Source organism: Pelagibacterium sediminicola, assembly GCF_003390885.1.
GTDB classification, from domain to species: Bacteria; Pseudomonadota; Alphaproteobacteria; order Rhizobiales; family Devosiaceae; genus Pelagibacterium; species Pelagibacterium sediminicola.
Genome location: NZ_QMEL01000004.1, coordinates 170,935 through 228,605 on the forward strand (window position 1 = coordinate 170,935; position 57,671 = coordinate 228,605).

General features: G+C 62.9%; 48 protein-coding genes and 1 other RNA gene (2 of these 49 only partly in view). 10 read left to right on the top strand and 39 right to left on the bottom strand.

Features of this window, described 5'->3' with window-relative positions; genetic code table 11:
- From rsmH to DQG18_RS09165, 6 genes are all read right to left on the bottom strand, one after another.
- Positions 1-729: the 5' portion of a 16S rRNA (cytosine(1402)-N(4))-methyltransferase RsmH gene (gene rsmH / locus DQG18_RS09140; RefSeq protein ID WP_116653953.1), read on the bottom strand. Its footprint begins 309 nt before the window's first position; the window shows 729 of its 1,038 coding nt (coding positions 1-729); it begins with the start codon at positions 727-729; its stop codon lies off the left edge, out of view.
- Between the two features lie 124 nt (positions 730-853).
- A complete protein-coding gene (locus tag DQG18_RS09145; protein ID WP_116653954.1) occupies positions 854-1,255 on the bottom strand; it encodes a type II toxin-antitoxin system VapC family toxin in 402 nt (133 codons plus the stop codon).
- Positions 1,252-1,494 (bottom strand): antitoxin, encoded by a 243-nt coding sequence (locus DQG18_RS09150; RefSeq protein ID WP_116653955.1) that lies wholly within the window; start codon positions 1,492-1,494, stop codon positions 1,252-1,254. Before DQG18_RS09150 ends, DQG18_RS09145 begins: the two co-directional genes overlap by 4 nt.
- Before the next feature lie 74 nt (positions 1,495-1,568).
- Positions 1,569-1,943: RNase P RNA component class A (gene rnpB / locus DQG18_RS09155), an RNA gene on the bottom strand.
- A 37-nt stretch (positions 1,944-1,980) separates the two neighbouring features.
- Positions 1,981-2,700 carry a J domain-containing protein gene (locus DQG18_RS09160; RefSeq protein WP_116653956.1) on the bottom strand — a complete coding sequence of 240 codons (720 nt, stop codon included), beginning with the start codon at positions 2,698-2,700 and terminating at the stop codon, positions 1,981-1,983.
- A 126-nt stretch (positions 2,701-2,826) separates the two neighbouring features.
- The gene (locus DQG18_RS09165; protein ID WP_116653957.1) at positions 2,827-3,564 is read right to left on the bottom strand and encodes a hypothetical protein; all 738 of its coding nucleotides are present in this window, start codon (positions 3,562-3,564) and stop codon (positions 2,827-2,829) included.
- A gap of 164 nt (positions 3,565-3,728) precedes the next feature.
- Here DQG18_RS09165 and DQG18_RS09170 point away from each other — a divergent pair, with 164 nt between their 5' ends.
- The gene (locus DQG18_RS09170; RefSeq protein WP_116653958.1) at positions 3,729-5,918 is read left to right on the top strand and encodes an FdhF/YdeP family oxidoreductase; all 2,190 of its coding nucleotides are present in this window, start codon (positions 3,729-3,731) and stop codon (positions 5,916-5,918) included.
- 209 nt (positions 5,919-6,127) lie between these two features.
- Here the strand turns inward: DQG18_RS09170 and DQG18_RS09175 are convergent, their stop codons facing one another.
- The 6 genes from DQG18_RS09175 to DQG18_RS16630 are packed head-to-tail and all read right to left on the bottom strand — an operon-like array spanning position 6,128 to position 16,472.
- On the bottom strand, positions 6,128-6,970 hold the full coding sequence (locus DQG18_RS09175; RefSeq protein WP_116653959.1) for a peptidylprolyl isomerase: 843 nt from the start codon (positions 6,968-6,970) through the stop codon (positions 6,128-6,130).
- Entirely contained in the window at positions 6,967-7,704 is a 738-nt protein-coding gene (gene narI / locus DQG18_RS09180; RefSeq protein WP_116653960.1) for a respiratory nitrate reductase subunit gamma, read from the bottom strand. Before narI ends, DQG18_RS09175 begins: the two co-directional genes overlap by 4 nt.
- Before the next feature lie 13 nt (positions 7,705-7,717).
- Positions 7,718-8,404 (bottom strand): nitrate reductase molybdenum cofactor assembly chaperone, encoded by a 687-nt coding sequence (gene narJ / locus DQG18_RS09185; RefSeq protein WP_116653961.1) that lies wholly within the window; start codon positions 8,402-8,404, stop codon positions 7,718-7,720.
- A complete protein-coding gene (gene narH, locus DQG18_RS09190; RefSeq protein ID WP_116653962.1) occupies positions 8,401-9,921 on the bottom strand; it encodes a nitrate reductase subunit beta in 1,521 nt (506 codons plus the stop codon). Before narH ends, narJ begins: the two co-directional genes overlap by 4 nt.
- Positions 9,918-13,739 (bottom strand): nitrate reductase subunit alpha, encoded by a 3,822-nt coding sequence (locus DQG18_RS09195; RefSeq protein ID WP_116653963.1) that lies wholly within the window; start codon positions 13,737-13,739, stop codon positions 9,918-9,920. The genes narH and DQG18_RS09195 overlap by 4 nt, the downstream gene beginning before the upstream one ends.
- Positions 13,740-13,754: 15 nt before the next feature.
- Positions 13,755-16,472, bottom strand: a complete 2,718-nt coding sequence (locus tag DQG18_RS16630) for a nitrate/nitrite transporter (protein ID WP_116653964.1) — start codon at positions 16,470-16,472, stop codon at positions 13,755-13,757.
- A 254-nt stretch (positions 16,473-16,726) separates the two neighbouring features.
- Between DQG18_RS16630 and DQG18_RS09205 the strand changes: the two genes are divergently transcribed.
- Positions 16,727-17,470 carry a helix-turn-helix domain-containing protein gene (locus tag DQG18_RS09205; RefSeq protein ID WP_116653965.1) on the top strand — a complete coding sequence of 248 codons (744 nt, stop codon included), beginning with the start codon at positions 16,727-16,729 and terminating at the stop codon, positions 17,468-17,470.
- Positions 17,471-17,559: 89 nt separating this feature from the next.
- Here DQG18_RS09205 and DQG18_RS09210 read toward each other — a convergent pair whose 3' ends face one another.
- The 13 genes from DQG18_RS09210 to DQG18_RS09265 form a co-directional block, all read right to left on the bottom strand.
- Entirely contained in the window at positions 17,560-18,282 is a 723-nt protein-coding gene (locus DQG18_RS09210; protein ID WP_116653966.1) for a Crp/Fnr family transcriptional regulator, read from the bottom strand.
- Between the two features lie 110 nt (positions 18,283-18,392).
- Positions 18,393-19,037: a TetR/AcrR family transcriptional regulator gene (locus tag DQG18_RS09215; protein ID WP_245958418.1), complete on the bottom strand. Its 645-nt coding sequence runs from the start codon at positions 19,035-19,037 to the stop codon at positions 18,393-18,395.
- 40 nt (positions 19,038-19,077) lie between these two features.
- Entirely contained in the window at positions 19,078-19,242 is a 165-nt protein-coding gene (locus tag DQG18_RS16060; protein ID WP_157970081.1) for a hypothetical protein, read from the bottom strand.
- 131 nt (positions 19,243-19,373) lie between these two features.
- Entirely contained in the window at positions 19,374-22,508 is a 3,135-nt protein-coding gene (locus tag DQG18_RS09220; protein ID WP_116653968.1) for an efflux RND transporter permease subunit, read from the bottom strand.
- A complete protein-coding gene (locus DQG18_RS09225; RefSeq protein WP_116653969.1) occupies positions 22,505-23,665 on the bottom strand; it encodes an efflux RND transporter periplasmic adaptor subunit in 1,161 nt (386 codons plus the stop codon). The genes DQG18_RS09220 and DQG18_RS09225 overlap by 4 nt, the downstream gene beginning before the upstream one ends.
- Positions 23,666-23,805: 140 nt before the next feature.
- Positions 23,806-24,024, bottom strand: a complete 219-nt coding sequence (locus DQG18_RS09230) for a hypothetical protein (protein WP_116653970.1) — start codon at positions 24,022-24,024, stop codon at positions 23,806-23,808.
- Between the two features lie 276 nt (positions 24,025-24,300).
- Entirely contained in the window at positions 24,301-25,281 is a 981-nt protein-coding gene (locus DQG18_RS09235) for a branched-chain amino acid ABC transporter permease (RefSeq protein ID WP_116653971.1), read from the bottom strand.
- A gap of 1 nt (position 25,282) precedes the next feature.
- A complete protein-coding gene (locus DQG18_RS09240; protein ID WP_116653972.1) occupies positions 25,283-26,170 on the bottom strand; it encodes a branched-chain amino acid ABC transporter permease in 888 nt (295 codons plus the stop codon).
- 70 nt (positions 26,171-26,240) lie between these two features.
- Positions 26,241-27,389 (bottom strand): ABC transporter substrate-binding protein, encoded by a 1,149-nt coding sequence (locus DQG18_RS09245; RefSeq protein ID WP_116654036.1) that lies wholly within the window; start codon positions 27,387-27,389, stop codon positions 26,241-26,243.
- A gap of 78 nt (positions 27,390-27,467) precedes the next feature.
- On the bottom strand, positions 27,468-28,196 hold the full coding sequence (locus DQG18_RS09250; RefSeq protein ID WP_116653973.1) for an ABC transporter ATP-binding protein: 729 nt from the start codon (positions 28,194-28,196) through the stop codon (positions 27,468-27,470).
- On the bottom strand, positions 28,189-28,947 hold the full coding sequence (locus DQG18_RS09255; protein ID WP_116653974.1) for an ABC transporter ATP-binding protein: 759 nt from the start codon (positions 28,945-28,947) through the stop codon (positions 28,189-28,191). The genes DQG18_RS09250 and DQG18_RS09255 overlap by 8 nt, the downstream gene beginning before the upstream one ends.
- Positions 28,944-29,735, bottom strand: coding sequence for a 3-hydroxybutyrate dehydrogenase (locus DQG18_RS09260; RefSeq protein ID WP_116653975.1), 792 nt, complete (start codon positions 29,733-29,735; stop codon positions 28,944-28,946). Before DQG18_RS09260 ends, DQG18_RS09255 begins: the two co-directional genes overlap by 4 nt.
- A gap of 260 nt (positions 29,736-29,995) precedes the next feature.
- Positions 29,996-31,411 carry a sigma-54 interaction domain-containing protein gene (locus DQG18_RS09265; RefSeq protein ID WP_116653976.1) on the bottom strand — a complete coding sequence of 472 codons (1,416 nt, stop codon included), beginning with the start codon at positions 31,409-31,411 and terminating at the stop codon, positions 29,996-29,998.
- A 254-nt stretch (positions 31,412-31,665) separates the two neighbouring features.
- Here DQG18_RS09265 and ettA point away from each other — a divergent pair, with 254 nt between their 5' ends.
- The 3 genes from ettA to rarD all read left to right on the top strand — a co-directional run bounded on the left by ettA (position 31,666) and on the right by rarD (position 35,242).
- Positions 31,666-33,321: an energy-dependent translational throttle protein EttA gene (ettA, locus tag DQG18_RS09270; protein ID WP_116653977.1), complete on the top strand. Its 1,656-nt coding sequence runs from the start codon at positions 31,666-31,668 to the stop codon at positions 33,319-33,321.
- Positions 33,322-33,390: 69 nt separating this feature from the next.
- The gene (locus DQG18_RS09275; RefSeq protein ID WP_157970082.1) at positions 33,391-34,230 is read left to right on the top strand and encodes an alpha/beta fold hydrolase; all 840 of its coding nucleotides are present in this window, start codon (positions 33,391-33,393) and stop codon (positions 34,228-34,230) included.
- A gap of 73 nt (positions 34,231-34,303) precedes the next feature.
- Positions 34,304-35,242 (top strand): EamA family transporter RarD, encoded by a 939-nt coding sequence (rarD, locus tag DQG18_RS09280; protein WP_157970083.1) that lies wholly within the window; start codon positions 34,304-34,306, stop codon positions 35,240-35,242.
- Here rarD and glgX read toward each other — a convergent pair whose 3' ends face one another.
- The 8 genes from glgX to DQG18_RS09320 all read right to left on the bottom strand — a co-directional run bounded on the left by glgX (position 35,243) and on the right by DQG18_RS09320 (position 48,272).
- Positions 35,243-37,261, bottom strand: a complete 2,019-nt coding sequence (glgX, locus tag DQG18_RS09285; RefSeq protein ID WP_116653980.1) for a glycogen debranching protein GlgX — start codon at positions 37,259-37,261, stop codon at positions 35,243-35,245. It abuts the gene before it with no gap.
- Positions 37,262-37,268: 7 nt separating this feature from the next.
- The gene (locus DQG18_RS09290; RefSeq protein WP_116653981.1) at positions 37,269-38,900 is read right to left on the bottom strand and encodes an alpha-D-glucose phosphate-specific phosphoglucomutase; all 1,632 of its coding nucleotides are present in this window, start codon (positions 38,898-38,900) and stop codon (positions 37,269-37,271) included.
- Positions 38,897-40,336, bottom strand: coding sequence for a glycogen synthase GlgA (glgA, locus tag DQG18_RS09295; protein WP_198669719.1), 1,440 nt, complete (start codon positions 40,334-40,336; stop codon positions 38,897-38,899). Before glgA ends, DQG18_RS09290 begins: the two co-directional genes overlap by 4 nt.
- Positions 40,336-41,607 carry a glucose-1-phosphate adenylyltransferase gene (glgC, locus tag DQG18_RS09300; RefSeq protein WP_116653983.1) on the bottom strand — a complete coding sequence of 424 codons (1,272 nt, stop codon included), beginning with the start codon at positions 41,605-41,607 and terminating at the stop codon, positions 40,336-40,338. Before glgC ends, glgA begins: the two co-directional genes overlap by 1 nt.
- Positions 41,608-41,832: 225 nt before the next feature.
- Positions 41,833-44,034, bottom strand: a complete 2,202-nt coding sequence (gene glgB, locus DQG18_RS09305; protein WP_245958419.1) for a 1,4-alpha-glucan branching protein GlgB — start codon at positions 44,032-44,034, stop codon at positions 41,833-41,835.
- Between the two features lie 209 nt (positions 44,035-44,243).
- The gene (locus DQG18_RS09310) at positions 44,244-46,706 is read right to left on the bottom strand and encodes a glycogen/starch/alpha-glucan phosphorylase (protein WP_116653984.1); all 2,463 of its coding nucleotides are present in this window, start codon (positions 46,704-46,706) and stop codon (positions 44,244-44,246) included.
- A gap of 505 nt (positions 46,707-47,211) precedes the next feature.
- Complete coding sequence (locus DQG18_RS09315) at positions 47,212-47,376, bottom strand: DUF1328 domain-containing protein (protein WP_116654038.1); 165 nt, start codon at positions 47,374-47,376, stop codon at positions 47,212-47,214.
- 98 nt (positions 47,377-47,474) lie between these two features.
- Positions 47,475-48,272 (bottom strand): response regulator, encoded by a 798-nt coding sequence (locus DQG18_RS09320; protein WP_116653985.1) that lies wholly within the window; start codon positions 48,270-48,272, stop codon positions 47,475-47,477.
- A 201-nt stretch (positions 48,273-48,473) separates the two neighbouring features.
- Here DQG18_RS09320 and DQG18_RS09325 point away from each other — a divergent pair, with 201 nt between their 5' ends.
- The 4 genes from DQG18_RS09325 (at position 48,474) to DQG18_RS09340 (ending at position 50,094) form a co-directional block, all read left to right on the top strand.
- Entirely contained in the window at positions 48,474-48,638 is a 165-nt protein-coding gene (locus tag DQG18_RS09325; protein ID WP_245958420.1) for a NepR family anti-sigma factor, read from the top strand.
- Between the two features lie 13 nt (positions 48,639-48,651).
- Positions 48,652-49,203, top strand: coding sequence for a sigma-70 family RNA polymerase sigma factor (locus DQG18_RS09330; protein WP_116653987.1), 552 nt, complete (start codon positions 48,652-48,654; stop codon positions 49,201-49,203).
- Positions 49,204-49,317: 114 nt separating this feature from the next.
- Entirely contained in the window at positions 49,318-49,662 is a 345-nt protein-coding gene (locus tag DQG18_RS09335; protein ID WP_116653988.1) for an ElaB/YgaM/YqjD family protein, read from the top strand.
- A 3-nt stretch (positions 49,663-49,665) separates the two neighbouring features.
- Complete coding sequence (locus DQG18_RS09340; RefSeq protein ID WP_116653989.1) at positions 49,666-50,094, top strand: hypothetical protein; 429 nt, start codon at positions 49,666-49,668, stop codon at positions 50,092-50,094.
- Positions 50,095-50,153: 59 nt separating this feature from the next.
- Here DQG18_RS09340 and DQG18_RS09345 read toward each other — a convergent pair whose 3' ends face one another.
- The 6 genes from DQG18_RS09345 to DQG18_RS09375 form a co-directional block, all read right to left on the bottom strand.
- A complete protein-coding gene (locus tag DQG18_RS09345; protein WP_116653990.1) occupies positions 50,154-50,378 on the bottom strand; it encodes a hypothetical protein in 225 nt (74 codons plus the stop codon).
- A gap of 112 nt (positions 50,379-50,490) precedes the next feature.
- Positions 50,491-51,537: a PRC-barrel domain-containing protein gene (locus DQG18_RS09350; RefSeq protein ID WP_116653991.1), complete on the bottom strand. Its 1,047-nt coding sequence runs from the start codon at positions 51,535-51,537 to the stop codon at positions 50,491-50,493.
- 627 nt (positions 51,538-52,164) lie between these two features.
- Positions 52,165-53,343 (bottom strand): BaiN/RdsA family NAD(P)/FAD-dependent oxidoreductase, encoded by a 1,179-nt coding sequence (locus tag DQG18_RS09355; RefSeq protein WP_116654039.1) that lies wholly within the window; start codon positions 53,341-53,343, stop codon positions 52,165-52,167.
- Positions 53,344-53,418: 75 nt separating this feature from the next.
- Positions 53,419-54,084 carry a L,D-transpeptidase gene (locus DQG18_RS09360; protein WP_116653992.1) on the bottom strand — a complete coding sequence of 222 codons (666 nt, stop codon included), beginning with the start codon at positions 54,082-54,084 and terminating at the stop codon, positions 53,419-53,421.
- A 451-nt stretch (positions 54,085-54,535) separates the two neighbouring features.
- Complete coding sequence (locus DQG18_RS09365; RefSeq protein WP_116653993.1) at positions 54,536-56,341, bottom strand: ABC-F family ATP-binding cassette domain-containing protein; 1,806 nt, start codon at positions 56,339-56,341, stop codon at positions 54,536-54,538.
- A gap of 226 nt (positions 56,342-56,567) precedes the next feature.
- The gene (locus DQG18_RS09375) at positions 56,568-57,293 is read right to left on the bottom strand and encodes an endonuclease/exonuclease/phosphatase family protein (protein ID WP_116653995.1); all 726 of its coding nucleotides are present in this window, start codon (positions 57,291-57,293) and stop codon (positions 56,568-56,570) included.
- Positions 57,294-57,636: 343 nt separating this feature from the next.
- Here DQG18_RS09375 and DQG18_RS09380 point away from each other — a divergent pair, with 343 nt between their 5' ends.
- A protein-coding gene (locus tag DQG18_RS09380) for an MFS transporter (RefSeq protein ID WP_157970084.1) crosses the window boundary here: on the top strand, positions 57,637-57,671 show its 5' end (the start). 1,237 nt of this gene lie beyond the right edge of the window; the window shows 35 of its 1,272 coding nt (coding positions 1-35); its start codon is at positions 57,637-57,639; the stop codon falls past the right edge of the window.

Sequence of the window (57,671 nt, forward strand, 5' to 3'; positions counted from 1 at the left end):
TTCGGCGGCGAACAGCCCCTCCACCAGTTCATCGAACTCGCGGTTGACCGCGATGCGCAACGCCTGGAACGTCCGCGTCGCCGGATGTGGCCCGCCCGGCCTGCGTCCGATGGTCTTTTCAATGAGATCCGCCAGCGCTTTCGTATCGGTGATGGGCGCATCGGCCCGCACCGAAACGATGGCCTTTGCAATGCGCCGCGAGGCGCGCTCCTCGCCATAGGCGAAAATGAGATTGGCCAGCGCCGTCTCGTCGAGCGTATTGACCAGATCGGCAGCGCTTTCCCCTTCCATGCTCATGCGCATGTCGAGCGGCCCCGCCCGCATGAAGGAAAACCCGCGCTCGCTCTGGTCGAGCTGCATCGAGCTGACGCCGATATCGAGCACCACGCCATCAACCGGCCCGTCCCCGGCCAGTTCATCGAGCTCGGCAAACCGCCCGGCGACAAACCCGAATCTTTGCGGGTAATCTTCCGAAAGCGCGGCCACGAACGGCGCAACGCTCGGGTCGCGATCGATCCCCACCACCCGCGCACCCGCGTCCAGCAGCGCACGCGAATACCCCCCGGCCCCGAACGTGCCATCGACCACGCACGCGTCCGCCAGAGCGCGGTCAGAAAAAGTTGCAGACTTTTTCGGTTCGACCGCGCGACCAGGCATGGGTCGCGGCGCCAGCGCATCGAGCACCTCGGTCAACAACACCGGATCATGGGGGGAAAACGCTTCGCCCATCAGGTCAAACTCTAGCCCGCGGCCCCTGCAAATCACGCAACAACAAGGCGGCATTGCGCCACTTTGAAACTCATTGCACGGCAGGCTTTAAGATTCTGTTTCCCAAACGGGTTCGGACGCCACGCTAATCCGGCGCGGTTTCCCAATCTTCGACGGCAAGACCGTTGATGCGGGAAAATTCACGCATGTTGCGGGAAATGAGCCTCAGTGACCGCGCCATCGCTTGCCCTGCGATCAGCACGTCATAGGGTCCTACCGGCATGCCGGCCGACGCAAGTTGAGCCCGGATTTGCCCGGCAACACGCGCATCTTCAGCATCAAAATCGACAGTCTCGAACCGCAAGGCTTCGACACGTTCGAGATTGGCGTCGAGGCGCCGGCTTTTATAAGCTCCATAATAGAGTTCATGCATGACAATGGAGGACACACCGAACGCATCCGGACGATGCGCCTTGATCCGGGCGACAAGGACAGAATTGCCTTTGAGAAGTGCAATGATCGCGTTGGTATCGAGCAGATATTTCACTCGAAAACATCCAGGTCCGGGCGATCCTGTTCGGCGGGAATTTCAGTCGCCGCCTGCTCAAAATCATCATCCACAGACCCGGTCACACCATCGAGCCATAGCCAATCACTCGCGATCGGCTCCAGTACGATCGACTTGCCACGGCGGCGAATACGCACCTCATCGCCATCGAAACGAAATGCTTTGGGCAAGCGGACCGCCTGCGACCGGCCTGACCAGAAAATTTTTGCTGTTTCCACGACAGGTCACCTTGTGAGATATGCCAAATATATATAGCATATTGTGCCTAATAAACAACGTAGAAAAGCGCAAGATCACCAGTCGGCCTGTAAGCCGGGTTCTGTATGGCGGGGTTTCCCCCACGTGGCGGCCATTCATCTGGGAGTCCCATTGCTGGAACCCTCGTGCAACCAACCCGGACGACAAGCCGCGAAAACATGGCCGGAGCAAGCTCCCATCGTCCCTATTCGGTTTTGCTCCCGGTGGGGTTTACCGTGCGGCCTCCGTTGCCGGACGCCCGGTGCGCTCTTACCGCACCCTTTCACCCTTACCCCGGAAAACCGGGGCGGTTTGCTTTCTGTGGCACTTTCCCTGGGGTCGCCCCCGCCGGACGTTATCCGGCACCGTGTTTCCGTGGAGCCCGGACTTTCCTCCCTCCGCAAAGGAGAGCGGCCGCCCGGCCGACTGGTGATGGATGGTGATGTAGGGTCGCCACACCCCGCGCGTCAAGCGTCGACCGCGGGCGCGCTCAGCGCGGGCCGCAGCCCGCGTGCTCTTGTGATGTCCCCATAGGCCGTGTTGATCGCCGCCAGCTTCGCCGTTGCCAGCCCCATGAGATCGGCGGGCACGCCCTTGGCGACCATGCGGTCTGGATGGTGCTCGGCCACCAGCCGCCGGTAAGCCCGGCGCAATTCCTCGTCCGGCGCATCGGGCGCCAGCCCCAGCACCGCATAGGGGTCCCGGTGTCCGTTGGGCAAAAGCACGTGCTGGGACGCGATCTGCTCGAACCGCACCGCGTCGAACCCGAAGATATCGTTGATCGCGCGCAGATAGTCCATCTCGTCCGGGTGCACGAACCCGTCCGCCGTCGCGATCTCGAACAGCGCATCGAGCACGTGTTCGAGCGTTGCCGGACTGTCGATAAAGAGCTTGCGCACTTTTCTCGCGTAGCTGTCGAACCCGGCGGTGTCCTGCCGCGCCAGCGCAAAGAACCGGTCCACATGCGGGTCCGCCCCCTCGGGAATGTCGACCAGCTTGTGGAAGGTCGAAATCTCGCGGATGCTCACCACTCCATCGGCCACCGCCATCTTGGCCGAAAGCGCGATGATCGACATGGTAAAGGCCGTGTCCCGCCCTCCCGGCAGCCAGTTGTCCGGGTCGAGCATCTGCACGACCCCATCAGAAAACGACCCCAGAAAGGCCGATAACCGCTCCCAAATCGACATATGCCTTTTCCGCAAAACCAGCGACCGGGCGTAATGGACGACGCGGGCAACCGCACCCTCCAGCCATCCGGCAAATGGCGGGCAGTCCCGACCGGCGCATGTAGAGGTGCCGCAAGTCACGATTCGCTACCAGCCATAATAATCTTCATAAACGAACCCGTACGGGTTCGACTGTACCCGACGGGTACTGAACCTAGCACCACTGTTCCCCGGGACGCCAGCGCGCATCTGCTCCTCATAGATCCAGATGGGCTCGCCATCCGGCCCCACCACCGCTACCAGCCCCTGGCGGCGCGGATCGTCCGGCGCCAGATACCCGTTGCGAGGTTGCGGCGCGACCAGCGCCTGCCGCTCTTGGAGCGACATGAATTTTCCCGTCTCGGGCACCGCGCCATCCTCGCCATGGGCAATCGCGGCAATGGCATCATAATCGATCGGCTGCTGCCGGGGACCGGCCAACCCTTCGGGGCGCGGTATGGGCCGGGGCGGCTCGGCAACGGCCACCGTCTCGCTGGCCTCGGGCACATTCGTCTCTTCGGCCTCCACCGGCAATGGCCTCTCCGCCACCGCCTCGGGCGCCGGCTGCACCGTGCCGCCGTTGAGCGGACGGCCATTAACGGTCACGATGGGCCGCGTCTCTGCCACCTCTTCATCCGCCGCGTCCTCGGGCACCACGGGAAAGCCCGCGCTGTCCACCACCCGGCTCGGCGCACTGGCCGCGCGCTCGGGCGCGGTTTCGGCCTCGGGCGTTATGGCCACGACGCCCGCCTGCTCGTCCGCTCCGTCCTGCTGCAACAGCGCCCCGCCGCCAAGCAAGATGATGGCGGTGAGCATGATCCCCGATGCGATGGGTTTTGAAAGCATCGTCAAATCCTTGAAATGGCCCTCCGGCCTGCATCCCCCGCAGGATGCTTCTCGCCTCCGATCATGGCAGCAGTTTGGTGAACTGACCCTGAACGCCCCCGCCCAAAGCATGGTTGCAACCCTTTGCGCCCGCGCGCATACTGATCCCACAGGAGAATGTATACATGTCGCAAGCACACCAGATCGTCGGCGGCGGACCCAAAAAGGTCCTCTATACCCTTCAGACCGTCGCCCGGATGGGGGTCGGCAAGGCCGCCAAGGCGTTGACCGCCAAGAACACCTGCAAGGCGTGCGCCTACGGCATGGGCGGCCAGCAGGGCGGCATGACCAACGAGTTGGGCGAGTTCCCCTCGGTGTGCAACAAGAGCGTGCAGGCCCAGTCCACCGACATCCAGCCCGCCATCCCCCACGCCATCTTCCAGCACCCGCTCGCGGACCTCAAGGAGTTGACCGGCCGCGAGATGGAGCATCTCGGCCGGCTGGGCGATCCTGTATACAAAGCCAGGGGCGCGGACGGGTATTCCGTCGTCTCGTGGGACTGGGCGCTCGATTACGCCGCGCAAAAGCTCCTCGCCACCACCCCGGCCCGCACCTTCTTTTATTCCTCGGGGCGCTCGTCCAACGAAGCCGGGTTCATCTTCCAGCTTCTCGCCCGCGCCTTCGGCACCAACAACGTCAACAACTGTTCGTATTATTGCCACCAGGCAACATCCGAGGGCCTTGCCAGCACCATCGGCAAGGGCACCGCGACGGTGGAACTGGCTGATTTGAAGGGCACCGACATGATCTTCGTGATCGGCGCCAACCCCTCGTCCAACCACCCGCGCTTCATCCACATGCTGAAAAACTGCCGCGATCGCGGCGGTGAGGTCATCGTCATCAACCCCGCCCGCGAGCCGGGGCTGGTGAAGTTCGCGGTGCCCAAATCCCCGACCTCCATGCTCAAGGGCGGCGACGAGATCGCCTCCGATTATCTCCAGCCGCGCATCGGCGCCGACATCGCGCTGATGAAGGGCATCGCCAAGGCGCTCATGGAAAAGGGTCTGGAGAACGCGGAGTTCATCGCCAGCCACACCTCGGGATTTTCCGCATTCCGCGCCGATATCGAGGCCCTTTCATGGGATGAGATCACCACCGCCACCGGCATCGCGCGCGAGGAGATCGAACGCGTCGCCACCCGCTACGGCAAGGCCGAACACGCCGTTTTCGCCTGGGGCATGGGCATGACCCATCACGTCCATGGCGTCGAGAACGTCGAGATGATCGCCAACCTTGCGCTGTTGCGCGGCATGGTGGGCAAGAAGCACGCAGGGCTGCTGCCACTCCGTGGCCATTCCAACGTGCAGGGCATCGGCACCATCGGCGTCAAGCCGGTGCTGGCCGAAGACGTCTTCCAGCGCATGGAACAGGCCTTTGGCGTCACCCTCTCCCGCGAGGAGGGCATGGACACCATGGCGTGCCTCCACACCGCCCATCGCGGCGATATCGACGCTGCCGTGATCATGGGCGGCAACCTTTATGGTGCCTCCCCCGACACCAGATGGGCCGGCGAAGCCCTCGACCGTATCGGCTTCAAACTGTTTTTGACGACCACCCTCAACCTCGGCCACGTCTTCGGCCACGACGACAGCGAAGCGCTGATCCTGCCCGTCACCGCCCGCGACGAGGAATGGCAGCCCACCACCCAGGAATCGATGTTCAACTTCGTGCGCCTGTCCGATGGCGGCATCGACCGCCTCGCCAATGTCCGCCCCGAAAGCGACATCCTCACCGACATCGCCACCCGTATCCTGCCCGATATGGGCATAGACTTCTCACCCTTCAAGAAACACACCAGGGTCCGCGAAGCGATCGCCGAAATCGTCCCCGGCATGGAAGCGATTAAGGACATCGACATCGCCAAGCGCGAGTTCCACATCGCCAACCGCCTGCTGCACACCCCCAGCTTCAGCACGCCGGACAAGCGCGCCAATTTCGTCGTCTGCCCGCTGCCAAAGGAAAAGCAGGCCCCCAACGGCCACAAGCTCCTGACGCTGGCGACCATCCGGTCCGAGGGCCAGTTCAACACCATCGTCTATGAGGACAAGGACAGCTACCGCAAACAGGCCCCCCGCTGGTCGGTGCTGCTCAACGTCGAGGACATGGCTGAACTCGGCGTCACCGAAGGCGACCCCATCGACATAGCCTCGGAACGCGGAACCATGAAGGCTCTCAAGGCCATCGCCTTCGACGTCCCCCGCGGCTCTGCGCTGGCCTATTACCCCGAAGCCAACGTACTGGTGGGAACGGAAATCGATCCCAGATCAAAGACCCCGGCCTTCAAATCGGTGCCGGTCTGGGTAGCGAACGTCTAGATTGTTTCAGGTCTTGATTGAACCGGCACAGAGCGGCGTGTTTTGAAAGATCGCACTGGATTGCCGGTAATGAATACCGGAATGACACTGGTGCTTTTGGCAAGCTGCTGCCCAAAACTCCACCGTCACCCCGGGATTTATTCCCGGGGTCCAGAGCATCGTTTCCGCACGCGGACAGCCTCGGTGATTCCGTCAAGACCTGAACTGCCCTAGCAGCTGTTGCTGCACGGCGCCTCCACCGTCGGTGTTTCACTCATGTCGATACCCATCACGACAGCTCTGGCAAGAAGCTCATCGATGTAGGAACGGCTTGCGCGCACCCAATCCGCCTTTTCCTGTGCCTCGTGCAGATGCGGCAGCACTGCCGTAAAGGGCAGGATTTCGCCGCGGATTTTCGCGTCGAGCCTTATCAGGTGAACACCATAGCGGCTTTCCACCGGCGCATCGCAGATACTGCCTTCCGCCATGCTGCCAAGCGCGGCCTCAAATTCGGGGACCGTATCACCGGAAGCAAGCTGGCCGAGCACACCGCCATTGGCACGCGAAGGACAGGCGCTGTATTCGGCGGCAAGGGCGGCAAAGCGGCGAGGGTCGCGTTTTAGCTCGGCAAGCACGGCATCGGCCTGCCGGCGCGCCAATGCCCGGCCATCGGCGTCGCCGGGGGGCACGGGGAAAAGGATATGAGCCGCCTCGAACAGCGACGGGCCGCGAAACCGGTCCGGCGCCATATCATAGATCGCGCGCAACCGCGCTTCATCGATCGCAGCCGGAACGATGGCAGTTTCGAGAAGCTGGCGGATCAGGGCTTCCTCGTCCGTTTCCCACTTCCCCTCCTCGATTTCAACCGGTTCAGGCGCGATGCCGCGCGCACAGGCCTCCTGCAACAGCAGCTCGCGCAACACCAATGCGCGCGTCGCCGCCAGCCATGCCCGGCCCGGCTGGCCCTTGGGTGCGGGATGGTTCTGCGCCTCCGAAGCGATTGCCTCGGCGGCGATGGTGACGCCATTGACGGTAACGGGAACCGGGCGATTGGTCCGATCGATAACCCTCATTCGCCCGGCTCCATATGTGTGCGTGGCAAGGGCTTCAGCCCGCTCGGCGCTGGTTTTGCCCCCCGTCGTGAGCGTACGATCTGATAACCCGGCCGCCACAGGTAGCACAGCGGCGCGGAGAACATGTGAACGAGCCGGGTGAAGGGAAACAGGAGGAAGATGGTCAGACCGAGCGCGATATGCGCCTTGAACAGCCAATGCACCTCCGTGACATAGTCAGCAGCGCCGGCGCGCAGATAGATTATGCCCTGCGCCCAGTTCATCAGCTTGATCATTTCTTCGCCATCGAGATGATTCAGCGAGACGAGGATTGACGCCAGCCCAAGCAGCAACTGCGCCATTAGCAACACCATGATACCGGTGTCGGCCAAGGTGGAGTTGGCGCGGATACGCGGATCGAACAGACGCCGGTGCAGCAACATCATTCCCCCGATGAGCGCCATGATGCCAGCTACGCCACCGGCTGAGATGGCAAGGATCTGCTTGGCCTCGTGGCTCACTCCCAATGCGTCGAACACCTGGACCGGCGTAAGCAACCCGACCAGATGGCCTGCAAAGATCGCCAGTATGCCGACATGGAACAGGACCGAACCCGCGATGAACTGGCGCTTGCGCAGCAACTGGCTCGACTTGGACTTCCAGGTGAAGGGGTCGCGTTCATAGCGGGCGATGCTGGCTATCACCATCACGCTGATGGCGATGTAAGGATAGATGCCGAAGACGAAGTCATGCATGGTACTCTCCCGTTTACCGTGAAGGCCGCGCCTGCGCGGGCTCCATTCGGGCCAGAATGTCCCGGCTGACCGGACACCCTGCATCCGGGTCCGGGCCGAACGTCACCTGAGCCTCTTCCCAGATCGCATCGAGGGCGGCGAGATCTTCGGGATTGTCGTCCTGCTGCGCGAGAAGAGCCTGCGCCTCCTCGGTAGCGGGATCGGCGCAAGACAGCGTCACCAGCCCTTCGAGCACGGCGGCATATACACTCTCGCGCCGCGCCAGCCGCTCGGCGAGTGCAACGAGGATGTGCCCTGCATCGGCCAGGATGCCGCGCGCCTCGGTCAGCGGCCGCTGCGAGAGAAATTCGAGGAGCACCGGCAGATAGTCCGGCAGTTCCGCTCCTGCCAGATCGAAACCGCCCGCACGATAGGTCTCGAGCAGGTCGACCATCGCCCCGCCCCGATCCCGGCTTTCACCATGGATGTGCTCGAAGAGGTTGAGCGAGAGGGTGCGCGAGCGGTCGAACAGGAGCACATAGCGCTCCTGAAGGTCGTAGATATCCCCGGTCTCGAGCGAGACCAGCAAGGGCTCGAGCGCCGCAATGGCGCGAGGTGGCAGTAAGCCCTCGCCGAACGCCGCGCGGATTGCTGGGATGGCCTCCTGAAGATCGCGTTCCGGATAGGTCAGGAGGGCCGACAGGGCCTTGAAGGTCTTCATGCGATGAACTCCTGCGGGCTACGGAATTTTTTACCGCCGAACAGCGATTGACCCGAATGTCCCGACGAACAGCCATTGCCGTCGGTAAAGCCGCACCCGCCCTTGAGATCATAGGCGTCCTCGACCAGTTCCCGATGGGTGGTGGGGATGACGAAGCGGTCTTCGTAGTTGGCGATTGCAAGAAGCTGGTACATCTGGTCGATCTGTGACGGCGACAGGCCGACCCGCTTGGCGACACCCATATTGACGACACCGTCGACCGTCTTGGAACGCATGTAGGAGCGCATGGCCAGCATCCGCTCCAGCGCCGACACGATCGGCGCTTCATCCCCGGCGGTGAGCATGTTGGCGAGATAGCGCACCGGAATGCGCAAGGAGCGCACATCGGGCATGTCGTCCTGCGCGGCAATCCGCCCCGCCTCGGCCGCGTTCTGGATCGGCGACAGCGGCGGCACGTACCAGACCATCGGCAGGGTGCGGTATTCCGGGTGCAGCGGGAAGGCGATCTTCCATTCCATCGCCATCTTCCATATGGGCGAATTCTGCGCCCCCTTGATCCAGTCCTCGGGAATGCCCGCGGCGAGCGCCGCGGCGATCACCTCGGGGTCGTTGGGATCGAGAAAAACGCCGAGCTGGGCATCATAAAGGTCCTTCTCGTTCTCGACGCCCGCCGCCTCGGCGATCCTGTCGGCATCGTAGAGCATCACGCCCAGATAGCGGATACGCCCCACGCAAGTCTCCGAACAGACCGTCGGCTGCCCGCTTTCGAGGCGCGGATAGCAGAGCGTGCACTTCTCGGATTTGCCGGTCGACCAGTTGTAATAGATTTTCTTGTAGGGACAGCCAGATACGCACATGCGCCAACCCCGGCATTTTTCCTGGTCGATCAGCACCACGCCATCGTCCTCGCGCTTGTAGATCGCGCCCGAAGGACAGGAGGCGACGCAAGACGGGTTGAGACAGTGCTCGCAGAGCCTTGGCAGGTACATCATGAAGGTGTTTTCGTACTGACCGTAGATTTCCTTCTCAACGCCCTCGAAATTGTAATCCTTCGACCGCTTCTCGAACTCGCCGCCGAGGATTTCCTCCCAGTTGGGTCCCCATTCGATCTTTTCCATGCGCTCGCCCGAAATCTTCGAGCGCGGACGCGCGGTTGGGAACGCCTCCATCTCGGGGGCGGATTTCAAATGGTCGTAGTCGTAGTCGAATGGCTCGTAGAAATCGTCGATCTCGGGCAGGTCCGGATTGGCGAAGATGTTTGCCAATATGCGCCATTTGCCGCCTTGCCTGGGTTGAAGCGCGCCATTTTTTGTTCGCCTCCAGCCACCATTCCAGCGTTTCTGGTTCTCCCAGTCCTTGGGATAGCCAATGCCGGGCTTCGTCTCGACGTTGTTGAACCAGGCGTATTCAACGCCTTCGCGGCTGGTCCACACGTTCTTGCAGGTGACCGAACAAGTGTGGCACCCGATGCACTTGTCGAGGTTGAGCACCATTCCGATCTGAGCACGAATCTTCATTGCGCTGCCTCCGCAGTCCGGGTTTCAGGCCGGTCGAGCCAGTCGACCTTTTGCAGTTTGCGCACGATCACGAACTCGTCGCGGTTGGACCCCACGGTGCCGTAATAGTTGAAGCCATAGGCAAGCTGGGCGTAGCCGCCGATCATGTGGGTCGGCTTCAGCACGGTGCGGGTGACGGAATTGTGGATGCCCCCACGCTTGCCGGTCACCTGGCTGCCGGGCGTGTTTATGATCTTTTCCTGTGCGTGATACATGAACATGGAGCCGTCTTTCATGCGCTGGCTGACGACCGCGCGCGCGGTGATGGCGCCATTGATGTTGAAGACTTCGACCCAGTCGTTATCGACCAGCCCCGCCGTCCTGGCGTCGGCTTCGGAAATCCACACCACCGGCCCGCCCCGGTTGAGGGTCAGCATCAAAAGGTTGTCCGTATAGGTAGAATGGATGCCCCATTTCTGGTGCGGGGTCAGAAAATTCAGCACCACATGCGGCTCGTCGGGTTCCAGCGTCTGCCGGACGGCCTTCCCCACCGTCTTGAGATCCACCGGCGGACGCCAGGTGACGAAGCCCTCTCCAAACGCCCGCATCCACTCGTGGTCCTGATAGAGCTGCTGACGGCCGGTGACTGTGCGCCATGGGATCAATTCGTGCACATTGGTCCATCCTGCATTATAGCAGACCTCCTCGCTTTCGATACCTGACCAGGTGGGGGAGGAGATGATCTTGCGCGGCTGGGCGGCGATGTCGCGGAAGCGGATTTTCTCGTCCTGCTTGACCGCGGCCAGATGCCTGTGGTCCTTCCCGGTCGCCTTGCCCAGTGCATCCCATGCCTTGACCGCCACCTCGCCATTGGTTTCGGGCGCCAGCATCAGGATCATCTCGGCGGCGTCGATTGCCGTGTCCAGGCGAGCCATCCCCTTGGTCGCGCCCTCCTCGGTAACGGTGCCGTTCAGGGCCCTGAGATGGTGGACTTCCTCTTTTGTGTCCCAGGCGATGCCCTTCCCGCCATTGCCGATCTTTTCCATCAATGGCCCGATGGCGGTGAAGCGCTTGTAAAGGTTGGGATAGTCGCGCTCCACCGCGATATAGGCAGGCGCGGTCCGGCCGGGGATCAGTTCGCACTCGCCCCGCTTCCAGTCGCGTACCGCGTCCTGCGCCAGTTCACCGGGACTATCGTGCTGCAAGGGCAGTTGCACCACATCGCTCTCGACGCCGAGGGTTTCCGGAGCCACTTCGGAGAATTTCTTTGCGATCGCCTTGAAGATTTCCCAGTCGCTCTTTGATTCATAGGCCGGGTCCACGGCCGCCTGCAGCGGGTGGATGAAAGGGTGCATGTCGGACGTGTTCATGTCGTCCTTTTCGTACCAGCTCGCGGTGGGCAGTACGATGTCGGCGTAAACGGCGGTGGTCGACATGCGGAAGTCGATGGTGACCAGAAGGTCGAGCTTTCCTTCCGGCGCCTTGTCGTGCCACACCGCCTCAACCGGCTTCATGCGGCCTTCCGCACCCAGATCCTTGCCTTGCACGCCATGATCGGTGCCGAGCAGGTATTTGAGGAAATATTCATGTCCCTTGCCGGACGAACCGAGCAGGTTGGACCGCCAGACGAAAAGATTCCGGGGCCAGTTTTCCGGTGCATCCGGGTCCTCGCAGGACATTTGCAATTCGCCCGATTTCAGCCGTTCGGCCACATAGGCCTGAACCTCGACGCCCGCCGCCTTTGCCGCGCGGGCCACCTCCAGCGGATTGGTCTTGAGTTGCGGGGCGGAAGGCAGCCAGCCCATCCGCTCGGCACGTATGTTGTAGTCGATCAGGCTGAGCTGGCGCCAATCGCCTGCGGGCGCTGTCGGCGAAAGGATTTCGGCGGCGCTCACCGTCTCGTAGCGCCATTGGCCGGTGTGAGCGTAAAAAGCGCTCGTCGAATTCATGTGGCGCGGCGGGCGCGCCCAGTCGAGGGCGAAGGCCAGCGGGGTCCAGCCCGTTTGCGGACGCAGTTTTTCCTGCCCCACATAGTGTGCCCAACCACCGCCCGATTGCCCCACGCAACCGCACATCACCAGCATGTTGATGACCGCGCGGTAATTCATGTCCATATTAAACCAGTGGTTCATTCCCGCACCGATGATGACCATCGAGCGGCCATTGGTCTTTTCGGCGTTGGCGGCGAATTCACGGGCGACCTGGATGATCTTGTCGCGGCGCACGCCGGTTATGCGCTCCGCCCAGGCCGGTGTGAACGGTACGTCCGCATCGTAATCCGAGGCGACGTGGTCGCCACCCAGGCCACGGTCGAGGCTGTAATTGGCGCACAAAAGATCGAACACGGTGGTGACCAGCACTTCCTCGCCGTCCGCCAGCCTGAGTCGCCGCACCGGCACCTTTCGGGTCAGTACATCGCCACGGTCGTCGATCTCGAAGCCATTCGCGGCGGAGCCGCCGAAGTAGGGGAAATCGACGCGCGCCACCTCGTCGTGGTCGTCTTCAAGGATCAGGCTCAGCTTGAGACGCACGTCACGGCCGGCCGCCTTCTCTTCGAGGTTCCAGCGACCGGTCTCCATGTCCTTGTCCCCCGAGGTGCCGGTCTCGGCCACCCCCGCCTCCTTGACCGGAGCAACGCCTCCTCCCGCCGTCCAGCGATAGCCGATCGAGCCGTTCGGCGCGACGAGGTCGCCGCTGATTTCGTCGATGGCCACGGTCTTCCATTCGGGATTGCCGTGCTCACCGAGTGCGCCGGGCAGGTCCGCGGCCCGCAACTGCCGCCCCGGCACCAGCCGCTCGCCCTGCCGATCGAGCCGCACCAGCATCGGCATATCGGAATATTTGCGGCAGTAGTCCTCGAAATAGGGAACCTGCCGGTCGAGGTGGAACTCGCGCAGGATGACGTGACCGAAAGCCATGCCCAGGGCCGCGTCGGTGCCCTGCTTGGCATTGAGCCAGATATCGGCGAATTTGGCGGCTTCCGAATAATCCGGGCAGATGACGGCACTCTTGGTGCCCTTGTAGCGCACTTCGGTATAAAAATGCGCATCGGGCGTGCGCGTCTGCGGTACGTTCGACCCCCACAGGAGCAGGTAGCCGGCATTGTACCAATCAGCGGATTCGGGGACGTCGGTCTGTTCGCCCCAGGTCTGGGGACTGGCCGGGGGCAGATCGCAATACCAGTCGTAAAAGGACATGCAGGTGCCGCCGAGCAGGGACAGATAGCGCGTACCCGCCGCATAGGAGACCATCGACATAGCCGGGATCGGCGAAAAGCCGAACACCCGGTCGGGGCCGTATTTCCGCGTCGTATAGGCGTTGGCGGCTGCCACGATCTCCGTCGCCTCATCCCAGCTTGCCCGCACGAAGCCGCCCCTGCCGCGAATGCGCGTATAGCTTTCGCGCGCCGCCGGATCGTCCTGGATCGCCGTCCAGGCCTCGATCGGGCTCATCGTCTTGCGCTTTTCGCGCCATAGCCGCATCAGACGGCCCCGAATGAGCGGCGTCTTCACCCGGTTGGCGCTATAAAGATACCAGCTATACGAAGCGCCGCGTGCGCAGCCGCGCGGTTCATGATTGGGTAGATCGGGCCGCGTGCGCGGATAGTCGGTCTGCTGGGTCTCCCAGGTGACGATCCCCGATTTGACGTAGATTTTCCACGAACACGAGCCGGTGCAGTTCACCCCATGGGTGGAACGCACGATCTTGTCGTGCTGCCACCGCCGGCGGTAGACGTCTTCCCAGTCACGGTTCTCGATGGTCGTCTGGCCATGCCCTTCAGCGAACGTGTCCTTGCGCAAGGAGGTCAGGAAGTTCAGTCGGTCCAGCAAGTGGCTCATGGCCGTCTCCTCGATTTATTGCGCAGGAATGGGGGCTGTGCCTGCCCGCCCCCGCTCGATGTCATGCAGCAGGCCGCCGCGGCGCGTATAGACGGCCCAGGTGACGGCCAGGCACAGGCCGTAAAAGACAAGGAACGCCCAGAGGGCCGCCAGCGGTGCTCCCGTCAACTCGATCGACGAGCCATAGGCTTTCGGGATGAAGAACCCGCCATAGCCGCCGATGGCGCTGGTAAAAGCGACGATCGCCGCCGCCTCGCGGTCGGACCGGCGGCGGCGATCGGCCATGTCCTCGTGGGGATAAAGGCGGGCGATCTCCTTGCGCATGATGACGGGGATCATCTGGAAGGTCGAGGAATTGCCGATCCCGCTGAAAAAGAACAGCGCCATGAAGCCCGCAAAAAAGACGGCAAAGGATGCGCTCTCCAACCCCCAGATCACGACCAGCACCGCAGCGATCATTCCGGCAAACACCCAGAAAGTGACCCGCCCGCCGCCCACCCTGTCGGCCAGCCGGCCGCTTCCGGCGCGGCTGAGCGCACCGATCAAGGGACCCAGAAACACAAATTGCAGCGCATCTATCTCCGGGAAGGCCAGGCCCGAAAGCAGCGGAAAGCCCGCCGAATAACCGATGAAGGAGCCGAAGGTGCCAACATAGAGCAGGCACATCACCCAGTTCTGGGTGCGCGTGAAGATCACCGCCTGTTCGCGAAAACTGGCGCGCGCATCGGTGAGGTCGTTCATCCCCAGCCATGCCGCCGCCGTCGATGCCAGGATGAAGGGCACCCAGATGAAACCGGCGTTCTGCATCCAGATGTGGCTGCCGTCCGGCAATTCCTGCGGGACCCCGCCAAGCGCACCAAACACCCCGGCCGTGATGGCCAGCGGCACCAGAAACTGCATGAGCGAGACGCCCAGATTGCCCAGCCCCGCATTCAGCCCCATGGCGTGCCCCTTTTCGGCCTGCGGGAAAAAGAAGCTGATATTGGCCATGGACGAGGCGAAATTGCCGCCACCAAGACCGCACAGCAGCGCCAGCACCACAAAGATCAGATAGGGCGTGGACGGGTCCTGCACCGCATAGCCGATGCCCATGGCCGGGATCAGCAAAGAAGCCGTGGACAGCGTGGTCCACAGGCGGCCGCCGAAGATCGGCACCATGAAGCTATAGAAGATGCGCAAGGTCGCGCCCGAGAGGGCCGGCAATGCCGCCAGCCAGAAAAGCTGGTCCTGGCTGAAGTCGAAGCCGATGGAAGGCAATTGCGCCACAACCACCGACCACACCATCCATACCGCAAAGGCGAATACCAGCGCCGGGATTGAGACCCACAGATTGCGCCGTGCGATGCGACGGCCCGTATCGTTCCAGAATTGCGGGTCCTCGGGCCGCCAGTCGTCGATCACATGGGGCATGACCGTACGTTCGGGATCATGGACTTCCGCAAGTTCTGGAAAGTTGGGCAGCCGGTCGAGAGCCGCGCCCTGCGCCTGGCGCTCCATGACTCGGATGGAAAGATGCATCCAGCCCAGCGATACGGCCACGATCGCGAGCAGCAGCACGAAGGCCGAGGTCCATATCCCGGTCACATCGAGCAGCGCACCGAAGACGATAGGCAGGATAAAGCCGCCCAGCCCGCCGATCATCCCGACCAGCCCGCCCACCGAACCTACATGTTTCGGATAGTAGATCGGGATATGCCGGAAGACGGCCGCTTTGCCCAGGCTCATGAAAAAGCCGAGCCCGAAAAGGGTCGCAACAAACGGCCACAGGCCCATCTCGGTCGAAAAGGCGATCGGCCCGTCCTTGCCGCGGATCACGTAATGCGTGGGCGGATAGGACAGCATGAAGAGGAACAGGAGCGAAAAGCCCAGCGTCCAGTACATGACGGCGCGAGCGCCGAACCTGTCCGACAGCACTCCGCCATAGGCGCGAAAGACGCTGGCGGCAAGGCTGAAGATGGCGGCGGCGATACCAGCCGTGCGGACGTCCACGCCATAAACCTGCACGAGATAGTAAGGCAGCCACAGGGCCAGCGCGACGAACCCGCCGAAAACGAAGAAATAATAAAGTGAGAAGCGCCAGACCTGAAGGTTCTTGAGCGGCGCGAACTGCTCGGCAAGGCTGGGTGTTGCAATGCCTTGGGCGCGCCGGGCCGTGAACTCGGGATCGTCCTTGGCCAGAAGGTAGAATATGATGCCCATGGCGGCGATGACCGCTGCCCATAGCTCCGCAACGCCATGCCAGCCCCAGGCGACCAGGGCGAAGGGGGCCAGAAACGTCGTCAGCGCCGCACCCGCATTGCCCATGCCGAAAACCCCGAGCGCCGTCCCCTGCCGCGCCTGCGGATACCATTTGGTGACATAGGCGACCCCGATGATGAAGGACCCCCCCGCCAGGCCGACGCCAAGCGCGGCCAGCAGAAAGGTCGGATAGCTATGGGCCCAGGTCAGGGCATAGGTCGCGGCGCCGGTCAGGAGCATCTGGGCGGCGAACACCAGCCGCCCGCCATAGCGCTCGGTCCAGACCCCGAGGATCAGCCTGGTCAGCGAGCCGGTCAGCACTGGCGTCGCGATCAGAACGCCATATTCGAGCTCGGTAAGCCCCAGTTCGTCCTTGATGGACAGGCCGATGATGGAAAAAAGCGTCCAGACGGCAAAGCACAACGTAAAGGCGATGGTGCTCAGCCAAAGGGCCCTTTGCTGATCGCTGCGGCTCGGTGTCGTATGGCCTGCCATGGTTTGGCTCCCGATCGGATTCCACCTGCTGGATAAGCGAACTCATGAACAGGGAAACACGCGCGGCGGCGACAGGTCGTTGACTTGGGTCAATTGTATTGAAGTCCGGCCGGCCGTCCGACCATTTCAGTGAAACACCAGGGTTTTAGGGTATATCCGAACATTCACATGGTTGATGCACCCGCTACAATTGACATTGTTGCATCACCGGATTGATAAATATCAATTCTTGTGGCACCCGGAGAGCCGTTTCCATGAATGCCAGCGAAAAGCCGAGTCTGCGGCGCCTGCCGCTGTTTCGCGAAATGACGACGCCGACTTTCGACAGCCTGATGAAACTCGCCTACTCCCAGTCCTTTCCCCCACGGCTGGAGTTGATCCGGCAGGGCGAATATGCCGACTTCCTGCACGTCCTGATCAAGGGATCGGTCGAACTGCGCGCGGCGTGGAACGGGCGCAGCACGGTGATGGGCGTTGTCCAGCCGGTTTCGACCTTCATTCTGGCGGCCTGCGTCCGTAATGCGCCCTATCTGATGTCCGCCCGCACGCTGGAACGTGCGACGATCGTCATGGTCCCGGCCGCCGATGTGCGCGTCGCCCTGAGAAGCGACCCGGACTTCGCCATGGCCGCCATGGATGAACTGGCCCAGGGCTATCGCGGTTTCGTACGACAGACCAAGAACATGAAGCTGCGAAATTCGCTGGAGCGGCTTGCAGCATACATCCTCTATCGGTCCCGGCACGACGGCGATGCCGAGCGCATTGTGCTGCCGGTGGAAAAGCGCCATCTGGCATCCTATCTCGGCATGACCCCGGAAAATCTCTCACGCTCGATGAAAGTCTTGCAGGCCGATTGCCTGACGGTCGAAGGCATGGACATCACCATCACCGATCGATCCCGCCTGACGGCAATCGCATCGCCCGACCCCTTGATGGACGAGCCGGTCGCAGGCGCTGTAAAGGCCGCATTTTCCCGGCAGGCCGAATCCAAGAACTGATGCAGCGGGCGCGCTATGCCGAGCGAAGACGCTTGCGGGCATGACGTCAAATTCCGGGCAACATCGCATTTTCCCCGGGACAGATTATATCAATTGCCCGCACGCGCCTTGAGCCGGCGGAGGTCCGGCACGACGATCTGGCGATTGTTCTCGATGCTGATGACCTTGTCGTCGCGCAGCCGCGTCAATTGCCGGCTGACGGTCTCGACCGTCAGGCCGAGAAAATCGGCGATATCGGCTCTGCTCAGCGGCAAATCGAAACGCGACGCATTCTGGCCCTTGGTCATTGACGGGTCGGTGTGGTGGGCAATCATCAGCAACAGGCTCGCGATCTTCTCGCTCGCCGTCTTGCGGCCGAGTGTCACCATCCAGTCGCGAGCTTCGTCCAGTTCGTCCAACGCCTGGTTATAGAGCCGCCGCTCCAGCTCCGGCGATTCGCGCAACATCCTTTCAACGGCCGCCTTTGGAAACGAGCACAGCGTGACATCGGTGGCCGCCTGAGCGTTGATCGCGCTGTCGGAGCGGAACGGCCTACCGAGGAAATCAGGAGAAAACTGGAGACCAACGATTTGCTGTCGCCCGTCCGAGAGCGTCTTGGAGAGCTTGACTACACCCGAAAGGATATTGGCGTAATTGTCGACCCGCTCGGCCTCCCATAGCAGCGCAGCCCCGCTCCCCGCCGCCGATCTGCATGAAGCGCCGGCCAGTTCGGCAAGCTGATCGTGATCGAGGGCACCACAAACACCCCTGTTGCGTCCCTTGCAAGAAGCGCACAGCACGGGAATAGCGTAACTGGTTGGTTCCTTCTCCACGACATTGCCACCCTGGAAGGACTGATAGCGCCATTGACTACCATATGTGCCGGGCCAATTTGGAGCAGTCTAGAGGCCTTACGGTTCTCGAACAAGATCGGGTAGTCGATTTATGGAAGCGTCACTCCCTGCTCCTCGACATCACGTGCCTTTGAAATTCCGTCCAGATAAATGGCGAAGACACGCGGCGCATCGGCACGCATTTTTTCCATGCCGCCGGCGATCAGGGATTGCATCACGAGGCCCTGAATAGTGCCGATGAACAGTGTGGCCGCCGCCGCCGCATCCAGATCGTCATGCAATTCGCCGCATTCCTTGCCACTCGAAATAATATCGCACAGCCGCTCGATGTATTGTTTCATCATGGTTTGCGCGAGGCGCTTGGCCGGCGTCTGTCGAGCGCCCTGAAGCTCTCCGAACAGCATGCGCGGTGCGCCAGGGTGATCGGCGACAAACGCGATATGGGCGAAAAACATCGCCTCGATCTTTTCCTTGGGCGAAGTCATGTCCCTGGCCGCGCGATCGATCCGGGCCATCAGGTTGCTGGCCACCCAGTTCATGACTGCTTTCCAGATCGCGTCCTTGTTCGGAAAATGACGAAAGATAGCGCCCTGCGTCAGCTTCATGTGCTTGGCAATGGCCGTAGTCGTGATGCTGTCAGGGTTGGAAGAGCCGGCCAGTTCGATGACCGCCTCCACCGTGATATTACGGCGTTCTTCCGCCGGAATCTTCTTGGGGAGCCTCGCGCCGGTCAATGAAATGTCTCCGTGTACCATATATATACAGCGGTCCCTGTCATCGCCGGTATCCAGCGTTCCGGCCGCAATATTGATGAACGGTCACCGCACAGGTGGCGATCTGCTGCGCCTTGCCCGGCGCGAAATCGCGCAGGGGGATCGGTACGCGTCCATATAGCATGAAGAATGCCGGAAACGTGACATTCGTCTCGCTCATCAGCATGCGTTTCTTCCTCGGCCACACACGGCAATTGCCAGCCTTGCCGTGTGTGCATGCCCCAAAGCCCGGCCAGATCCGTGGCCGTATCGACTCTCGTGGACAGACATGCGGGCGCTGGACCGGCGGTGTCTCCATCATGACGGCGTCGCCTTCTTCTCGTCTGACGCAATCGGGGTTTTGTCACCCTTCGCCCGCGCAAGGCCGAGGTCGCCGAGAATGGCGTAAAAGGCCGGCATGACGATCAGGATAAGGACGGTGGCGGAAAACAGGCCAAAGACCACCGAGATCACCAGCGGCTTCAACGTCTGGGCCTGAGTACTGGTCTCGAGCAGCAGCGGCACAAGCCCCATTATCGTGGTCGAGACCGACATCAGGATCGGACGAAACCGAGCGCGGCTGGCCTGGCCGGCGGCGCGCGCCAGATCCATGCCCTCGGCGGCGCGCGCCTTGATGACCTGCACCAGCAGGATGGCATTGTTGACCACGATGCCGGCCAGCGACGCGGCGCCGATCAACGATGGCATCGAGATGTTGTAGCCCATGATCAGGTGCCCCAGTACCACGCCGATGAAAGCCAGCGGGATCGACAGCATCACGATCACGGGCTCCACATAGCTGCGGAACTGGAAGGAAAGTACGACATAGATGCCGATCAGCCCTATGAGAAAACCGCGCAGGATCGAGGCGACGGTTTCTGCCGAATTGGCGCTCTGCCCGGCAACTTTGAAACCAAGGCCGGGGAAATCGGTTGCAAGTTGCGGCAGGAAGCCGTTCGTCAGTTCGGATACGATCGCATCGGCATTGCCGATGCGCGTGTCGACATCGGCCTGCACCGTCACGGTACGCTGCCCGTCTACATGGGTGATGGAGGACCAGCCCCGTGCCTCTTCAACCAGCACGACAGTCGATAGCGGTACGGCGTGGCCGTCCGGCAGGACGATGGTGAAGTCGCGCAGATCGTCATAGGAGTCCCGATCTTCCACGGCCTGCTCAAGCACGATCTCGTGGGCGACATCGCCTTGCTGCACTCTCGTTATTACACGGCCCAGATAGGCGGCACCGATCTGATCGGCCACATCTTGCGCCGTCAGTCCCAGACCAGCCGCGCCTTCGGCGAGGCGCAGCCGAAGTTCCGGCTTGCCGGGGCGCAGGTCGTGGGTGGCGTTGAACGTCCCGGAATAGGTCTGGACCTCGGCCAGAAGGCGATTGCCGGCCATCGCCAATTCTTCAAGATCCGGTGCCGACAGCCGGATCTCGATGGCGATCCCCTGTGGACCGATGCCCGGTTCCATAAGCAGGATCGCAAGGGCACCGGGCACATCCCCGATCTCCTCGCGCCAAAGCGTCACGATCTCATCGAGCGTCACGGTGCGTGTCTCGGCGCCCAGCAGATCGGCGCTGATCGTGCCGACATGCGGGCCGGATTCGCCGGCGGTGGGATTGTAGTTGAAGCGCGTCTGGACGGACTTCACCAACGCTGCACCACCCGGCTGATCGGGCGCAAAGGCGGCATCGACCCGGCCCAATGCGGCGCTCACCCTATCGGCCACCTCTGCGGTGCGCGCAAAGGGCGTGCCCTGCGGCATGAGTATGCGTGCCTCCAGCACGTCGCCATCGATCGCCGGGATCGCCTCGCGCTTGAGATGCCCGCCCCCCAGAAGCCCCACAGTCACGATCAGCGCCGCGATTGTGGCCCCCGTTACAAGATATCGCCAACGGATCGCCATGTCGGCCAGCCCGCCAATGCCCCGCTCGCGAAACAGCTCGAAGCGCGCATCGAAACCGGCACGGAACCGCGACGGCGGCTTGTCCGCACCCTTGAGACCGTGGCTGAGGTGATGCGGCAGCACCCAGAACGCCTCAGCGAGACTCGCCGCCAGCGCCGCGATCAGCACCATGGGGATCACCTCGAGGATGGTGCCCAGTTCGCCCACCAGAAAGGCCAGCGGGCCGAAGACCGCGATGGTGGTGGCGAAGGATGAGAGCACCCCCGGCATCACCGCCATTGTGCCTTTCACTGCTGCCTCGGTGCGCGAGGCTCCGTTCGCCGCGGCTTCGGCGATGGCATCGGAAATGACGATCGAATCGTCCATCACGATCCCGATGGCCATCAACAACGCCACCAGCGTCATCATGTTGAGCGACAGGCCCTGCAGTGCCATCGCAACGAATGCGCCCATGAAAGCCACCGGGAGGCCCATCGCCGCCCAGATCGCAAAGCCGGGGCGAAAAAAGAGGCTCATCACCGCAATGACCAGGATCAGACCCAGCACACCGTTTTCCACCAGCATCGTCAGCCGCTCGCGCACTATGCTGGTCATATCCTTGACGATCTCCAGCCGTAGCGTGTCGGGCAGGGCGATACGTTCGGACGCGACCAGTTTCTCGATGCCGTCGAACACGTCCAGAGCGTCGGCTCCAAGCGCCTTGTCGACTTGCAGGTAGACCGCGCGTTGCCCGTCCAGAAAGGCGCGTTCCTCCTCCGGCGAATAGTGCTCGGTGATCGACGCGATCTGTCCCAGGGTAAGCTCGGCGCCGTTCGGCCGGGACAGGACGACAAGGCTGGCAAGGCCGGCTGCGCTGCGTCGTTCATCGGCGAAACGCAGACTGAGTTCGCGCTCGGGAGTCTCAAGCGTCCCAAACGGGCGGTCCAGGCTTTGTGCGCCGATTGTTCCGGCAAGTTGCGTGACGGTCAAGCCGTGTTGTTCCAGCACCGCTCGAGGCACCGTTATCCGGAACTGGCGCGTTCCGAAGCCGGACATCGTAACCTTTGCCACCCCCGGAAGAGTCGACAATCTGTCCTGAAGATCCGCTGCGTAGCGCTCCAGATGCGCGGGCGGCAGATCGCCCGCCACGGCGACCGAGGTAACGTTGTCGGTGCGGTGAAGCTCGCGTACGATCGCTGGGTCGGCCTGGTCGGGAAGGTCGTCGATGGCGGTAACCTCGGTGCGCAAATCGTTCACGAACCTGGTGCTGTCGCCCGATGGGGCCATCGTGGCGATGGCGCGCGCGACGCCACCCTGCGCGGTGCAGGTCAACTCGTCGAGATTCTCGACGCTTTCGACCCCATCCCATATCCGTCGACAGATGGCGTCCTCGACCTCTTCGGCCGTGGCACCGCGATAGACCACGCTGATTTCCGCCTCGACAGGCCGGAAATCGGGAAAGGTCTCACGCTTCAGCGTCGGCGCGGCCACGAAACCGGCGACAAAGATAAGCACGAGAGCCAGATTGGCCGCCGTGGGATGCCCGGCGAACCAGCGGATCATTCCAGACCCTCCGCCGGTTCGACGATCATGCCCGGGATCGCTGGCATCAGATCGTCGGCGATAACCTCTTCGCCCTCCGCGATGCCACCATCCAGTACCGCCATTCCCGACTGCCGCCAGTCGACCGACACGTCCCGCAATTCAAGACGGCCGTCTCCGTTCCGAAGGTAAACGATATTGCCCTCATGGATTGCGCCAGCGGGCAAAGCGATGCGTGCCGGGCCTTCGGGCCCGGTGAGGACGACCTCCACATACATGTTCGGCACCAGCGGCAAGCGCAGAGGCGGGGCCGCCCCGGCATAGGGATCGTCAACGGCGATGACGGCAGGAACCGAGCGGGCCTGCGGATCGAGTGCACTTTCCACCCGCACCAGCCGGCCTCTCCAGGTCTGCGATGGATCCGAGACCAGCCGTACATTCGCCGAAACCTCCGCGAACCGGCCGGAAAGGCCCGAAGGCGTCATTGCGTCGCTTCCCGTCGTGCTGCCCAGCAGTCGGCGGAACGAATCTACCGGGATCTGCGCAGTGATCTCGACCCGATCCATGCCGTCGGCGGTTACCAAAGGTTGACCGGCACCCACATACTGATGGCGTTCGACATGCACTTGACCAACCCGGAGATCGAACGGCGCCACGATATCGGTCTTGTCGAGGTCACGTTTTGCTCGGGCCAGAACGATTCTCGTCCGCGCCACCTGCGCCTCGAGCCGTGCGCGGCGCGACGGGACCAGTGCGTTGGCATTGCGCAGTTCCTCCACACCCCGGCGCACTTGCAGGGTGGTGCGTTCCTGGGCGTCGAGCGCCGACGGGGCTGCCACCCCACGCTCGGCCAGGTCCCGGACCCGCGCCAGTTCAGCCTCGGCCAGCGCCAGTCGGCCTTCTTCCAGGGTCAGAAGACGGCTGGTGTTTGCCTCGTCTACGGCCAGTTGCGCGGCGTCGGCTTCCAATGCGGCCAGATCGGCCTCGGCCTGGGCAACAGTCAGTTCATAACCCGTTGGGTCGATCCGGAGAACCTTTGTCCCCTCGGCAATGATATTACCGGTCTCCAGATCGGGATGACGCCACACGACCGTTCCGGCAATTTCGGCCACCGCTTCCCAGTTTCGTGCCGCCTGCACATTGCCATGGCCCCGCACGGTGGTCCGTACACGCGCCATCTCAGCTATCACAATGCGCGCGACGACGCTGCGCTCGGATTGGTCTATCCGCGCCGGAGGCTCCGCCGTCGAGATAAGCCATGCAGCAACGCCGGCGCCGAGGACGATAGGTGGTGCGAATTTCAACAAACGCGGGATTTTCACAACCTGTTTCTCCCGGCTTCCAGTCCGGACAGGGGGTGCTCAATTCTGGCTCGGCCCTCGATCCAGAGGCCGTCCTTGCTGGCAAAACACCCGAAGAGGCCAGCTTGAGCAATGGCAATATAACCGGCATCCGTCCGGGCGGACAAACCATCTTCACCCAATTTGGACAGCAAACGAAGGGGCATGTCCACGATTTCCTGCCGACGCTCAGCCATTGGTTTTCCTGGCGATCGTCGCCCGGCTACCCCAAAAGATAGTAATCTATTACTATCTATCGAATCTCGATGCAATGGAGCGTTTCAGGTTTTGATGAACCGACCTGCCCTGCCACCATTGGAGTGCGGATCGCGACGGTTTCCGGGAACAGGTCCCGGAATGACATTGGCGGCTCTGGCCGATGCCCGCCGATCACCCCCAAATTTATTCCCGGGGTCCGGACCAAGCCCGCCGCAATCGCGGAAGCATCGGCCAGGCCGTCATAAGCAGCCCGCTCACATCGGTTTTTTCAGCCACCGCCCGATAACGCCTAGCACCCCCTCGCGGAACAGGAGCACCGCGATGACGAAAATCGTGCCTTGCAACACCGTCACCCACGCGCCGAACCCGGCGAAATAGTTCTGCATGGTGACGATTACCGCCGCGCCCACGATGGGTCCGAACACCGTGTGCATTCCCCCGATCAGCGCCATCAGAACCACCTCTCCCGACATGGTCCAGTGCACGTCGGTGAGCGAAGCGAGCTGGAACACCAGCGCCTTTGTCGCGCCCGCCGTTCCCGCGAGCGCCGCCGACATGACGAACACTGCGAGCTTGTAGCGGTTGACTTGATAGCCCAGCGATATCGAGCGCGGTTCGTTCTCGCGGATGGCTTTCAGCACCTGCCCGAAGGGTGAATGGATGATGCGGTAAAGGATCAGCAGCCCGCCAAAGACGATGGCGAGGACGAAGAAGTAGAACACGCGGTCCTGGGCGATATCGAAGATACCGAACAGCATGTTGCGCGGCACCGCCTGAATGCCGTCCTCGCCGCCGGTAAACGGGGCCTGCAAGGCAAAAAAGAACACCATCTGCGCAAAGGCCAGCGTCACCATGGCGAAATAGATACCCTGCCGCCGGATGGCGAGAAGGCCGATCACCAGCCCGAGCAGCGCCGCCGATCCGGTGCCGAGCAGGACCGAGAGTTCGGGTGTGACCCCCCACGCCTTGGCCGCGTGTGCCGAGACATAGGCCGCGCCGCCGAAATAGGCCGCGTGTCCGAAGCTCAGCAGCCCTCCATAGCCGAGCAGCAGGTTGAAGGCGCACGCAAACAGCGCAAAGCAAAGCACCTTCATAAGGAACACCGGATAAAGAAAGAACGGTGCGACGAGGAAGAACATCAACAGGCCGGCGAAAATGACGAGGTGATGGCGCGGCATCCCCATCGATCTTTCACCTGTGGCCGTCCCCGTGCGTTCGAGTGTCTGGTCGGTCATTTTACGCAGTCCTCCCGAACAGCCCGGCGGGTTTGACCATCAGGACGATGGCCATGATGACAAAGATCACGACAGCGGACCCCTCGGGATAGAACACCTTGGTCAGCCCCTCGATCAGCCCCAGCCCGAAGCCGGTGAGGATGGCGCCGAGGATCGAACCCATGCCGCCGATGACGACGACCGCGAAGACCACGATGATGAGATCGGCGCCCATATTGGGATTGACCGAATAGATGGGCGCGGCAAGCACACCCGCGAACGCCGCCAGCGCCACGCCGAACCCATAGGTGAGCGTAATGAGACGCGGCACATTGATCCCGAAGGCGCCCACCATGGTGGGGTTCTCGGTCGCGGCGCGCAAATAGGCCCCCAGCCGCGTCTTTTCGATCATGAACCACGTCCCGAAACAGACGATCACCGAGGCGACCACCACCCAGGCGCGATAATTGGGAAGGAACATGAAGCCCAGATTCTGTCCGCCCTGAAATTCTGTGGGGATCGTATAGGGCAGCCCGGAAATACCGTAGCTGTTGCGGAACAGGCCCTGAATGATGAGCGCCAGCCCGAAGGTGAGCAGAAGGCCGTAAAGATGGTCGAGATGGTAGAGCCGCGCGATCATCAGCCGCTCGATCACAATACCCGCCGCCCCCACAAGAAGGGGCGAAAGAACGAGCGCCCCCCAATAGGGAATGCCCAGATAGGTGAGCAGCATCCACGCAACGAACGCGCCGGCCATATACTGGGCGCCATGTGCGAAATTGATGATGTTGAGCAGCCCGAAGATAACGGCGAGCCCCAAGCTGAGCATGGCATAGAACGAGCCATTGATCAGCCCGAGCAGCAATTGGCCAAATAGCGCCTGCGGCGCGATGCCGAGAAGTTCAAACATGAGACTGCCCCGTCATGGTTAAGGCCGGGGACGCGCGATGGCACGTCCCCGATTCTTTCAGCGTTTCGGTCTACTGGACCAGTTCGCAGCCGCCATCGGCAAGCGGGCGGAAAGCGCTGTCGGCCGGGATGGTCGCCACCAGCTCGTAGTAGTCCCACTCACCGGTCGATTCCTCGGGCGACTTGACGCGGAACAGGTACATGTCGTGCACCTTGCGCCCGTCGGCACGCACCTCGCCCTCGCCGAACAGCGGGTCGGAGGTAGGCGTTGCCTTCATTTCGGCCATGACGGTGTCCGCATCCGTGCTCTGGGTCGCTTCGATCGCCTTGAGGTAGTGCAGCACCCCAGCATAAACGCCCGCCTGCACCATGGTGGGTTTTGCGTTGCGCCGCTCCTGGAAGCGCGCCGACCATTCGCGGGTCTCGTCATTGAGGTCCCAGTAGAAGCTCTCGGTCAGCACCAATCCCTGCGCAGTCTGGAGGCCCAGCGCATCAACGTCGGTAATGAAGATGAGCAGACCGGCGAGCGCCTGCCCGCCCTGGGTGATGCCGAATTCGGCCGCCTGCTTGATGGCGTTGACGGTATCACCGCCGGCATTGGCCAGCCCGATCACCTTGGCGCCCGAAGCCTGGGCCTGCAACAGGAAGGACGAGAAGTCCTGTCCGGGGAAGGGATGGCGCACCGTGCCCAGCACTTCACCACCCATCGCCTCGACAACGGCCATCGTGTCACGCTCCAGCGCGTGGCCGAAGGCGTAGTCGGCGGTCAGGAAATACCAGGTATCGGCACCGGTCTGCACCATCGCCGAGCCCGTGCCGTTGGCCAGCGCCCAGGTATCGTAGGTCCAGTGGACGGTATTGGGCGAGCACTGCGTTCCCGTTATCTCCGAGGCAGCCGCACCCGAGTTGATGAAGATCTTGTCCTTTTCACGGGTGATCTCATGAACGGCGAGCGCCGCCGAGGAGGTGGGCACGTCGAAGATCGCGTCGACCCCGTCCTGATCGTACCACTGGCGGGCGATGGTCGAGGCCACGTCCGGCTTGTTCTGGTGGTCGGCGGAGACGATCTCGACATTGATGCCCTTTTCGGCAGCCCCGAAATCCTCGATCGCCATCTGCGCGGCGATCACCGACCCTTCGCCCGAAAGGTCTGCGTAAACGCCGGAACGGTCATTGAGCACGCCGATCTTGACATCGATGGCCATCACGGGCCCCGCCATGATCAGCCCCAGGGCCGTTGCGGTGATTAAAGTCTTCAGTTTCACTTTGGTATCCTCCCTTTAAGTGAAGCCCTTGCATCACACGCCCAGATAGGCGTGCAGCTTTTCGGTATTGGCGTCGAGCTCGGCATTGGGGATGGTGTCGATCACCCTGCCCTGCTGGACGATGTAGTGCCGGTCGGCCACCGAAGCCGCGAACCGCAGGTTCTGCTCGACGAGAACGATGGTGAAGCCTTCCTGCTTGAGCCGTGCGATGGTGCGTCCGATCTGCTGGACGATCACCGGCGCAAGCCCTTCGGTCGGCTCGTCGAGAAGCAGAAGCTTGGCGCCGGTGCGCAGGATACGCCCGATGGCCAGCATCTGCTGCTCGCCGCCCGAAAGCCTGGTGCCCTGGCTCGAAAGCCGCTCCTTGAGATTGGGGAACAGCTCGAACACCTGTTCGACCGTCAGCCCGCCGGGTTTGACGCGTGGCGGCAGCATCAGATTCTCCTCGACCGAGAGCGAGGAAAAGATGGCGCGCTCCTCTGGGCAAAGCGCTATTCCCGCCTTGGCGATGGCACGCGAGGGTTGCCCGATCAGTTCGCGCCCGGCAAGGCTCACCGAGCCCCGGCGCCGCGCCAGAATGCCCATGATGGCCTTGAGCGTCGTGGTCTTGCCCGCACCGTTCCGGCCAAGCAGCGTTATGACTTCGCCTTCGCCAACGTCGAAATTCATGCCGTGCAGCACATGGCTTTCGCCATACCACCCGTTGAGGTCGCGCACGGTGAGAAGCGGCTGGACGCTGGCAATGGGCGCGGGATCAGTCATGACCGGCTCCGATATAGGCATCGATGACACGCTGGTCCTTTGAGACGGTTTCGTAATCGCCCTCGGCGAGCACCTGCCCGCGCGCCAGCACCGTGATGGTGTCCGAAAGATTGGCGACGACCGAGAGGTTATGCTCGACCATAAGGATCGTGCGGTTGGCGGAAATCCGCCGGATCAGTGCCGAGATGCGCTCGACGTCTTCCTGCGCCATCCCGGCCATGGGCTCATCAAGCAGCAGCATTTCGGGTTCGAGCGCCAGCGTCGTCGCGATTTCGAGCGCCCGCTTGCGGCCATAGGAGAGCTCCCCCGCCGTCTCGTCCACAAAATCGCTCAATCCCACCTCCTCGATGCGGCGCAGCGCCTCGTCGTCGAACTGGTTGAGCACCGTCTGGCTGCGCCAGAAGTCGAAATTGTCGCCACGCCGTCTTTGCAGCGCGACACGCACGTTCTCGAGCACCGTGAGGCGCGGAAAGACCGCCGAAATCTGGAACGAGCGCACCATGCCCAGCCGCGCGATGTCGGAGGCGGCCATACTGGTGATATCCCGGCCATTGAGCGTTATGGTGCCAGCACTGGGCTGCAGGAACTTGGTGAGCAGGTTAAAGCACGTCGTCTTGCCCGCCCCGTTCGGCCCGATCATGGCGTGGATCGATCCGCGCCGCACATCGAGATCGACATCCTTGACCGCGATGAGCCCGGCGAACCGCTTGCTCAGGCCGCGGGCTGAAAGAATTATGTCGGCTTGCGTCATTTGGCGGTCCATCCTCCGTCTATCGAAAGCGCCGCCCCGGTGATTGAGCGCGCCAACTCGCCGGTGAGGTAAAAGGTCATCTCAGCCACTTCCTCGGGCTGCACGAACCGCCGCGTCGGCTGGGGCGCCAACATCACCTTGCGCACCACCTCCTCCTCGCTCATGCCGTGCACCCGCGCCTGATCGGCCACCTGCGCGGCGACCAGCGGCGTCCACACATAACCCGGACAGATGGCATTGCAGGTGATCCCCGCTTCGGCAGTCTCGAGCGCCACCGTGCGCGTCAGCCCCACCACCGCGTGCTTGGTCGCGACATAGGCCGATTTGAAGGGCGAGGCCCGCATCCCGTGCGCCGACGCAATGTTGACGATGCGCCCCCAGCCGCGCGCCTTCATGCCCGGCAGCGCCGCGCGGATGATATGGAAGGTGCTGTCAAGGCTCACCGCAACGATCCGCGACCAGTCGGCGGGGGGAAGTTCATCGACCGGCGCGACCTTCTGGATACCGGCGTTGTTGACGACGATGTCGAGCCGCCCCAGCCGCGCAATCACCTCCTGCGCCAGGCCGTGGCTCGCCTCGCCGTCGGCCAGGTCCGCATGAAGATAAACCGGCGGCACACCAGCCTCCGCCCCCACTTCGGTCAGCGCCGCCCCGGCATCGGCCTCGCTTTCCAGCCCGTTGACGACAACCTTATAACCGCCCCTTGCCAGCCGGCGCGCAATGGCCAGCCCGATCCCCGAAGTCGATCCCGTTACGAGCGCAACTTTATTCTCGACGTCCTCCGACACCGCGTCTCCATCCCTTTATACGTCAGCACCTTGCGCGCCGATTATTGTTGGAGACACCGTATCAAGATGCGTGCCAATGTACGGCGGAAGCGGGAATATGGAGATTTTTCAATGGGATGATAAAAAAGGGCTAATAAGCACGCTCAAACTGCGTCAACCCAAGTCCGGAAATCTGGACATATACGTCCGCAATTCCGGACGAAAGCCTCGGCCCAGTCGCTCCCTTCCCTCAGCAGGATCGAAAGGTCGAACGTCCCTTCCTACCCGCCCAGATCGTACCGCCTGAGCTTTTCATAGAACTGGCTGCGCGATACGCCCAAAAGGCGCGCTGCCTCGGTCTTTTGCCCTTCGGTTTTCCGCAGCGCATCGAGAATGGCTTCGCGTTCGGCACGCGCCAGCGTTTCGGCGAGGTGGCCGGTTTCGGGGATGGATCGGGGCGCGGCGTTGACGAGTTTGGGCATGGCCCGCGCGATAACGCCCACATCCAGCACCTCGTCGGGCGCCATGGCGGCAGCGCGTTCGAGCACGTTGCGCAGTTCGCGTACATTGCCCGGCCAGTCGTACCGCTGCAAAAGCCGCACCGCGTCCGGCTCGATGATCCAGCCGCGCATGTCTCCGGCGCGCGGAATATCCTCGAGCAGCCTTTCGCAGATCACCTCGATATCCTCGGCCCGCTCTCGCAAGGGCGGCACGGCGATGGTCAGCACGGCGATGCGATAGTAAAGATCGGCCCGGAACGTCCGCGCCGCCATCAACGCTTCGAGGTCCTGCGAAGTGGCCGCAATGATCCGCACGTCGACCTTCTTGAGCGCGTTGGACCCCAGCGCCTCGATCTCGCCTTCCTGCAACACGCGCAGGAATTTGGCCTGGATCGAAAGCGGCATATCCCCTATTTCGTCGAGAAACAGCGTGCCTCCATGGGCCAGCTCGAACTTGCCCTTACGCGGCTTTTTCTCCGCGCCCGTATAGGCGCCCGGCGCGACACCGAAAAATTCGGATTCCAGCAGCGCCTCGGGAATCGCCGCCATATTAACGGCCACGAACGGCCCGTCGGCGCGGTCGGACGCCTGATGGATGGCATGGGCCAGGAGTTCCTTGCCCGTTCCCGTCTCGCCCAGCAACAGCGCCGGCCCGTCGCGCAGCGCAAAACGGCGAATCTGGCTCTTGAGTTCGGCGACCTTGTCGCTCACGCCCACGAAATTGGAGAGCGAATATTTGGTCCGGCGCTGCCTGTCGAGCGCCGCCTGCGCGCGCGAGAGCTGCTTTTGCAGCGTCTCGACCTTTTTCATGATCGGTTCGAGATAATCGACATTGTCGTAAAAGACGAACCCGATGGCCCCCTGCACCACCCCCTGATCGTCCTTGAGCGGAATGCGGCAGACGACGAGCTGACGTTCGGCGATACGCATGATGTCAAGCAGGATCGGGCGTCCCGTCTCCACCACCTTGCGCAGCATGGAATTGGGCAGCGTATCCTCGACCGGGCGGCCGAGCGGCTCGAAATCATCGGGCATTCCGAGCAACTTGCGATAGCGCGCATCGATCCAGGTGATGCGCGCCTGCGCATCCACCATGATCGCGCCCTCGAAATATTCGCGCAACAACTCGAACACCCCCATCGCCGCGTTGACCAGCGCGGGCGGCGTCGTGCCGATGGGTTGTATCTTTTCGGCCAAGAGCGGTCCCCTTGCCCAGCATATCCGGGCCGGCAAAGTCTAGTCTCCCGCCCGCCGTCCCGCAACCGCGTCATCCTGCGCGCTGGCCCCGCCCGTTGGGCCCGGAAATGGCCTCGATGCCCCTGCGGCTCCCATCTCGCCTGTGGTCCTTCCGGCTCCCGCACGCACACCCTATTCCAAAACCCACCGTCATGGCCTACATACGGGGCCAATCCCGCAAGCGGCAACCAGATCACAACGAGGCTTTCAGCTTTATGGCTCGCCAGTTCATCTATCACATGCACGGAATGTCCAAGGCCTATGCCGGTGGCAAGAAGGTGCTCGACAACATCAACCTGAGCTTTTACCCCGACGCCAAGATTGGCGTGCTCGGCCCCAACGGAGCGGGGAAATCCACGCTCCTCAAGATCATGGCCGGGGTCGACACCGAATTTACCGGCGAGGCGTGGGTCGCCGAGGGCGCCAAGGTCGGCTATCTGGCCCAGGAGCCCCAGCTCGACCCTGCCCTGGACGTGCGCGGCAACGTGATGATCGGGGTCAGGGAAAAGCAGGCCATCCTCGATCGCTACAACGAACTGATGATGAATTATTCCGACGAGACGGCCGACGAAGCGGCAAAGCTTCAGGACCAGATCGATGCGGAAGATCTGTGGGACCTTGATTCCAAGGTCGAGATGGCGATGGACGCCCTGCGCTGCCCGCCGGGCGAGGCCAGTGTCGAGAATCTTTCGGGCGGCGAGAAGCGCCGCGTGGCGCTCTGCCAGCTCCTGCTCTCGGCCCCTGACCTGTTGCTGCTCGACGAGCCCACCAACCACCTCGACGCCGAAACCACCGCATGGCTCGAAAAGCACCTGCGCGAATTTCCCGGTGCCGTGCTCATCATCACCCACGACCGCTACTTCCTCGATAACGTCACCGGCTGGATTCTCGAACTCGACCGTGGCCGCGGCATCCCCTATGAGGGCAATTACACCGCCTATCTCGACGCCAAGGCCAAGCGTTTGAAGCAGGAGAAATCCGAAGACGCCGCGCGTTCAAAAGTGCTCGAGCGTGAAAAGGAGTGGCTCGGCCAGTCCCCGCAGGCCCGCCAGACCAAGTCCAAGGCGCGTATCCGGGCCTATGACGAACTGGTCAAGATCAACGAGGCCCGCACCCAGTCCTCGACCGCCCAGATCATCATCCCACCCGGCGAGCGGCTGGGCCAGAACGTCATCGACGTCGAAAGTCTGCGCAAGGGCTATGGCAACCGCCTGCTCATCGACGATCTCACCTTCAAGCTGCCTCCCGGCGGCATCGTGGGCGTCATCGGGCCGAACGGCGCGGGCAAGTCGACGCTCTTCAAGATGCTCACCGGACAGGAACATCCCGACAGCGGCACCATCACCATCGGCGATACCGTGCACCTCGGTTACGTCGACCAGAGCCGCGACGCGCTCGATCCGAAAAAGTCCGTCTGGGAGGAAATCTCGGGCGGCAACGACATCATCAAGCTGGGCAAGCGCGAGGTGAACTCCCGCGCCTACACCTCGTCGTTCAACTTCAAGGGCGGCGACCAGCAACAGCCCGTCGGCACGCTTTCGGGCGGCCAGCGCAACCGCGTGCACCTCGCCAAGATGCTCAAATCCGGCGCCAACGTCCTCCTGCTCGACGAACCGACCAACGATCTCGACACCGAAACCCTCGCCGCGCTGGAAGAGGCGCTGGAGGAATTCGCGGGCTGCGCTGTCATCATCAGCCACGACCGCATGTTCCTCGACCGCCTCGCCACCCACATGCTGGCGTTTGAGGGCGACAGCCACGTCGAATGGTTCGAGGGCAACTTCCAGGACTACGAGGCCGACAAGGTAAGGCGGCTCGGGCCTGATGCGGTCAACCCGAGAAGGGTGACGTACAAGCCGTTGACGCGCTGATCAAAGCTTGCTGCTATAGCCGAGGGGACCGGACTTATGCCCGGTCCCTTTTTCAGTTCAGAGTTAGTCATGTCAGAGCCGTTCACCCTCGAAATCGACAACGCCTCTTTCGCCGGGGTTGAAGCGGGCGAAGGCATTCCGGTTATCTTTCTCCACGCCGGGGTCTGCGACAGCCGCATGTGGGCCACCCAGATGAAGGCAGTGGCAGAAGCCGGATTCTGGGCCGTCGCCTATGACCGGCGCGGGCACGGAGAGACCAACTCGCCCGACGAGACCTTCTCCCATCTCGAAGATCTCGAAGCCGTGCTCGATGCGCTCGATATCCATGCGGCGGTGTTCGTGGGGTCCTCGCGCGGCGGGGCGCTGGCCATCGATTTCGCGCTGGCCCACCCCGAGCGAGCGGCCGGTCTCGTGCTCGTCGGCACCTCGATCACCGGCTCCAGAAAGCCCCTGTTCTCGCCCGATGTCATGCGCGTCGTTCACGCCATGGAGGCCGTGGCCGAAAGCGGCGATGTCGAGGCGATCAACGCCGTCGAGACCCACGCCTGGCTCGATGGCCCGCTCTCGGAAAGCGGGCGCGTCACCGGTCCGGTGCGCGAGCTGTTCCAGGCCATGAACCGGTCCATTCTCGAAAAGCCGCGCCTCACCCGCGAGGAGCCCGCCGACGCGGCCATCGATCTGGTTTCCGGCATCGATACGCCCGTCCTGCTGGTTGCCGGCGATCTTGATTTCCCCCACATCGTCAACCGCCACGACGACCTCTCCGAAGACATGGACAACGCCTTCGCCGTCGTCATCGAAGGCACCGCGCACCTGCCCAGCCTCGAACGCCCCGACCTGTTCAACCCGTTCCTGCTCGAATTTCTCGTCGCCCTCACCGGCGCGCCGGATAGCGCGGAAAAGCTCTAAACTGGCGCTGGATCGTCCCCGGTTTCGGGCGTAGGGTGCGGGGATCGTCGACTCCTTGCGTGAAGGCATTTTCATGACATCGCTGGAAGGCGCACCCCTTGTTGCCGGGGCCAATGCGCCACGTCCGTCCCGCCCGCAAGGCAATGTGCGCATGGGCGTCGTCGCCGCCTTTTCGGTCTATTCGATCTGGGGTTTCCTGCCGCTGTTCTTCAAGCTCCTCGAAGACATCGATCCGGTTCTGGTCGTTGCCTCGCGGATCGTCTTTTCGCTGTTCCTGGTCGCCATCGTGCTCGCCGCCCGCCGCAAGATGGACGAGGTCGCCGCCGCGTTTCGCGATCGCAGGGTGCTGATAACGCTCACCGTCTCCGCCGTGCTCGTCGCAGCCAACTGGCTGGTGTTCATTTGGGCCGTGGCCAATGAAAAAGTCCTCGATGTGAGCTTTGGCTATTTCATCAATCCCATGGTCAGCGTCCTCATCGGGCTGATCCTTCTGGGCGAGGATCTGTCACCCACCCAATGGGTAGCCGTGTCGCTGGCGGCGATTGCCGTTGCCATTCAGGTGGTCGGGCTCGGCAGTCTGCCATGGATCGCGATTTTGCTCGCGCTCACTTTCGCCTTTTACGGCTATGTCCGCAAAACCGTAAACGTCGGCTCGGCTGCGGGACTGATGATCGAAACGATCATCCTCACGCCGCCCGCCCTGCTCTATATCGGCTGGACGATGCTCGCCCCCGCCCCCCATCCCATGTCCGATCCCTCCATGCTGCTGCTTCTCGCGCTATCGGGGCCCGCCACCGCCGTGCCCCTGATGCTGTTCGCCTTCGCCGCCCGCCAGCTCCGGCTTTCAACCATCGGCATGTTCCAATACATCGCCCCCTCGATGGGCTTCCTGCTGGCGGTCTTTGCGTTCGGCGAACCGCTGCAACTGCCTCGCCTTGTGAGCTTCGCGCTGATCTGGATTTCCGTCGCGATCTTCACCGCTGGCTCGCTCCGCACCCGCATCGCGCGCTGATCAGTCCGCTTTTGCGGTCAGCATCACGACGCTGCGCGCCGGCAAATTGACCTTGCCGTCCCCCGGCACGGCCTCGATCCCGGGGCACGAGACCAGCGCGGTCTCGAACGCCAGCCCCTTCTCCTGCGGCAATACGGCTTCGACGGGCTCGCTCAGCCTGTTGAGCCAGACCAGCATCACCTCGCCCGCTTCGTGCAGCAACATGCCCACCACCGAGGAGCCGGGGTGCATCCAGTCTCCCACGGCCATCTCCCGCCCCTCCGGGTGCAGCCAGGTGACGTCCCTGAACCCGTCCTGTTCCTTGCCGGTAAGGAATTTATCCGCGCTCAATGCGGGGTGTTCGCGCCGCAGGCGGCTGAGCGCAGCGACAAAATTGACCAGTTCCCCATCCGCGTTCTCCCAGTCGAGCCAGGTGATCTCGTTGTCCTGCGCATAGGCGTTGTTGTTGCCCTGCTGGGTGCGCCCGAACTCGTCGCCCGCCGTCAGCATCGGGGTTCCGCGCGAAACGAACAGCGTTGCGAGCATCGCCCTCACGTCCCGGTCGCGCGCGGCGAGGATATCGGGGTCATCGCTGGGGCCTTCCACGCCGCTGTTCCACGAATAGTTGGCGTCGTGGCCGTCGCGATTTTCCTCGCCATTGGCCTCGTTGTGCTTGCCCTCATAGGCAACGACGTCCGCCAGCGTAAACCCGTCATGGGCGGCAAGAAAGTTGACGCCCGCCGAGGGCTTGCGCCCATCGTGGTCGAACTGATCCGCCGCACCCGCCAGCTTGCCTGCCAGCGCCCCCAGCACCCCCGAATCTCCACGCCAGAAGCGGCGCACCTCGTCGCGGTACTTGTCGTTCCACTCCATGAACGGCTCGCCGAACCGCCCCACGTGATAGCCTCCCGGCCCGGGGTCCCAAGGCTCGGCGATCAGCAGGCAGTCTTTCAGGATATCGTCGTTGCGGATGCGTTCGAGCAGCGCCGCATCGGTCGAAAACCCATCCATCGAACGCCCCAGCACGGTCGCAAGATCGAAGCGGAACCCGGCGACCCCATATTCGGTGACCCAGTATCTGAGGCTGTCGACCACCAGATCCTGCACCGCCGGATGGTCGCATTGCAGCGTGTTGCCGGTGCCTGAATCGTTGACCAGATGCAATTGTCCATCGGCCTCGACATGGCGGTAATAGGTCCGCGCATCGAGCCCTTTCATCGAAAGCACCGGCCCGTCCGAATCCCCCTCGCCGGTGTGGTTGTAGACCACGTCCAGCACAACCCGGATGCCCTCCTCGCGGTACATCTCCGTCATCGCCCGCAACTCCTGCCGCCCGCGCGGCAGGATGCGCGGATCGGGCGCAAAATACGTAACCGGATTATACCCCCACACATTGGTAAGCCCCAGCGCCGGCAGGTGCCCGTCATCGATCCACGCCGCCACCGGCATCAATTCGACCACATCGACGCCGAGATGTTTCAGATGATCGATCACGAAGCGCGTGGTCAGTCCCGCCACGGTCCCGCGCAGCGGCCCCTGCACCGAGGGGTACCGCATGGTGAAGGGCCGGACGTTGAGTTCGTAGATGAGGTTGGGCCGCGCGCTGTTGTCGGGCAGCGGCTCGCCCTCCGCCGGGCCCATGACGAACGCCTTGGGCATCACCGGCGCCGTATTGACGCTTTCCTCGCGCGGCAACCGGAGCTTGGGGCTGCGCACGAAGGTACGGTCGATGCGCCGCGCGTAAGGATCGACCAGCAGCTTTTCGGGATCGAAATAAAACCCTTGCGCGCGGTCGTACGGTCCGTCGGCCCTCAACCCGTATTTCGCCCCCGCCGCCAATTCGTCGATATGGACATGCCACACATTGGCATCGCCCCGCGCCAGCTCCACGCGGTCTGTTTCCTCGTCCGCCTCGTTGAAGAGGCAGACCCACATCTTTTCCGCCGTCTCGCTATAGACCGAAAACCCGACACCCGTGTCGGTCACCGTCGCTCCGAGGGGCGTCGGCCCTACCGTGCCGGCATTGCTTTTTTTCAGCATCGGGACCCTATGTGATCACGGTCGGCGCATCCCGCCCGGTGCGCGCCCCGATCTCCGCCACGGAGTCCGCCAGCGCGATGAGATCGGCCAGAGCGTCCTGGGTATCCCGGTCATGCGCGCCGTCGGGAGCTTCGTAGCGTTCGAGGTAAACCCGCAACGTCGCGCCCACCGTTCCGGTTCCCGAGAGCCGGAAAACGATGCGCGAGCCGTCCGCAAATCCGATCCGTACCCCCTGCGCCGAACTCGTCGATCCATCCACCGGATCGTGATAGGCAAAATCGTCGGCCAGCACGATTTCGCGCCCGCCCAGCCCGCTTGCAGGCAGCGAGGGGAGTCTGGCCCGCAGATCGTCCATCAGCAGGTTCGCCGCCCCGCTGTCGATCTCCTCATAGTCGTGCCGTGAATAATAGTTCCGGCCGAAGCGTGCCCAGTGCTCACGCACGATCTCATCGACGCCCTGTTTCCTCACCGCAAGGATATTGAGCCACAACAGAACCGCCCACAATCCGTCCTTTTCCCGTACGTGATCCGACCCGGTGCCCGCGCTTTCCTCGCCGCAGATCGTCACCCGCCCCGCATCGAGCAGATTGCCGAAGAACTTCCATCCCGTCGGCGTCTCGTGCATCTCGATGCCCAGCTTTTCGGCCACCCGGTCCGCCGCCGCGCTGGTCGGCATGGATCGCGCGATCCCTACGATGCCCCGCGCGTAACCCGGCGCCAGATGCGCATTGGCCGCGAGGATGGCCAGCGAATCCGAAGGGGTCACGAACCGGCCCCGCCCGATGACGAGGTTGCGGTCCCCGTCCCCGTCCGACGCCGCCCCGAAATCGGGCGCGTCCGGTCCCATCATCAGATCGTACAGCTCTTTCGCATGTACGAGGTTCGGATCGGGATGCCCGCCTCCGAAATCGGGCAGCGGCACCGCGTTCACCACCGTCCCCTCGCCCGCCCCCAGATGCCCCTCGATGATCGCCTTGGCGTAAGGCCCGGTCACCGCGTGCATCGCATCGAACCGCATCCTGAACCCCGACGCGAACATCTCCCTGATCGCATCGAAATCGAACAGCGTCTCCATCAGCGCCGCGTAGTCGGCCACCGGATCGATCACCTCCACCGCCATCCCCGCCACGCTCTGGATGCCTTTGCGCGTAAGATCGATATCGGGTGTGTCGACGCTCTTGTATTCGGTGATGACCAGGGACCGCGCATGGACCGCATCGGTGATGCGCTCGGGCGCCGGCCCGCCATTGGCGGCGTTGTACTTGATCCCGAAATCCCCGTCCGGCCCGCCCGGATTGTGGCTGGCGGACAGAATAAGTCCGCCGAACGCACCGTAATGCCGGATGATATGGGACGCACCGGGGGTCGAAAGAATCCCTCCCTGCCCCACCAGCACCCTGCCGAACCCGTTGGCCGCCGCCATGCGGATGGCGATCTGGATGACGGTATCGTTGAAATACCGCCCGTCCCCCCCGATCACCAGCGTCATATTCTCCTTGCCCGGCAGGCTGTCGAACAGCGACTGGATGAAGTTCTCGACATAATTGGGCTGCTGGAAATGCGTCACCCGCTTGCGCAGGCCAGAGGTTCCCGGCTTCTGGTCGTCATAAGGGGTGGTGGCGATGGTCTTGACGGTCATTGGTTCCCCAAAAGCGAAGTGTAGAGCGCCGCGTATTTCTCCGCGCTCCTGTCCCACGAAACGTCGGTCTTCATGCCCTTGCGTTGCATGCGCGACCAGACGGCGGGCCGGTGGAAAAGCGAAACCGTCCGGCGGATGGCTTCGCCAAGGCCCGGCCCGTCCACCGGCGAAAACTGGATGCCCGTCGCAACCCCGGCCTCCACCGCCGCCTCGTTGGCGTCGATCACCGTATCGGCCAGCCCGCCCACCCGGCTCACCAGCGGCACCGCACCATAGCGCAGCCCGTAGAGCTGGGTCAGCCCGCACGGCTCGAACCGCGAGGGCACGAGCATCACATCCGCCCCGCCCTGCATCAGATGCGAGAGGTTTTCATCATATCCCCTAACGAACCCTACCCGCCCCGGATGCCGCGCGGCGGCCTGCGTCATCGCGTCTTCCAGCCCCCCATCGCCCGACCCCAGAACGGCGAGCCGCCCCCCGAGCGACACCAGCCAGTCCACATTGTCGGCAACGATATCGATGCCCTTCTGCCAGGTCAGCCGGCTCACCAGCCCGAACAGCGGGCCGCCGTCCATCTCCAGCCCGAACCTCTCGGCCAGCGCCAGCGTGTTGATCTGTCGCTTGCCGGTGCTGGCCGCCGCATAATTCGCCGCCAGCGCCGCATCGGTCCGCGGGTTCCACGCCTCGACATCGATCCCGTTGAGAATGCCGTAAAGGTCGGCCGACCGTTCGACCAGCAACCCTTCCAGCCCCATGCCGTATTCCGGCGTCTGGATTTCCAACGCATAGGTCGGGCTGACGGTGGTGATGGCGTGGGCGCACCGCAATCCGCCTTTGAGGAACCCCACCCCGCCGTAATATTCCACGCCCGTCATGTCGAAAGCGGCCTGCGGCAACCGCAGATGGGGAAAGATATCGGCGCCGAACTGCCCCTGAAAGGCGATGTTGTGGATGGTGAGCGCCACTTTCGTCGTGCTGTCGCCCCCGAACGCGACATAGGCCGCCGCCATCGCCCCCTGCCAGTCATGGGCATGGATGATGCGCGGCCGGTATCCCTCGACCAGTCCCCTGGCAAGCTCCGCCGCCACCCACCCGAGCGCCGCATAGCGCGTCCAGTTGTCCGCCCAGTCCTCGCCCGCCTCGTCCACATAAATGCCGCCCGCCCGGTCATAAAGGTGGGGCGCATCGATGACGATGAGATCGAGCCCTTCCACCCGCGCCGCGATCAGTTGCGCAGCATCGCCGAACAGATCGTCGAACCGCGCCACGACGCGCCCCTTTCCCAGCGCCGCCATCACCTGCGGATAGCCGGGCACCAGCGAGCGCATGGCGATATCGTGCGCGGCCAGCGCACGTGGCAGCGCCCCGGCCACATCGGCCAGCCCGCCGGTCTTGACCAGTGGATAGATTTCGGAGGTAACGGAAAGAACGTCGATCATCGCGCTGCAAGATAGTTGTTGATCATGGGTTGGGTAATGAGCACGACGCCATTTTCGGTTCGCCGGAACCATCTTGCGTCAAATTCGGGGTCCTCCCCCACCACCAACCCCTCGGGAATGTCCACCCGCGCATCGACCACGGCCTTGGAAAGCCGCACCCCGCGCGCAATGGTACACCGGGGCAGCACGACCGCCTCGTTGAGTTCCGAATAGGAATTGACCCGCACCCCCGTGAACAGCAGCGTGCGCTTGAGCTGGGCCCCCGACACGATGCAATCGCCCGAAATCAGCGACGAGATCGCCTGCCCGCGCCGCCCTTCCAGATCGTGGACGAACTTGGCGGGCGGGGTGATCTCGGCATAGGTCCAGATCGGCCAGTCGCGGTCGTAAAGGTCGAGTTCGGGCAGCGTATCGGTGAGATCGACATTGGCCTCCCAATAGGCATCGATCGTCCCCACATCCCGCCAATAGGCCACGTCCTCATTGGTCGAGCGCACGCAGGACCGCGTAAACCGGTGCGCCCAGGCCGAGCCGTTCTTGACGATATAGGGGATGATGTCCTTGCCGAAATCGCGCGAGGAGCCTTCCGTCGCCGCATCGCGCCGCAACTGGTCCATGAGGAATTTCGTCTCGAAAACATATATCCCCATCGAGGCCAGCGACACCCCCGGCTTGTCGGGGATCGAGGGCGGGTTCTTGGGCTTTTCCACGAAATCGATGATCCGGTCGCGCCCGTCCACGTGCATGACCCCGAACGCCGACGCCTCGTGCGACGGCACTTCGAGACACCCCACCGTCACGTCCGCGCCGGTATCGACATGCTGGCGCAGCATGATCTCGTAGTCCATCTTGTAAACATGGTCGCCCGCCAGAACGACGATGTATTTCGCGCCATAATCCTCGATGATATCGATGTTCTGATAAACTGCGTCTGCCGTCCCCGCATACCACATGTCCTCGGCAACCCTCTGGCTCGCCGGAAGAATATCAAAACTCTCGTTGCGCTCGGTGCGCAAAAAATTCCAGCCCCGTTGCAAATGCCGGATCAGACTGTGCGCCTGGTATTGCGTCGCCACGGAAATGCGCCTGATGCCCGAATTGATCGCATTGGACAGCGCGAAATCGATGATCCTCGACTTGCCCCCGAAATAGACGGCGGGCTTGGCGCGGCGATCGGTCAACTCCATCAACCGCGTCCCCCGCCCCCCCGCCAGCACATAGGCCATGGCATCACGCGCCAGTGGTGCCGGGTGTGTCTTGTAGGCCATGATCCTCTCCCTTTATGCGCCCTATGACTGGGCTTTGATTATTGCGTTTGCGGTTCGCATCGCTGGCCCCCTCACCCCCGACCCCTCTCCCACAAGGGGAGAGGGGGGCTCAAAAGCCGCAACATCCCCGGAACCCCCTTCTCCCCTCGCGGGAGAAGGGGGCCCGGCAAAGCCGGGTCGGATGAGGGGGCCAGCGATGCCTGCAAAATACCCCGCACCATCCCCCTACTCCCCCTCGAACTGCAAAATCAGCGTCGCCAGCGGCGGCAGCACCAGTTCCGCCGTTGCCGGATACCCGTATTCGTTCCCCTCTGACGCCTCGACCACGCCCTGATTGCCCATATTGGTCCCGTTATACCACCCGGCGTCCGTGTTGATCCGCTCGATCCAGCGCCCCGCCGCAGGCATGGGCAGCCGGAACTTTTCGCGCGGCACGGGGGTGAAATTGGTGATCACCACCACCGGCGCTTGGCCCGGCGCGCGCCGTATCCAGGCGAGGATGGAATTGGCCTGGTCGTTGGCGATGATCCACTCGAACCCTTCCGGCTCGCAGTCGCGCTGGTGGAGCGTGGGCAGTTCGCGATAGACTGCGTTAAGGTCGGCCACCAGCCGACGCACTCCCTCATGGGCGGGAGCGTCAAGCAGCCACCAGTCGAGCGCCTTGCCTTCATCCCACTCGTCGCGCTGGGCGAACTCCTGCCCCATGAACAACAGCTTCTTGCCCGGATACCCCCACATGAAGGCGTAGTAGGCGCGCAGATTGGCAAACTTCTGCCAGTCATCCCCCGCCATTTTGGAAAGGAGCGAACCCTTGCCGTGCACCACCTCGTCATGACTGAGCGGCAGGATAAAATTCTCCGAAAAGGCGTAGAGCAACCCGAACGTCAGGTCGTTATGGTGGTAGCGGCGATGGGCGGGATCGCGCTGCATGTAGCGCAGCGTGTCGTTCATGAACCCCATGTTCCACTTGAACCCGAACCCGAGCCCGCTGGCATAGGTCGGCGCGGTCACCCCGCTCCAGCTCGTCGATTCCTCGGCGGCGGTGAAAATGCCCGGATTGTGCCCGTAGGCCTCCGCATTGACCCGCTGGAGGAACGCCACCGCTTCCAGATTATGGTTTCCGCCCAGCCGGTTGGGCACCCATTCGCCGGGCTTGCGCGAATAATCGAGATAGAGCATCGAGGCCACCGCATCGACGCGCAACCCGTCGATATGGAATTTTTCCAGCCAGTAGAGCGCGTTGTTGGTAAGATAACTCGACACCTCCTTGCGCCCGAAATTGTAGATCGCGGTGTTCCAGTCGGGATGATAGCCCTGCCGGGGGTCGGCGTGCTCGTAAAGCGCCGTACCATCGAATTTCGCCAACCCGTGCTCGTCGGTCGGGAAATGCGCGGGCACCCAGTCCATGATGACCCCCAGCCCCGCCTCGTGCGCCGCGTTGACGAAATGCGCGAACCCCGCCGGCTCCCCGAACCGGGCCGTGGGCGCGTAAAGCCCGGTGGGCTGATAGCCCCAGCTCGGATCGTAAGGGTGCTCGGTCACCGGCAGCAGTTCGATATGGGTGAAGCCCAGATCCGCCGCGTAAGGCACGAGCTGCTCGGCCAATTGCTCGTAGGAGAGGAACGAGCCGTCAGGCCGCCGCCGCCACGACCCCAGATGCACCTCATAGATCGACATGGGCTCGCGCCGCATGTCCCGGCCCTGCCGCGCCACCATGTGCGCCTGATCGGTCCACTGAAAAGGTGTGGGATCGGCCACGACCGACGCCGTCTTCGGCCTCAGTTCCGATTGCTGGGCGAAGGGGTCGGCCTTGAGGGGCAGCCTTGTCCCATCCTTGCCGATGATTTCGTATTTGTACTGCGCGCCGGGATGAACGCCGGGGATGAACACCTCCCACACGCCCGTTTCATGACGGCTGCGCATCGGGTGCCGCCGCCCGTCCCAGTCGTTGAACGAACCGACGACGCTGACCCGCTGCGCGTTGGGCGCCCAGACCGCGAAATGCGTGCCCTCGACCCCCTCGAACGTCATGAAATGCGCACCCAGCTTGTCGAACAGCCGCAGGTGCGAGCCCTCCCCGATATAATAATCGTCCATCGGCCCCAGCACCGGCCCGAAGGAATAGGGATCGAGCACATCCCATTCCCCACCCGCGTTTTCCGCCCGATACCGGATCGGCTGCCGCGCATCGATCTCGAGCTGGCCCTCGAAAAACCCCGCCTCATGCCTGCGCGTCATCTCGCCGAGCGGCGTTCCATCGAGCGCGTGGGCGGCAAGCGTTTCGGCGTGGGGCACGAAGGCACGGGCAACCCAGACCCTGCCGCTTTCGTGCAGGCCCATCACCCCGAACGGATCAGTATGCCGCCCCGCAACGATGCGCTCCACATCCCCGTCCGCCGCCCGCCACTCCGATTTTGCCTTAGCCAAACCTTTTCACTCCCCCGCCGGATGTCAGTTCATCGTTCCTTGTAGCACCGCAGCACCCCTCACCCCCAACCCCTCTCCCTCAAGGGGAGAGGGGGGCTCAAAAGCCGATACATCCACGGAGCTTCCCTTCTCCCCTTGAGGGAGAAGGTGGCCGAAGCGAAGCGGAGGTCGGATGAGGGGTGCAGCGATGGATGCAATTTCCCGCCGGATCACATCACCTTCCATATCTCCTCCGCATACTCCCTGATCGTCCGGTCCGAGGAAAACCACGCCACCCTCGCCGTATTGCGGATGGCCATGGCGTTCCACTTCTCCCGATCCGCCCAAACCGTGTCCACCGCGCGCTGCGCCTTTGCGTATCCGTCGAAATCGCGCGTCACCATGAACCAGTCGTGATCGTAAAGCCCGTCCATCAGCGGACGGTAACGGGCCCGGTCGTCGGGCGAAAAGACCCCGCCGGAAATCCCCTCCATCACCTCGGCCAGACCCGGCGAGGCCGCGATGATCTCGCGCGGCGAGCGGCCAAGAGCCCGGACGTCCTCCACCTCGTCGGCGGAAAGCCCGAAGATGAAGATGTTTTCCGGCCCCACCCGCTCCCGGATCTCGACATTGGCTCCGTCCATCGTCCCGATGGTCACCGCGCCATTGAGCGCGAACTTCATGTTGCCCGTGCCCGAGGCTTCCATCCCCGCCGTCGAAATCTGCTCGGACAGGTCCGCCGCCGGGATGATCGTCTCGGCCAGCGACACGTTGTAGTTGGGCAGGAACACCACCTTCAAAAGCCCCCGCACCGCCGGGTCGTTGTTGATGACCCGCGCCACGTCGTTGATCAGCTTGATGATGAGCTTGGCGTTCCAGTAGCTCGGCGCGGCCTTGCCCGCGAAGATCTTGACGCGCGGCACCCAGTCCCGTTCCGGGTGCGCGCGGATCATGTTGTACTGGGCCACGGCCTCCATGATGTTGAGCAGTTGCCGCTTGTATTCGTGGATGCGCTTGATCTGCACGTCGAACAGCGCATCGGGCGAAACCACAACCCCCACCCGCTCTTTTACGAGCGCAGCCAGCGTCTCCTTGTTGCGGCGCTTGACCTTGGCGAACTGGTCCTGAAAACCCTTGTCCTCGGCATGCGCGTCGAGCTTGATCAACTGCTCGATATCGTCCTTGAACTCGGGCCCGATCCGCTCCGAGATCAGCCTGGTCAGCCCCGGATTGCACTGCATCAGCCAGCGGCGCGGGGTCACCCCGTTCGTCTTGTTGTTGATGCGCTCGGGATAGAATTTGTGCAGTTCGGCGAACACCGTCTGCTTCATCAATTCGGTATGGAGCGCGGAAACGCCGTTGACCGAATGCGAGCCCACAAAGGCCAGTTGCCCCATGCGCAGCCGCCGCACCCCGTTCTCGTCGATCAGCGAGATGGCCGCGATCTGGCTGTCCGACAGCCCCTTTTCGCGCGCATCGGCCAAAACCATCGCATTGATCGCATAAACGATCTGCATCTGGCGCGGCAAAAGCCGTTCGATGAGCGCCACCGGCCAGGTTTCCAGCGCCTCTGGCAAAAGCGTGTGATTGGTATAGGCGAAGGTTTTCTGCGTGAGCGACCACGCCTCGTTCCAGCCCAGTCCCTGCACGTCCACGAGGATGCGCATCATCTCGGCGACCGAGATCGCGGGATGGGTATCGTTGAGCTGGATCGCCACCTTGTCGGGGAGCGAGCCCAGATCGCCATATTGCTGCAGGTGCCGCCGCACGATGTCCTGCAAGGACGCCGAGGAGAAAAAGAACTCCTGGCGCAGCCGCAATTCCTGCCCCGCCGGGCTCGAATCCGCCGGATAGAGCACCCGCGTTATCGCCTCGGCCTTGGCGCTTTCCTCGAGCGCCCCGATATGGTCGCCCGAATTGAACCGGTCGAGCAGGATCGGGTCGATCGGCTGCGCGCTCCAGAGCCTCAGCGTATTGACCCGCGCCCCGCGCCACCCCACCACCGGCGTATCGAACGCCACGGCATTGAGATGTTCGGCCGGATGCCAGACCTGCCGCACCGTGCCGTCCGGCTGGGTCACCGGCTCGACAGACCCGCCGAACCCGATTTCATAGGCGCTTTCGCGCCGCTCGAATTCCCAGGGGTTCCCGTGCGCCAGCCACGTTTCGGGCAATTCCACCTGCCAGCCATCGCTCATTTCCTGCCGGAACATCCCGTTCACATAGCGGATGCCATAGCCATAGGCGGGCACCTTGACCGTGGACATGGATTCCAGAAAACACGCCGCCAGCCGCCCCAGCCCCCCATTGCCGAGCGCCGCGTCCGGCTCGCGCTCGATCAGTTCGTCGATCGAGACGTTGAACCCTTCGAGCGCCTCGCGCACCGCATCGGCCATCCCCAGATTGGACATGGCATCGCGCATCAGCCGCCCGATGAGGAATTCGAGACTGAGGTAATAGACCCGCTTTTGCGAGTTGCGCCACGTATCGCGCGTCGACTCCATCCACTGGTCGATCGCCCGGTCGCGGATGGCAAGGATGGTCGCCGTCAGCCAGTCGTTGCGCCGCGCAACGATTGGGTCCTTGCCCACCGAATAGGTCAGCTTTTCAAGAATTTCCTCGCGAAGACTCGCAGCGTCAGTGGCGCGCGGACTGGGAGTCGGAGCGTCGTAGACAATCGGCTTTTGCGGCATTGCGCACCTTCGTGTTCATGTCTCGCGCCTCCCTCGCCTCGTGTCAGTCTTGCACGCGCGTGGGCCGGTTTCCAGCGTCTTTTACTTTATTGCGCCCGCTGCGGGAACCAATTGCGGCCTTTGCGTGTTGTTGTACCAGTGATGAAGGCTTCCCCTACCTTCATTGCGCCCAAGCCCTACCCTGTGGAGGATTGCCGCCCGGCAGTCCTCCACTTTTTTTAATTTTTTCTTGGAACCCTATTAGTGGGCGCGCGTTTTCTTGCCGAGCGAAGGCGCTTCCCCCAACCCCTTCGCGACCAAGAAGGCCGGCTGCGAAAGCGCCGGTCTTCTTTTCTTTCGTGTAGAGAAACTGGGCCTTCCTTGGCCAGATCGTTTCAACCTTAACGGAAACAATCGTCTTTTGATCTGTAGGGCGGTGACGGGGTTTTCGGGAGTCACACTTGAATGGCGCATATGATGGCGGCGCCCCATGGGCGCCACCGCTGAAATCGATGATACGGTTCCGTCAGGCTCGCCGGCCAAGACCGAAGATCAGCCCGATTACCATGGCGACCAGGAACACGAAGAACAGAATCTGCGCAATCGAGGTGGCTGCGCCGGCAACACCGGTAAACCCGAGCACCCCGGCAATGATTGCGATAACCAGAAAGGTCAGAGCCCATCCAAGCATGGCGATTACTCCCATCAATATTGAGTTCGCCATGAAAACGTCAGGACCCGCGCGACAGTTCCTTGCCGCACGGGCGTTTTTTTCCTGGGGAAGGACCTTCAGGCCGCCTGCTCCATTTGCTCCGAAAAGAACAACACCTGGCTGACCAGAGCCTTGACCATGTCGGGCTGGAAAGGCTTGGTGACGAGGAACGCAGGCTCGGGCCGCTCCCCGGTCAGCAACCGCTCGGGGAATGCTGTAATGAAGATCACCGGCACGCTCACCGCGCGCAGAATGTCGTTGACCGCATCGATCCCCGAACTTCCGTCCGCAAGCTGGATATCGGCTAGCACCAGACCCGGCCGCCGCTCGTTGAACAGCTTGATCGCCTCGTTATGGGTGCGGGCAACGCCGGTCACCGAATGGCCCAGCGATTCCACCATGCTCTCGATATCCATGGCGATCAGCGGCTCGTCCTCGATGATGAGCACGCTGGTTGCCACCTGCTGCGCCATTTCGCGGGCCGCCTCATCGATGAGGCCGGAGAACTCCTCGTCTGGGACGCCCAGTATATAAGCCCCCTCCTCGTGGGAAAACCGCTCCACCGCCAACAGCAAGAAAGCCTGGCGGGGCAGCGGGGCGATGGCCTTGAGGCTGCGCCGTGCCTGGTTTTCCCAGCGGTCCTCGGTCGGGGGCAGGTCATGCAGATTGATGTCGACCGACTTCCAGAGTTGGCAGAATATCCGATAGAGCGCCACCTTGTGGTCCACGTTCTCGGGGAAGATGGACCTGTCCGTTATCAGGGCTTCGAGCGTCGCCGACACATAGGCGTCACCACTCGACTGGCTGCCGGTCAAAGAGCGCGCAAACCGCCGCAGATAGGGTAAATGCGGCGCGATCAACTCGGCAAGATTCATGAATAAACTCCCTCGTAAAGCCGGCCCTGATCATCCCTTGGAAGGGCTCGGAACTGCCAATTAACGATTGAGCACCGGGAAAGTTCCAGAACCATTGGAACTTTTTTTGCTGGCCGGCGTTCATCGTCCAATCTAGGACTGCCTGATCGGGGATAATAAGTGACACAAATGACTAGTAGCAGGAAGCAACCGGCTGAGCCCGTGGAAACACCAGCGAAGCCGGGCCCGCGCCTGAGCGAGGAATCGCAGGCCTTTATCGGCCTCAAGCTTCGCGAGCTTTACGACGACGTCGTCGCCGAGCCGGTGCCGGATCGTCTCCTTGAGCTGCTGAACAAGCTCGGGGCCAAAGACGACGAAACCCGTTGAGGTGAGCCCGGCCATGACTGCATATGATTTTCGTTCCGAACTTCTGTCCGTCATTCCGAACCTGCGAGCCTTCGCCATGTCGCTCGTCGGCGCCGCCGACCGCGCCGACGATCTCGTGCAGGAAACGCTGGTGCGCGCCTGGGACAAACGCGACACCTTTACCCCCGGCACCAATCTGAAGGGCTGGTTGTTCACCATCCTGCGCAACGAATTCTACAGCCAGATGCGCAAGCGCAAGCGCGAGGTGTCCGATCCCGAAGGGGCGATGGCCGCACGGCTCTCGACACACCCTGAACAGGTCGGAAAGCTCGATATGGAAGATTTCAAGACAGCGATCAGCTCCCTGCCCCATGATCAGCGCGAAGCGCTGATCCTCGTGGGCGCCTCGGGATTCTCCTATGAGGAGGCCGCCGAGATCTGCGGCTGCGCCATCGGCACGATCAAGAGCCGCGTCAGCCGTGCCCGCGCCCAGCTCGCCACGACCCTCAAGCTCGAGGGCGATGGCGAGTTCGGGCCCGATGCGGTCGCGGTGGGCGTGATGAACTTTTCCTCGCCCGCCGCCTGACACCCCAACCATCCATTCCGGCCCCTTTGCTACAGGTTCCGGCCACCGGCCGGAACCTCCTTTATTTCTGGGCGTTTATCCCCCATCGATAACTCCGGAACGAGGGAGGCCCATATGGCCCGTGCTGCAACGACGACCCGTCCACTCAAGACCGATGGCAACGGAAAGGATTCCGCAAAGGATCTCGATGTGGAGATCGCTGCCCTGCGCGAAGATATTGCCGCCATCACATCGACCCTGGGCAACATTGCCAAACAGCGCACCAATGAAGCGAAATCCGAAGTGGAACGCGCCAGCCGCAAAGCCGTAGCCAAGGGCGAGGAAGCGCTGGAAACCGCCCAGCAGAATTTCGAGCACGCCGAGGACGAACTCAAGACCATGATCCGCGACAAACCGATTACCTCGGTGCTCGTTGCGGCGGGCGTGGGGTATCTGCTCTCGAAGGTCCTGAGGGCATAGCCCATGGCGTTGCCCGCTCCCCTGTCCTCGCTGACCCATCAGGCGGGGCGCATCGTACAATCCGCCGGCAGGACGGCGGCGATCTATGCGGCGTTGACCCTCATGGGTTTCATCGGCGCAGGGTTCCTCATCGCCGCCGCCTTCATCTGGCTCGCAGCGCTCACCGACCCGCTGATTGCATCGCTGATCATGGCGGCGCTATTCCTGCTCGTCGCCGCAATCTGGCTCGCCATCCTCATGGCGCGCCACGAGCGCATCAAGCTCGAACGGCGTTCGTCCGCTGCCAACACTGCGCTGGTCGCCTCGAGCATTTCGCTCGCCGATGCGGGACTGCGCATCCTGTCCCGCGCCCGCGGTCCCATGTTCCTTCCCGCCGCCGCCACGCTCTTTGCCGCGTGGTACATCTCACGCGGAGGCGACCGCGACGAGTGATCAGGAGCCCTCAGATGCAATAGAAAGGCCGGGAAATCCATTCCCGGCCCTTTTTTTGGTCATCGTCCGTCATTGGCAAGTGAATTGAGCTTCAGCAGCTTTTCCAGCTCCAGATCGGCATCCCGCAACGCCCCCTTGTGCTCGGGCGCTGCGTAATGCTCCTTGTAGCTCTTGAGCAGTTCGATCTTGCGCACATTCGAGAGCGTGGCGTCGGCGGTGATCTCGCTGGGCTTGCGTGAATCGCTCCCCACATCGAACCCCGGCAATATGTTCTTGTCGGTCATCTCATCTCTCCTTTGTAATGACCAAACGCCAGGGGCCGGGGCCCGTTCCAAAAGCCGGGCAGCGAAAAGGGCCGGATCGCTCCGGCCCTTTCCGTGTTCGAGGCTGGCGCCTTTAATCAACGATCACGACGTTCTCGCCCGGCGCTGCCGTATAGGCTTCCTCATTATATTCCGGAGCCGCATCGAGCTGCTCGCGGGTGAGGTTGGTGCGCAGCACCAGGTCGCCATTCCCGTCGCGCAGGAACGTCAGATTGTCGAACCCGACTGCGACCGGCTTGGTGCCGATGCCGAGGAACCCACCGAAGTCGATGATGACGGCTTCCACCTCACCACCGTCCGAGAGGATGATGTCGCCGATAGAGCCGACATTCTCGTCGCCCGAACCATAGACCGTGGTGCCGGTCAACTCGTCCGCCGAGATTTCGCTGGTCACCACCGGCTCAAACGTATCCCAGTCGGTCCCGACGACGCCCTGCTCGGCGGCCATGTCGTCGGCAGGCGCACCGGGGGCCGCCGCATCGCCCGCCGCGGCAGGGTCGTTGAGTGTATCGGCAGGCGCTGCGTCCATGGGTGCGGTCGAATCCATTGGTGCAGCCGGGTCCATGGGGGCCGCAGGCTCCATGGGGGCTGCAGGCTCCATCGGGGCCATGCCCCCATCATCGAGCATGCCATTGCCGCCCGTTTCGCTGGCCAGCCATTCGGCCCGGTCGAATTCCGCGGCCGCTTCCAGTTGCTCGCGGGTCACCGAGGCAACGAGGCGCTGCTCGCCATCGGCGCCGACAACCAGTTCGAGATCGCCCCAGTCGACGGCGACATCCTTCTGGCCAATGCCAAGGAACCCGCCGACACCGACGACGACCGCACCGATCGCGCCGTTCTGGTCGAGCACGAAATCATTGACCTCGCCGATCGATTCCGCATCGTCAGCCGACGAGTTGAAGATATCTTCACCGACGATCTCGCTGGCCAGCCAGCCATTGGCGCTGATGCCGCGCTCGGCAGCGGTGACGAGAGGATCTGCGGGAGGCTCGGCAGGCGCTTCGACCGCCGGGGCCTGGTTCATGGGGTCCATGGGCGCAGGATCCATTACGTCCTGAGCCAGTGCTCCGCCCGTCATGAGGAGCGAAAGCGCGGTAGTGGCAAGAAGCTTGCGATACATGGTTTTCTCCTGAAATCGCCTGTTTGTTGAAGCGACCGCCACCCGCGTTTCCGCTCGGGCCGCCGCTATGGGGGTTCAACGCAGGCAAATCTCCAAGGTTCCGCTCCAGACGTCCGGTTTCCCGCCCCCGGCAACTTCCCGGAGCCTTCCCGCACCGACCCGCTCCGCCCCCGAAATGCCCCGTTCTCGGCATGATTGGGCCCAACGCACAGCACATTCCCCGCGCATGCATTGGCCTTGTCCAATCCGCAGGGGAAAACCTCGATGCCCAGAACATCCGATCCCATCAAGGGATACAGCCACAAAGGCTTCATCGCCGGATGGTGTGCGATCATTCTGGTAGGGATAGCCGGCTTCAGCCTCCTCACCCTGCCCCTCGCCTATTCCAGCGCCGAACCTGGCGTAGCGTCCGCCGATTCTGTAGTCACATCGGTAAACTAGGACCGCTGGACCTGTCTTTGCGGCAATATCCGTTCTGGTTCCCGGTAATAAATACTGGGATGACATCGAGGAGGAGTGCAAATCCTGCCAAAACCCCATTGTCATTCCGGGATTTATTTCCGGAATCCAGCGCGATCTCACACCATGCACCAAGGCATACCGTTTCCATTAAAACGTAAAACAGTTCTAAGCCGTCTGCCCCGCCGCCCAGCCCGATGACCAGGCCCACTGGAAGTTGTAGCCCCCCAGCCACCCGGTCACGTCCACTGCCTCACCGATGAAATAGAGTCCCGGAACGGCCTTTACCTGCATGTCCCGGGCGTTGAGCGCGTCCGTATCGATCCCGCCCAGCGTCACCTCCGCCGTGCGGTAGCCTTCCGAGCCAACCGGCCTGACCCGCCAGTTCTTGGTTGCCGTCTCCAGCGCGCGCGCCTTGGCCTTGCCCTGATCGGCGATATTGCCCGCGATCCCCTCGGCCTCAACGATATGCTGCGCCAGCCTGCGCGGCACGATGTCGGCCAGCGCGTTCGCCACTGCCTGCCGGCCTCCGGTCCTGCGCTGCCCCTCCAGCCACTGGCCGAAATCCACCCCCGGCGCCATGTCGATGCCGATATCATCGCCCTCGCGCCAATATGAGGAAATCTGCAGAATCGCCGGTCCGCTCAACCCCCGATGGGTAAAAAGCATCGCCTCGCTGAACCGCGTCCTGCCGTGCGAGACCACCGCATCCACCGCGATCCCCGCAAGCGGCTTCAGCCTTTCCAGCATCCCCGTCTCGAAGGTCAGCGGCACGAGCGCGGGCCGGGTTTCCGTCACCGCGACATCGAACTGCCGCGCCACCCCATAGGCGAACCCGCTCGCCCCCATCCTGGGGATCGACTTGCCGCCCGTTGCAATGACCAGCGAGCGGCACCGCACCGTTTCCCCGCCAAGCGAGAGCAAAAATCCGTCCCCATCCCGCTCGATCCGCTCGATCGCCGTCTGCAATCGCAGCTCGGCCCCCGCCTCGCGCATTTCCTTGACCAACATGTCGATGATCTGCTGCGCCGATCCGTCACAAAAGAGCTGGCCCAGGGTCTTTTCGTGCCATGCGATCCCGTACCGATCGACCAGCTTGATGAAATCGTGCTGGGTGAATCGCCGCAGCGCCGAGATCGCAAAGCGCGTGTTCTGCGAGAGAAAGGCGTGCGGCCCACTATCCAGATTGGTGAAATTGCACCGCCCGCCGCCCGAGATCCTGATCTTTTTTCCCGGCGCCTCGGCGTGATCGATGACCAGCACCCGACGTCCGCGCCGTCCCGCCACAGCGGCGCACATCATCCCCGCTGCCCCCGCCCCGGCGATGACGATATCGAACTGCCGCATCATGGCTCCCGGAAAAGCAAAACCCGCCGCACAAACCTGCCGGCGGGCTCCGCTATAACCCAGTTTGCCGTTCTGTCACACCACGAGGATCGGCGCGCCCTGCGACACGCGGTCATAAAGATCGATGACGTCCTGATGCAAAAGCCGCACGCAGCCCGAGGACACCGCCTCCCCGATCGTCCAGGCTTCGCCCGAGCCGTGCACGCGATAGATGGTGTCGCGCCCGTTCTCGAAGATATAGAGCGCCCGCGCGCCGAGCGGATTGTCGAGTCCCCCCGGCTGGCCGTGACGCCACTCCTCCAGATGCGGCTCGCGCTCGATCATGGCGGCGGGCGGCGTCCATGTGGGCCATTCGCGCTTGTACTGGATATAGCCCCGGCCCGACCACTCGAACCCGGCGCGCCCGATCCCCGCGCCGTAACGGATCGCCTGCCGCCCTTCGCGCACCAGATAAAGATAGCGCGAGGAGGTATCGACGACGATGGTGCCGGGCCGCTCACCGGTCGGGTCATCCACCACCTGCCGGTAATATTCCGGCTTGAGATAGCGCAGGTCCACCGCGGGAACAGGGAATTTCTCGTTCGGCAGCGGGCCGTACATATTGACATAGAAAGGATCGAACTGCGGCGCGGGGGGCTGGGTCACCCTCGGCGTGGAGGTGCACCCGGCGAGCGCAAGGGCGGACAATCCGGCCGCCCCCGCGATGAAGGTTCTGCGATCCATGGTATTGATACTGGTCATTGCGTTTACTCAAACCTCGAACGTCATAAAATGAGACGGGCGGATCTCCGCTCCTTCTTCACAAACCCAGACGCAAAGGATGGTTCCTGTTCGGATCGCCTGCCCCCGCCGGAACAGTGCCCCAACGACCCCATCCCCTGCCGCTTCTCGCGACGGCGCTGTACCAGACCAACAATTTGCGGCAACTGCGAAATTCACGCTCCACAGCACGGGAGCGATGCTTTAACCGAAATGGTTGAGAATTGGGTAACCGTGATGCCCGCTCGCAAAGATGTGAGCGAAACGCACCATCGCTGGCCCCCTCATCCGACCTCCGCTTCGCTCCGGCCACCTTCTCCCACGGGGGGAGAAGGGGAACCTGTGGGGCAACCACACGAGCCCCCCTCTCCCCTCGTGGGAGAGGGGCTGGGGGTGAGGGGGCCAGCGATGTCTCGGCCAGCAATCCGTAGTCTCACCCCTCCAGTTCCTCCCGCAACATCTCCAGCTCCAGCCACTCATCCTCGGCCCGCGTCAGCGCTTCCTGAGCGGCCGTATAATCCTCGGTCGCCTTGGCGAACCCCTCGGGATCACGCGTATAAAACCCCGTATCATCGAGCTTTTCCTGCAAGTTCCCCATCGTCGCGCGCAAGCTGTCCATCGTTTTCGGCAGGGTTTCCAGCGCGTGCTTTTCCTTGAACGAGAGCTTGCGCCTGGCCTGCGGCGCAGCCGGGGCCGGCTCGGCCTTTTCCCTCGCCGGTCTGGACCTGCCCGCCCCCCGCGCCTCGACCCCCGCCCCGCGCTGGGCCACCATGTCCGCATAGCCCCCCGCATATTCGTTCCACGTCCCATCGCCCTCGGCAACGATGATCGAGGTCGCGACCTTGTCCAGAAAATCGCGGTCGTGGCTGACGACGACGACCGTCCCGTCATAGTCCGCAATCATCTCCTGCAACAGATCGAGGGTTTCGAGATCGAGGTCGTTGGTCGGCTCGTCCAGCACCAAAACGTTGGAGGGCAGCGAGAGCGCCCGCGCCAGCGTCACCCGGTTGCGCTCCCCGCCCGAAAGCTTGCCCACCGCTGTCCGTGCCTGTTCGGGGGTGAACAGGAATTCCTTCATGTAGCCGATGACGTGCTTGGCCTCGCCGTTGATGGTCAGCGTATCGCTGCCCCCGCCGGTCAGCACGTCCTTGAGCGTCATGTCCGGATCGAGCGAGGCCCGCCGCTGGTCGAGCACCGCCATTTCCAGCCGCGTCCCGAGCCGCACCGTGCCCCTGTCGGGCGCCATCTCGCCGGTCAGCATGCGAATGAGCGTGGTCTTGCCCGCCCCGTTCGGCCCCACGATCCCCACCCGCGCCCCACGCATGATGCGGGTCGAGAAATCCCTGACGATCACCCGGTCCCCGAACGCCTTGGAGACGTTTTCCGCCTCGACCACCAGCGCGCCCGAAGCCTTCCCCTCCGCAACCGAGAGCTTCACATTGCCCTGCGGCCCGCGATAGTCGCGCACCTGCTGGCGCAGCCCCGATAGCAGATCCATGCGCCGCATGTTGCGCTTGCGCCGCGCGGTGACGCCGTAGCGCACCCAGTGTTCCTCGGCGACGATCTTGCGCGCCAGCTTGTGCTGGGCCTGTTCTTCCTGTTCGAGAAAATCGTCGCGCCACGCCTCGAACCGGTCGAAACCCTGCTCGATCCGCCGCGTCTCGCCCCGGTCGATCCACACCGTCGCCCGCGTCAGGTCAGAGAGGAACCGCCGGTCATGGCTGATGAGCACCAGCGCCGATTTCAGCGATTTCAGTTCCCGCTCCAGCCACTCGATGGCCGGCAGGTCCAGATGGTTGGTCGGCTCGTCGAGCAGCAGCACATCGGGCTCGGGCGCCAGCACCCGCGCCAGCGCCGCCCGCCGCGCCTCGCCGCCCGAAAGCGAGCGCGTGCTTTCCGCGCCCGTCAGCCCAAGCTGTTCGATGAGATATTGCGCGCGATAGGGATCGTCCGCACCCTGCAACCCATCCTCGACATAATCGAGAACCGTCTCGAACCCCGAAAGGTCCGGCTCCTGCGGCAGATAGCGCACCGTCGCGCCGGGCTGAAAAAACCGCTCGCCGCCATCGGACTCCAGTATCCCCGCCGCGATCTTGAGCAGCGTCGACTTGCCCGACCCGTTCCGCCCCACCAACGCAATCCGCTCCCCCGCCCCAACCGAAAGCTCCGCCCCATCGAGCAACGGCTGGCTCCCGACGATAAGCTTGATCGATTGCAGCGAAAGCAAAGGCGCGGCCATGGGAATCCTTTAGGTGGTTGTTACGCGTGGCGAGTGATGGCTAAAATCGGGCGGGACGCAAGCATCGCACCCCCTCATCCGACCTTTCGCTTCGCGAAAGCCCACCTTCTCCCACGAGGGGAGAAGGGGAACCGTGGGGCAAGCTACACGAGCCCCCCTCTCCCCTCCGTGGGAGAGGGGCTGGGGGTGAGGGGGCCAGCGATGCTGCAACGCTCTGGGAATTCAACTACCCCGCCGCCGCCATCTTCCTCCCCGCCGCATCGATCCTGATCCGCGCCCAGACGGGAAGATGGTCCGATCCCTTCCTTGAAAGATCCGACATATGCACCCCCGATGCCACCACCTCCACGTCCATCGTCGTGATGATCCGGTCGAACGCCAGCACCGGCTTTGAGGAGTGAAAGCTCGGCCCCGGTGCGATCACCTTGTGATCTTCGGCGAAATGAGCAAGGCAGCCGCCCTCGGTCGTCCACTGGTTGAGATCGCCCATGATGACGGTGGGCAGCGCTTCGTCGAGCACGTCGAGCTGGTTGAGCACCGATTGCGCCTGGCGCCGCCGCCACAGATCCACCAGCCCCAGATGCAGCCCGATCACCCGGAGTTTTTCGTCTCCGATCCGCAAATCCGCCATCACCGCCCCGCGCGGCTCGAGCGCGGGCAGCGTCAGCGTCGACTGGCCGAGCACCTCGACTCCTGCGCGCACAAGGATCGTGTTACCGTGCCAGCCAAGGCTCTGCTCGCGCACCCCGAAGCTGATCGGCTGATAGCCCGAACGCTCGAGGATCATTTCCGGCGACAGCGAGGATTTGCGCGAGCCGAACCGCCGGTCGACTTCCTGCAGGGCGATGACGTCGGCGTCGATTTCCCTGATGATGTCGAGAATGCGGTCCGGGTCGCGGCGCCAGTCCGTGCCAACGCTCTTGCGGATGTTGTAGGAGGCAACACAAATCATCGCGCTATTGTGGCCTGTGTTGACGACAGGTCAATGGCCATGCCGTAGCTGCGTTCCCTTGCCACCGCCGAACGCACTTGATTGCCAGCCGGCGCGGCTCGAATCCATCGCGTCCATATAAGGCTATGAGCCCCGCCGCTCAAGGCCCGTTCCTTTTCAAATCGCCGCTCCCGCCAGGAGTACGGGGCGGTCGGGTGTATCGGCGGTTGCGGCACGAACCAACCCGAGGCATATCTCTATGACACCCCTACGGCATCGCCGCGCCGCCACCTCCAGCGAGGGGCGGCCCCGGGAAGAATAAATTGCGGCAGGCCGGCGCGCTTCCCGCGGAGACGATATTGGTTTGAGACAGATTTTCTTGTCCCTTCGGGACGTATT

Bases quoted from the DNA above. Each gene is read 5' to 3' on its own strand.
- DQG18_RS09160 (WP_116653956.1), bottom strand. From the start codon at position 2,700: ATGTCGATTTGGGAGCGGTTATCGGCCTTTCTGGGGTCGTTTTCTGAT.
- DQG18_RS09165 (WP_116653957.1), bottom strand. From the start codon at position 3,564: ATGCTTTCAAAACCCATCGCATCGGGGATCATGCTCACCGCCATCATC.
- DQG18_RS09170 (WP_116653958.1), top strand. From the start codon at position 3,729: ATGTCGCAAGCACACCAGATCGTCGGCGGCGGACCCAAAAAGGTCCTC.
- DQG18_RS09175 (WP_116653959.1), bottom strand. From the start codon at position 6,970: ATGAGGGTTATCGATCGGACCAATCGCCCGGTTCCCGTTACCGTCAAT.
- narI (WP_116653960.1), bottom strand. From the start codon at position 7,704: ATGCATGACTTCGTCTTCGGCATCTATCCTTACATCGCCATCAGCGTG.
- narJ (WP_116653961.1), bottom strand. From the start codon at position 8,404: ATGAAGACCTTCAAGGCCCTGTCGGCCCTCCTGACCTATCCGGAACGC.
- narH (WP_116653962.1), bottom strand. From the start codon at position 9,921: ATGAAGATTCGTGCTCAGATCGGAATGGTGCTCAACCTCGACAAGTGC.
- DQG18_RS09195 (WP_116653963.1), bottom strand. From the start codon at position 13,739: ATGAGCCACTTGCTGGACCGACTGAACTTCCTGACCTCCTTGCGCAAG.
- DQG18_RS16630 (WP_116653964.1), bottom strand. From the start codon at position 16,472: ATGGCAGGCCATACGACACCGAGCCGCAGCGATCAGCAAAGGGCCCTT.
- DQG18_RS09205 (WP_116653965.1), top strand. From the start codon at position 16,727: ATGAATGCCAGCGAAAAGCCGAGTCTGCGGCGCCTGCCGCTGTTTCGC.
- DQG18_RS16060 (WP_157970081.1), bottom strand. From the start codon at position 19,242: ATGCTGATGAGCGAGACGAATGTCACGTTTCCGGCATTCTTCATGCTA.
- DQG18_RS09220 (WP_116653968.1), bottom strand. From the start codon at position 22,508: ATGATCCGCTGGTTCGCCGGGCATCCCACGGCGGCCAATCTGGCTCTC.
- DQG18_RS09225 (WP_116653969.1), bottom strand. From the start codon at position 23,665: ATGGCGCGTGTACGGACCACCGTGCGGGGCCATGGCAATGTGCAGGCG.
- DQG18_RS09230 (WP_116653970.1), bottom strand. From the start codon at position 24,024: ATGGCTGAGCGTCGGCAGGAAATCGTGGACATGCCCCTTCGTTTGCTG.
- DQG18_RS09235 (WP_116653971.1), bottom strand. From the start codon at position 25,281: ATGACCGACCAGACACTCGAACGCACGGGGACGGCCACAGGTGAAAGA.
- DQG18_RS09240 (WP_116653972.1), bottom strand. From the start codon at position 26,170: ATGTTTGAACTTCTCGGCATCGCGCCGCAGGCGCTATTTGGCCAATTG.
- DQG18_RS09245 (WP_116654036.1), bottom strand. From the start codon at position 27,389: ATGGCGGGGCCCGTGATGGCCATCGATGTCAAGATCGGCGTGCTCAAT.
- DQG18_RS09250 (WP_116653973.1), bottom strand. From the start codon at position 28,196: ATGACTGATCCCGCGCCCATTGCCAGCGTCCAGCCGCTTCTCACCGTG.
- DQG18_RS09255 (WP_116653974.1), bottom strand. From the start codon at position 28,947: ATGACGCAAGCCGACATAATTCTTTCAGCCCGCGGCCTGAGCAAGCGG.
- ettA (WP_116653977.1), top strand. From the start codon at position 31,666: ATGGCTCGCCAGTTCATCTATCACATGCACGGAATGTCCAAGGCCTAT.
- DQG18_RS09275 (WP_157970082.1), top strand. From the start codon at position 33,391: ATGTCAGAGCCGTTCACCCTCGAAATCGACAACGCCTCTTTCGCCGGG.
- rarD (WP_157970083.1), top strand. From the start codon at position 34,304: ATGACATCGCTGGAAGGCGCACCCCTTGTTGCCGGGGCCAATGCGCCA.
- glgX (WP_116653980.1), bottom strand. From the start codon at position 37,261: ATGCTGAAAAAAAGCAATGCCGGCACGGTAGGGCCGACGCCCCTCGGA.
- DQG18_RS09290 (WP_116653981.1), bottom strand. From the start codon at position 38,900: ATGACCGTCAAGACCATCGCCACCACCCCTTATGACGACCAGAAGCCG.
- glgC (WP_116653983.1), bottom strand. From the start codon at position 41,607: ATGGCCTACAAGACACACCCGGCACCACTGGCGCGTGATGCCATGGCC.
- DQG18_RS09310 (WP_116653984.1), bottom strand. From the start codon at position 46,706: ATGCCGCAAAAGCCGATTGTCTACGACGCTCCGACTCCCAGTCCGCGC.
- DQG18_RS09315 (WP_116654038.1), bottom strand. From the start codon at position 47,376: ATGCTTGGATGGGCTCTGACCTTTCTGGTTATCGCAATCATTGCCGGG.
- DQG18_RS09320 (WP_116653985.1), bottom strand. From the start codon at position 48,272: ATGAATCTTGCCGAGTTGATCGCGCCGCATTTACCCTATCTGCGGCGG.
- DQG18_RS09330 (WP_116653987.1), top strand. From the start codon at position 48,652: ATGACTGCATATGATTTTCGTTCCGAACTTCTGTCCGTCATTCCGAAC.
- DQG18_RS09335 (WP_116653988.1), top strand. From the start codon at position 49,318: ATGGCCCGTGCTGCAACGACGACCCGTCCACTCAAGACCGATGGCAAC.
- DQG18_RS09340 (WP_116653989.1), top strand. From the start codon at position 49,666: ATGGCGTTGCCCGCTCCCCTGTCCTCGCTGACCCATCAGGCGGGGCGC.
- DQG18_RS09345 (WP_116653990.1), bottom strand. From the start codon at position 50,378: ATGACCGACAAGAACATATTGCCGGGGTTCGATGTGGGGAGCGATTCA.
- DQG18_RS09350 (WP_116653991.1), bottom strand. From the start codon at position 51,537: ATGTATCGCAAGCTTCTTGCCACTACCGCGCTTTCGCTCCTCATGACG.
- DQG18_RS09355 (WP_116654039.1), bottom strand. From the start codon at position 53,343: ATGCGGCAGTTCGATATCGTCATCGCCGGGGCGGGGGCAGCGGGGATG.
- DQG18_RS09360 (WP_116653992.1), bottom strand. From the start codon at position 54,084: ATGACCAGTATCAATACCATGGATCGCAGAACCTTCATCGCGGGGGCG.
- DQG18_RS09365 (WP_116653993.1), bottom strand. From the start codon at position 56,341: ATGGCCGCGCCTTTGCTTTCGCTGCAATCGATCAAGCTTATCGTCGGG.
- DQG18_RS09375 (WP_116653995.1), bottom strand. From the start codon at position 57,293: ATGATTTGTGTTGCCTCCTACAACATCCGCAAGAGCGTTGGCACGGAC.